Origin of the sequence: Streptomyces sp. NPDC005963, assembly GCF_040638655.1 — a bacterium.
In the GTDB taxonomy this organism is placed as follows: domain Bacteria; phylum Actinomycetota; class Actinomycetes; order Streptomycetales; family Streptomycetaceae; genus Streptomyces.
Genome location: NZ_JBEXVD010000007.1, coordinates 156,163 through 210,847, shown reverse-complemented (window position 1 = coordinate 210,847; position 54,685 = coordinate 156,163). Strand labels below are relative to the sequence as shown.

The following is a 54,685-nucleotide window of genomic DNA, read 5'->3' as shown; positions in this document are numbered from 1 at the left end:
CGCCGGGAGCCGGGAGCCGGGAGCCGGGAGCCGGGAGCCGGGAGCCGGGAGCCGGGAGCCGGGAGCCGGGAGCCGGGAGCCGGGAGCCGGGAGCCGGGAGCCGGTGAGGGCTTTCGATGTCGGGAGCGTGTCCTCGGCGGGCATCGCGGGAGTTGCCTCTGGCTGGGGCGCTAGCGGCAGGCGTAGGCGGGAGCGATCTCGCAGCCGGGGCGGAGGCTGACCGCGTCAACCATCGATATCCGCTCCAAGCGCCTGAGTGGTTCGCTGCGCCGCGCGGACCGCGTACCGACCACCGTGGGGCGTGCGGGGCGTCCACGGGGCGCAGGGTGCCTCCTGGACGGTTCTGCGAGGCCGGTAGGAGGGAGGCGTGCCTGCCCGGAAGAGCGGGACGCCCAAAGCGGCCGGCTCGGGAGCGTAGAGCAAGGCGGGTGGGAGGGAGGGGAGGGAGGGGGGAGGGCCCCCAAGTCCGCGATGAAGCGCCCCCTGCGACCAGCCCCCGCGAGATCCCGTCCCCGCCCCGCCCCCATGCGATGTCGCAGAGTGCCCGTGTTCGGTGCGGTGGCGGTGGCGGGGCGAAATCCCTCAGAGGGGCTCTTGCGTGGAAAGTCGCGAATGTCGAGTTATCTTGCTCCGGTGCCCGTGTCACCGCCCGTGTCACCGCTCCGCGGGCCTGCTTCCGCCTTCCGGGAGAGTGAGAGATGCTCCAGGCCATCGGACTCACCAGTCGCCCTGGGCGATCGGGCCTGTCAGCCGTTCGGGACCTCAGTTTCGAGGCCCCGGAGGGTCGGATCACAGCGCTGTTCGGGCCCACGGGGGCGGGCAAGTCCACGGCGCTCCGGCTCATGCTGGAGCTTGAGCCGGGCCGTGGAACCACCTATTTCCGCGGGAACCCCCTCCACCGCGTCGCCCGTCCTGCCCGAGAGGTGGGGGCGCTTCTGGGAGACGTGCCCGGGCATCCGGCCCGTACGGCGCGTGGACAGCTCCGGATGCTCTGCGCTGCGGCGGGGGTCGCGCTGGTCCGTGCCGATGAGTTGCTCGACGAGGTCGGCCTCTCGGCCCTGGGGGACCAGCGCCTCGATGCCCTGTCACTCGCCGCTGACCGCAGGCTCGGCATCGCTGCTGCTCTGCTCCCTGCCCCTCAAACCCTGCTGTTGGACGAGCCGGGGAAGGGGCTGACCCCTCGGGAACATGTGTGGCAGTACGGGTTGATGCGCGCCCATGCAGACCGTGGCGGAACGGTTCTGTGGACGACCGATGACCCGAAGGGTGCGGCGGTGATCGCGGATCGAGTTGTCACGGTGGGCCAGGGAAGGTTGATCGCCGATCAAGCGGCGGCGGTCTTCGCGCGAACCCGGCTGCGTCCGCGTGTCACCGTCTGCACCCCCTATGCCGTGCGTCTGGCCTCACTCCTGCAGCGCGAGGCCCGAGCCGCGCTGCGATCCGTCGAAGTCGTGGTCGAGGGCGGCGGCGAACTCTCGATCTACGGCAGCAACTGCGCCGAGGTGGGGGAGATCGCGTACCGCCATCGCGTCCTCGTGTACCGCCTCGCCGAGGAGACGGGCGAATCGGTTCTCTCTCGGAGCGAAGGAGGCACCCAGGGCGAACGCGGTGACCGGGTGTCCCTCACCCGGCTCCCGCCCGGCACCACGCCCGATCCGCTCCGCCCGATCCGACGGAGCATCGAGCATCCCGAAAGGGGGGGTGGTGGAGACCAGACGCGGGACGTCGTGCCGGACGTGGCTTCCGCTCACGGTGACGTGCGTTCCCTGCACTCGATGCCTCCTCCGGTTGCGCCCGGCCGCGGTTCCGCATCTTCGTCGGATCTCCTTCCGGATCTCCTTCCGACCCCGCCGACTCCCGTGGGGCGCAGCCGCGGTGGGTGCCGTCCGGTGGAGTCCGACCGTGGAGTCCGCCCGCCGCCCGCGCTCGGTCGAGGTACTCACCCGACGACGACGGGGACCGGGCAACGCGTCCTTGCGTCAACGGAGGCTGATCGACCTCCGCACCGCCCGCCCGGATCCGCCTCCCGGCCGAGTCGCCAGTCGCCGCGCCGCCCCCTGGTCAGCCCGTTGCGTCCGGTCCGCTACGAACTCCTGCGCCTGTTCGGCGTTCGAACTACCACGTTCGTCCTCGGTGCCGCCCTCCTGGTCTCCCCGGTCCTGTGCCTCTTGCTCGCTCGCTCTCCCGACGTTCCGGTGCCGGTCGCCATCGCTGCCTGGCCGGATTTCCTCCCCCTGCCTCCTGCCGCCCTCTGCGCGGGTCTGATCGGGGCGCTCTCCTACGGGGAGGAGTTCCGCCATCCGGTCCTTGCCGCTCGTGGCACGGTCCCCCGCAGGCTTGCGCTGCTGCTTGCCAAGTTGCTGGTCACAGGGGTCGGGGCCGTGGTGATCGCCCTGCTGGTCGCAGGTATCGACGTGCAGTTGCTGGGTGTGGTCTACGGCCCCGAAGCGATCGTGCTCCAGGGAAACCGGACGGTGTTGCTGACGCATTGGTGCGCCCTGACCCTCGGGTGCGCCTGGGTCGGACTGCTGGCCGCAGGTGTCTTTCGCGCCACTGCGGCGGGCGTGGCCGCCGTTCTGTTCGTGCCGGTCGTCATCACACCTCTGGTGCGGCAGGCACTCGTCGTTCCGTCAGCTCGTTCGATGGCCGGATTCCCCGACAGGGTGCGAGAGCTGGCGTGGTTCTGGCTGCCGCAGCAGGCTGACGCCCTGGTGTTCGGCGGGCTACGCATGGCTGCCCAACCCGTCGGAGCGGCCCTGGCGTTGTCGCTGACTGTTCTGGTCTGCGTGTTTGTGTTCGTCGGCCTTCGTCGAAGAACACATTGGTGATCGCCGGCGATCGAGGTGGGCCAATCTGCCGCTAACTCCCTTGAGTACGCCCGTTTATCTCCGATAAGTCGTCAATTGTGGGGGAAGCACCGATCACCCTTTCGTGTGCTTTTCACCAAAGACCTCAAGGGCTGCGGAAGTGGGGCCGACAAAGGATGCGTGAGTACCCTTGCGCACACCATGATGACCGCCGCCCGCCCCGCTGACACCGGCCTCGCAGGTTCGGGCGAACTCGACCGATACCCCTACGGGGAGCAGCCTGCCGCCGAACGTGTGGCTCCGCCCTCCTGGGACGGTCCCGACGCAGAGTTGGGGCGCGTTGGCCGCCGCGCGGCAGGCAACCGGGGCCGTGGCCTGCACGGCCAACTCGTCCAGCAGCTCGGCCAGATGATCGTCTCGGGAGACCTGGGCGCCGACCGCCCCCTGGTTCCCGAGGAGATCGGACAGCGTTTCGAAGTTTCCCGCACCGTGGTGCGGGAGTCGCTCCGCGTCCTTGAGGCGAAGGGCTTGGTCAGCGCTCGACCCAATGTCGGCACCCGGGTCCGTCCCGTGGCCGACTGGAACCTTCTCGACCCCGACATCATCGAATGGCGCGCCTTCGGCCCCCAGCGCGAGGACCAGCGTCGCGAGCTCTGCGAGCTGCGCTGGACCATCGAGCCCCTCGCCGCCCGTCTCGCGGCCGGTCATGGGCGCGAGGACGTTCAGCAGCGCCTGGGCGACATGGTCGAGATCATGGGCCACGCCCTTGCGCAGGGTGACGGGATCACCTTCTCCCGTGCCGATGCGGAGTTCCACTCGCTGCTCATCCAGCTCGCCGGCAACCGCATGTTGGAGCACCTTTCCGGGATCGTCTCCTCCGCCCTGCATGTCTCGGGCGGCCCGGTCACCGGCTGTGACCGACCCAACGAGGCGTCCCTGGGTCACCACGCCCGCATCGCCGACGCCCTCGCCGCCGGTGACTCCCACGCCGCCGAATCCGCGATGCGGCAGCTGCTGACGGTCCACCCGGAAGGGGAGCGCGTCGTGCCCGCACCCCGCGAGCACTGAACCCGGCTGCGCGGTCGCGTGCGGAGGCGTACACCGGCTGGTTCGGGGCAGGTGTACACCTGCTGGCCCCGCAGCGGCGCGCTGCGGCCGGGAGTGCGGAAGTCGTACCTGCGGAGTGCCACCGGATTCCACCGGGGTCCGGCGGCGCAAATGTACGCTCTGCACCCTCTATAAGTTTTTTGCCGCATATGGGGTGTGACTCGGGCCACGCGAATTGGGCGTAACACTCCTCGGAACAGGGCGATGACCTAAGAGGTGATAGCCGAGGAAGGAATGCAGCCGTCGTTCATGACGCTGTGTAGTTCCGCGCAGTTCTGAGGTTCAGCCGCCCGCGCCACCGGCCATCCGCAGCCTGTGGTCGTCGGCCCAAGCCCGATCATGGGCGGGGCCGGAAGCCGTTTCCATCGTTCCGAGAGGTTGTTCGTGTCGGCCAGCACATCCCGTACGCTCCCGCCGGAGATCGCCGAGTCCGAGTCTGTGATGGCGCTCATCGAGCGGGGAAAGGCTGATGGGCAGATCGCCGGCGATGACGTGCGTCGCGCCTTCGAGGCCGACCAGATTCCGCAAACCCAGTGGAAGAATGTTCTGCGCAGCCTCAACCAGATCCTCGAGGAAGAGGGTGTGACGCTGATGGTGAATGCCGCGGAGTCGCCCAGGCGCGCCCGCAAGAGCGTCGCTGCGAAGAGCCCGGCAAAGCGCACTGCCACCAAGACCGTCGCGGCCAAGACGGTCGCGGCCACGTCGGCGGCCGAGTCCGTCGACGCCCAGGCCGGTGACGAGGTCTCGGGCGCTGCGCCTGCCAAGAAGGCCGCTGCCAAGAAGACGACGGCCAAGAAGGCGACGGTGAAGAAGACCGCCGCCAAGAAGACGACGGCCAAGAAGACCGCCGCCAAGAAGGATTCCGACGAGCCCGGCGAGGGCGACGAGCTGCTGGACGAGGTGCAGCCGGGGAAGGGCGAAGAGGAAGAGGCCGAAGGCGAGAGCAAGGGCTTCGTCCTGTCCGATGAGGACGAGGACGACGCACCCGCGCAGCAGGTCGCCGTCGCCGGAGCCACCGCCGACCCGGTCAAGGACTACCTCAAGCAGATCGGCAAGGTTCCCCTCCTCAACGCCGAGCAGGAGGTCGAGCTCGCCAAGCGCATCGAGGCCGGACTGTTCGCCGAGGACAAGCTGGCGAACTCCGACAAGCTGGCGCCGAAGCTCAAGCGCGAGCTGGAGATCATCGCCGAGGACGGCCGCCGGGCCAAGAACCACCTGCTGGAGGCCAACCTCCGACTGGTCGTCTCGCTGGCCAAGCGCTACACCGGCCGCGGCATGCTCTTCCTGGACCTGATCCAGGAGGGCAACCTCGGTCTGATCCGTGCGGTCGAGAAGTTCGACTACACCAAGGGCTACAAGTTCTCCACGTACGCGACGTGGTGGATCCGCCAGGCCATCACCCGGGCGATGGCCGACCAGGCCCGCACCATCCGTATCCCGGTGCACATGGTCGAGGTCATCAACAAGCTCGCGCGCGTGCAGCGCCAGATGCTCCAGGACCTGGGTCGTGAGCCCACCCCGGAGGAGCTGGCCAAGGAACTCGACATGACCCCGGAGAAGGTCATCGAGGTCCAGAAGTACGGTCGGGAGCCGATCTCCCTGCACACCCCCCTGGGCGAGGACGGCGACAGCGAGTTCGGTGACCTCATCGAGGACTCCGAAGCCGTCGTGCCCGCCGACGCGGTCAGCTTCACGCTCCTCCAGGAGCAGCTGCACTCGGTTCTCGACACGCTTTCCGAGCGGGAGGCCGGCGTCGTTTCGATGCGATTCGGCCTCACGGACGGTCAGCCGAAGACGCTAGACGAGATCGGCAAGGTCTACGGCGTGACGCGTGAGCGCATTCGCCAGATCGAATCGAAGACGATGTCGAAGCTGCGTCACCCGTCGCGTTCGCAGGTCCTGCGCGACTACCTCGACTAGGGGCTCCGCGCACCCCGGAGCCACAGCGGTCCCCGAAGGGTCCGACTTCCTGAGCGAAGTCGGACCCTTCGTCGTGGTGTGACGGTCGTGACCGATGGCAGCGTTGGCTTCGGAGCGCCGCGGTCCCGGGCGCCGCAGGTGCGCACCCCAACGTGTTGAATGACTCTGGGTGGACTCCCATTCACGCAAAGTCAGGAGACCCGATGTGTCGTTCTCTCGTACGAGCCCTGACCGGGGCGCTGGCTCTGATCGCCGCAGTGGCAGTGGTTCCGTTGGCGTCGCCCGTTCCGGCACTCGCCGACAGCGTGGTGGTGGGAGGGTTTCCCGTGCGGGCGGCCGACAGTCCTTGGGTGGTGGCCCTGGCCAGCCGTGACCGGTTCGGGGGAACACGCTCCGGGCAGTTCTGCGGCGGAGTGGTGATCGCCCCGACCAAGGTGATGACAGCGGCCCACTGTCTGAGTCGGACGGTGCTCGGTGAGACGGAGGTTCCTGACCTTCGTGTCATCGTCGGACGCACGGAGCTGACGAGTGACTCCGGGCAGGAGATTCCGGTGACGGAGCGTTGGGTCTCACCCGAGTACGATCCGTTCACCAGCAGCTCCGATCTTGCCGTGGTGACCCTCGCCGAGGCTCTGCCGTCGTCGCACGTGATCGAGGTGGCGGGCGCCGGAGACCCTGCCTATCGGCCGGGGGTGGGCGCGGCCGTCTATGGCTGGGGGGACACCGAGGGTGACGGTAGCTACGCCACGTCCCTACGCGCAGCGCAGGTGACCGTGCTCTCGGACGGGACGTGCGAGCGGGCCTACCCGGGAGGGTTGAGCGGGCGCTACGCCGCCGAGACGATGGTCTGTGCCGGAGATCCCGCAGGTGGACGTGATGCCTGTCAGGGGGACAGCGGTGGGCCGCTGGTGGCCCAGGGCCGGTTGATCGGCCTGGTCTCGTGGGGGAGTGGATGCGGCCGGGCGGACAGCCCTGGCGTGTATGCACGGGTCTCGGCGCTGCCGGTGCGCTGAATCCCTCCCGACCGGATCGCGGGGTCGTCGACGGATCGTGGTGACGGTACGAGAGCGGGCGGTTACCCCTGATGGGATCAGGGGTAACCGCCCGTCAGCCGATCTCGGACCGGCCTAGCTCGTCGTGGATGTGAGGTGTCAGTGATCCTCTTCGCCGGCACCGGCGGGAACGGCCGTGAGCCGGTCGCTCTCATCCTGTATTTCCGCGGCGATCTTCTTGAGTTCCGGCTCGAACTTACGTCCGTGGTGGGCGCAGAAGAGCAGTTCACCACCGCTGGTCAGGACGACACGCAGATATGCCTGGGCGCCGCACCTGTCGCAGCGGTCAGCGGCCGTCAGCGGGCTCGCGGGGGTCAGAACAGTAGTCACGTCGCCTCTTCTCTAGCTCGACGAGCTGTCGTACCAGGGTCAACATCCAACCAGCCCGAAAACGTTCCCGCTCGGGGCTTTTCCTCGAAACTTCTTCTCAAGGCGGCTGTCTGCTGCCGGGTGGCGGCGAATGAGCCGTATTGCTGTGCGCTACGGGTTTCGCGTTGCTTGTGGGTCGCTCGGGCTTGCTTGTCTTGCTGGGATGCCCTCCCGGCTGGGTTGCCGGTTGTTCATGAGGACGTGCCCGGAGCCTAAATGGTTCATGCCTCGAAGGGAACGTGATGTTCGCGTCACCCCTTCGAGGGATCGAACAAGTATGCGACTTTGGACTAGCATCAACAATCACGTGGGTGGCGTTACACCGGCTCTACCAGGCATCGGTACGCTCTGAGCCGGCAACCGACGCCGGGCCTTACCCCACGAGGCCACATTTGAAATTCAGCGAGGAGCGAACCGCGTGACCGCCGAAACGTCCGTGCCGTCCACAGCGTTGTTGACCGCGGAGCGTGACGGCTCCAACTACACAGCGCGGCACCTGCTCGTACTCGAAGGCTTGGAAGCGGTCCGCAAGCGTCCTGGCATGTACATCGGGTCCACCGACAGCCGCGGCCTGATGCACTGCATCTGGGAGATCATCGACAACTCCGTGGACGAGGCCCTCGGGGGCTACTGCGACCACATCGAGGTGATCCTCCACGAGGACGGCTCGGTCGAGGTCCAGGACAACGGCCGGGGCATCCCCGTCGACGTCGAGCCCAAGACCGGTCTCTCCGGGGTCGAGGTCGTCATGACCAAGTTGCATGCCGGAGGAAAGTTCGGTGGTGGCTCCTACGCCGCGTCCGGTGGTCTCCACGGCGTCGGAGCCTCCGTGGTGAACGCCCTCTCGGCCCGCCTCGACGTCGAGGTCGACCGCAACAGCGCCACCCACTCGATCAGCTTCCGGCGCGGCGTGCCCGGCATCTTCACCGAGCAGGGTCCGGACTCCCCCTTCGACCCGGGCAACGGGCTGCGGAAGGGCAAGCGGGTGCCCAAGGCGCGCACCGGAACCCGCGTCCGGTACTGGGCCGACCGCCAGATCTTCCTCAAGGACGCCAAGCTCTCCCTGGAGACGCTGCACCAGCGCGCCCGACAGACGGCGTTCCTGGTGCCGGGGCTGACGATCGTGGTGCGGGACGAACGCGATCTCGCCGGAGAGGGCAAGAGCCAGGAGATCTTCCGCTTCGACGGGGGCATCAGCGAGTTCTGCGAGTACCTCGCACAGGACAAGGCCGTCTGTGACGTGTTGCGGCTCACCGGACAGGGGAGCTTCAAGGAGACCGTTCCCGTACTCGACGACCGGGGGCACATGACGCCCACCGAGGTCACCCGGGAGCTCGGTGTCGATATCGCCCTGCGATGGGGGACCGGCTACGACACGAACGTCAAGTCCTTCGTGAACATCATCGCCACCCCCAAGGGCGGCACCCACATCACGGGTTTCGAGCGTTCCGTCACCAAGACGGTGAACGAGGTGCTGCGATCGGCCAAGATGCTGCGCGTCGCCGAGGACGACATCGTCAAGGACGACGCTCTGGAGGGCCTGACCGCCGTCGTCACCGTCCGTCTGGCCGAACCCCAGTTCGAGGGGCAGACCAAGGAGGTCCTGGGCACTTCGGCGGCCAATCGGATCGTCGCAACGGTCGTGGCCAAGGAGCTCAAGGCGTTCTTGACCTCCACCAAGCGCGATGCCAAGGCGCAGGCCCGTGCCGTGTTGGAGAAGGCCGTGGCTGCGGCGCGCACCAGGATCGCGGCCCGTCAGCACAAGGAGGCTCAGCGTCGCAAGACTGCGCTGGAGACCTCATCGTTGCCGGCGAAGCTCGCCGACTGCCGCAGTGACGACGTCGAGCGCAGTGAGCTGTTCATCGTCGAGGGGGACTCCGCGCTCGGTACCGCCAAACTCGCCCGCAACAGCGAGTTCCAGGCCCTGCTGCCGATTCGCGGCAAGATCCTCAACGTTCAGAAGTCCTCCGTATCGGACATGCTCAAGAACAACGAGTGCGGGGCGATCATCCAGGTCATAGGGGCCGGGTCGGGGCGCACGTTCGACATCGACGCCGCTCGCTACGGCAAGATCGTCCTCCTGGTCGACGCCGATGTGGACGGCGCGCACATCCGCTGTCTCCTGCTGACGCTCTTCCAGCGCTACATGCGGCCCATGGTCCAAGCCGGCCGGGTCTTCGCCGCCGTGCCGCCCCTGCACCGGATCGAGCTGGTCCAGCCCAAGAAGGGCCAGGACAAGTACGTCTACACCTACTCGGACAACGAGCTGCGCCAGACGCTGCTGGAGTTCCAGCGCAAGAACATCCGCTACAAGGACTCGATCCAGCGCTACAAGGGCCTCGGTGAGATGGACGCCGACCAACTCGCGGAGACCACGATGGACCCGCGCCACCGCACGTTGCGTCGGATCAACATCGGTGACCTCGATTCCGCCGAGCAGGTGTTCGATCTCCTGATGGGGAACGAGGTCGCGCCCCGCAAGGAGTTCATCACCAGTTCGGCAGCGACCCTGGACCGCTCGCGCATCGACGCGTAGTCCTGGCCCGGCGCATCGCGGAATCCTTCCGTTTCCCGTCGGTGAACCGTGCCACGGAGGCGGCGATACGACTCCGTGGCGTTCGAACACCACCCGTGGGTGGAGCCGAGAGCTCCACCCACGGGCTGTTTTCCGGGCCCTCTCGCGCTCCGTAGCATCGGCGCTGACCGAGGGAGCCCGGGGAGCGTGCCCGGGCCCGTTCTGGAGCGACAGAGGGGGAGGACACGGCGTGCGGAGCAACAAGTGGACCGTCTGGCCCGTACAGGAGTCGCTGACCCACCTCGGGATGCCCCGCGGGCGGGTCGTCCTCGATCTGGTGCTGATGGCCGCGCTGTCGGCCTGGGCGATGTTCGGTGCGTACGCGTCCGGAGATTTCCCCGGCGTGACGGGAGTGGTTCCGCCTCTCGGCCTCCTGTGCTGCGTCGCAGCGATCTTCGCCTACCAGCGCACGACCCTCGACAACCGGCTGCTGCCTTCCCTGGCCCTGCTCGCCGCGGTGGCCGCCATGGGGTGGGGCGCAGCCGTCGTCGGTGGCCCGGTCCCCTCGACGGTGCTGTGGATCACCACGGCCCTCAGTGCGATGGAGCGGCTGCCGTTGGGTTACGGCCTCGGCGTCGGGCTGGTCACCCTCACTTTCGTCGTGATGGGGTTCGACTACGAGCCGGGTTCCTGGCTCACGGTGGGTGCGGTCCTCCTCGGCGGTTTCTCCCTGCGTCTCGATGCCCAAGCTCGTGGCACCGGATTCCGTCTGTTGGCCCAGGAGCGGACGGCTCGTGAGGCCGAAGCCCGGTCCGCGGCCCTGGCGGAGAGGGCGCGCATCGCCCGTGAGATACACGATGTCCTCGCCCACAGCCTCTCCGCGCAACTCGTCCATCTGGAGGCGGCGCGGCTCCAGATCGAACGCGGCCCCGAGGGCCCCTTCCGCGAACAGATCCTCGAACGTGTGGTCGCAGCCCGGGGGATGGCCCGTGAGGGCCTCGCAGAGACCCGGCAGGCGCTCTCCGCGCTCCGGGGCGAGATCGCTCCCGTCGAGGACTATCTACGTGAGTTGGCCGCGGCTGACGGTACGGAGTCCGAGGTCAGGGGCGAGCGGCAGCAGTTGACCGCCGAGACCTCGCAGACGGTGAGACGGGTGGCCCAGGAGGCGTTGACGAACGTGCGCAAGCACGCGCCGGGGGCCAGGGTGCGGATGCTGCTGACGTACGAGAGGTCCGGGGTGACCCTTGAGGTGCGCGACGCCGGGGCCCAGCGGGACAGCGGTGAACTGGGGGCGTCCGGATCCGGGTACGGTCTGCTGGGGATGCGGGAGCGGGCGGAGTTGCTCGGCGGCAGCCTGGAGGCGGGACCGGAGGGGGACGGCTTCGTGGTGCGACTGAGAGTGCCGGTATGAGCGGGTCGACCGGGGGTGCGTCGATGGGCACCGGGGCGGGCGCCGACTTCAGCGGTGGAGCGGACGCGATGGGCGGGGACGGCGGGCCGGCATCCGCCCGGGTGGTGGTCGCCGACGATCAGACCGTGGTGCGCGAGGGCATTGTGATGCTGCTCGGACTGCTGCCGGGGATCGAGGTCGTGGGTACGGCGAAGGACGGCGCGGAGGCGGTCGCCCTGGTCGCCGAACTCGCCCCCGATGTGGTGCTGATGGACTTGCGGATGCCTCGCTGTGACGGGGTGGAGGCCACGCGCCGCATCCGTCAGGACCACCCCGGCACCCATGTCGTGGTCCTCACGACGTACGCCGACGACGCCTCGCTCTTCCCCGCCCTGCGCGCCGGGGCGCGCGGCTATCTGACCAAGGACGCGGACGGTGATGAGATCGCCCGGGCCGTCCGCGACGTCATCGAAGGACGGGCTTGGTTGACGCCCCTGGTGCAGCGGCGGCTTCTGGAACAGTTCACCGCGGATCAGGCGCCGGTCGCCCCCCGCCTTCCTGATGGGCTGACCAGCCGGGAGGGGGAGGTGCTCGCGCTGATCGCCGACGGTCTCACCAACGGGGAGATCGCCCGCCGGTTGCACATCTCCAACGCGACGGTGAAGACCCACATCAACAATCTCTTCGCCAAGGCGGACATCCACGACCGGGCGCAGGCGGTGCGCTATGCCTATCGGGAGGGCCTTGCGCAGCCGCCTGGCTCCGGCATCACCTGATGGTGTGAAGCACTTCTGCACGACAGTCCTGGATCTTCACGTTCTGTCCATCCTTGGGCACGCGGCCGAAACGGTTCGCCGAACAAGGAGCGTTGAGCGGTGGAGAAGCAGGTAGGGCAGTGGGCAACGGCGGTGCGGCCCGATGACGTCTGGGACCGATCAGCCCTGTCAGATCCGGGCGAGCCCCTGGTCCTGGGGCCCGCACCGGCGGTGGGCGCGGCGCCCGCCCGCTCGGCGTGGGGCGCGATGGAAGTGCCGTACCCGGATGGTCTCTTCGGCTGGAACCAGCCACCCATACGCCCTTCCGTGCCGTCGACCCCGATGGACCTCGTCCGTTGCCCGGGCGCCGTCGACGTCTACCGCGAGGTGCATGGCGGGGCCGCCTTCCAACAGGTGCGCCGCCGCTACCGGAGGTTCGTCGGGCCGGCCGCCGTCGCCTTCCTGCTCTGGTACTTCGGCTATGTGGTGGCCGCCGTCACCGTGCCGGGGCTGATGGCCCGCCCCGTGGTCGGCGCGGTGAACGTGGCCCTGATCGCCGGACTGGCGCAGTTCCTCACCACCTTCCTGCTCACCTGGGCCTACGCCCGCCATGCACGTCGGTACCGGGATCGTGCGGCACTGGACCTCCGTTGGACGGTCTACGAGCGGGTCGGGGCGCACCGGTCGGCCGCCGTCCCACGGAACGGGTCGCGGGGGACCGTACGGGGGTCCGGTCGATGAACGGCGATCACCAGGTCCTCGCACTGCTGCTGTTCGGCGCGTTCGTCGCGGCCACCTTGTGCATCACCAGCCGGGTCAGCCGCCGCGAGCAGGGATCGCCGGAGGAGTTCTATGCGGGCGGGCGGCAGTTCTCCCCGATGGAGAATGGATTCGCCATCGCGGGGGACTACATGTCGGCGGCGTCGTTCCTGGGGATCTCCGGGGCGATCGCCCTCGTCGGCTACGACGGGATGTTGTATGCGGTCGGCTTCCTCGTGGCCTGGCTGGTGGTGCTGTTCTTCGTCGCCGAACTCGTGCGCAACTGCGGTCGGTTCACCCTCGCCGACGTGATCGCCTCCCGGTTGCGGGAGCGTCCGGTGCGCCGTGCGGTGGGTGCCTCGTCCCTCGTCGTGTCGCTCCTGTACCTGGTGGCGCAGATGGTGGGCGCAGGCGGGCTGGTGGGGCTGCTCCTCGGCGGTACGAGCGAGTCGACGCGCTCGTGGGCGATGGTCGGGGTCGGTGCGCTGATGGTGGTCTACGTGTCGTTCGGCGGGATGCGGGCCACCACCTGGATCCAGATCGTGAAGGCGGTCCTGCTGATGGCGGGCGCGCTCACCCTCACCGTCCTCGTACTGATGCGGTTCCACGGTGATGTGAACGCCCTGCTCGAATCGGCCGCCGAGCGCAGTGGCCACGGCAGTGCCTTTCTCGCGCCCGGGCTGAAGTACGGCGGGGACTGGGCGGCACGACTGGACTTCGTCAGCCTCGCCCTGGCGCTGGTCCTGGGCACGGCGGGCCTGCCGCACATCCTGTCCCGCTTCTCCACCGTGCCCACCGCGCGGGCCGCACGGCGCTCGACCGTCTGGGCCATCGGTCTCGTCGGCAGCTTCTACGTGATGACGATCGTGCTCGGGTTCGGTGCCGCCGCGGTGGTCGGCAGCGACGGGGTGCGGGCGGCGAACACCGCGGGCAACACGGCCGTTCCCCTGCTGGCCCTCGACCTCGGCGGAGGCGCCGGTTCCACCGCGGGAACCGTGCTGTTCGCGGTGGTGGCCGCGATCGCCTTCGCGACCATCCTGGCCGTGGTCGCGGGGATCACCCTGGCCTCTTCGGCATCGGTCGCGCACGACCTCCACCGTGCTCTGAGGCGTCCGGGTTCCCGACCGCGCAGCGAGGTCGCCGTTGCGCGGGTCGCCGCGGTCGGTGTCGGGGCGGTGGCGATCGCACTCGGACTGCTCGCCCGCGATCTGAACGTGGCGTTCCTGGTCGGCTTGGCGTTCGCCGTGGCGGCATCCGCCAATCTGCCGGTCCTCGTCTACTCCCTGTTCTGGCGCGGCTTCACCACGCGTGGCGCGGTGTGGTCGGTGTACGGGGGCCTGGTGCCGGCGGTCCTGCTCGTGGTGTTCTCGCCCGTGGTGTCGGGCAGTGCGGAGTCACTCGTACCCGGGTGGGACTTCCACCTCTTCCCCCTCCAGAACCCCGGAGTGGTCTCCGTACCGCTCGGATTCCTGTGCGGTTGGCTCGGTAGCAGACTGTCAGCCGAGCCGCCGGACGCGGACGCCTACGCCGAGACGGAAGTGCGGGCCCTCACGGGAGCGGGCGCGGTATGAGGTCCCGCGCGGGGGCGCGTGCGGACCAGTTCTGCGGACGGGCCCGGTCAGGTGCTCGGGGCCCAGCGGTAGAGGTGCTCGGGCCGTCCGGTGTCGCCGTAGCGCAGGCTCAGCCGGACCCGGTTGGTGCGCTCCAGCAGCTTGAGGTACCGCTGGGCCGTCTGCCTGCTCAGCCCCGTGCGGTCGGCGATCTCCTGCGCGGACAAGGGCTGTTCGGCCGCCAGGAGCACCTGGCGGACCGTGGCCGCCGTCGTGGGTGAGTGGCCCTTGGGCAGGTCGGGGGTGATGGAACTGGCCGAAAGGGCCCCGAAGATGCGGTCGACTTCGGCTTGTTCCGCCTCTCCGCCGCGGCTCAGGGTGCGTCGTAGTCCCGCGTACGCCTCCAACTTGGTCCGCAGCCCGGCGAAGTTGAACGGCTTCACCAGGTACTGGAGCGCGCCGTGGCGCATGGCCGCCTGCACGGTCGCCACATCGCGGGCCGCCGTCACCATGATCACATCGGTCTGATGGCCGAGGCGGCGCAGTTCGCGCACGACCGCGAGGCCATTGCCGTCCGGGAGGTAGTGGTCCATGAGGATCAGGTCCACCGGTGAATCGTTCATCCTCGCCAGTGCGTCCGCCGCCGAATGCGCCTTGGCGGAGACGTGGAAGCCGGGCACCTTGGCCGCGTATGCGGCGTTGATCTCCGCCACCCGTACGTCGTCGTCCACGACCATCACGTCGATGGGGGGACTGGGGCGACCGTCCCCGGGGCCGGCGCAGCCGCGGCCCGCCCCCGTCGAATAGCCGCTCCTCATCGGGCCTCCCCGGAAGCGACGGGTTCCGGCTCGATCATCTCGGGCCCGGTCAGTTCGCTCAGCGCCTCCGGGAGGACGACGGTGAACTCCGCTCCGCCACCGGCCGCCTCGTGCACTCGTGCGCTGCCGCCCTGTCGCTCCGCGGCCCTGCGCACCAGCGCCAGCCCGAGGCCGCGCTTGCCGTGGGCCGGGAGCTTCTTGGTGGTCCACCCCTCCGTGAAGATCAACTCGCGCTGCGCTTCGGGGACGCCGGGGCCGGTGTCGGTCACTCGGAGGACCACGGTGCGGCCCTCGACGTGCAGTTCCACTTCGATGTGGGCGTCCTCACACCCGGCCGCCGCGTCCATGGCGTTGTCCACGAGATTGCCGACGACCGTGACCAGCCCCCGCGGGTCGACCAGCCGGTCGGGCAGCAGGGATTCCGGAGATACGCGCAGGGAGACGCCGCGCTCGGCCGCCACGGTCGCCTTGCCGACCAGCAGCGAGGCCAGCAGCGGATCGTGGATCTTCTCCGTGACCTGCTCGGCGGTGGCCCGGTGCACGCCCACCACCTCGGTGATGAACTCGACCGCCTCGTGGTGCATCTCCAACTCCAGCAGGCCGAGCACGGTGTGCATGCGGTTGGCGTGCTCGTGGTCCTGGGCACGGAGCGCGTCGATCAGCCCGCGGGTGGAGTCCAGTTCCCGCCCCAACTGCTCCAGTTCGGTGCGATCGCGCAGGGTGGCCACCGCGCCCCCGTCGTCGGTGGGCATCCGGTTGGCGATGAGGACCCGGTGGCCGCGCACGGTCACCAGATCGACGCCGGTGACCCGACCGGCCAGCACATCGGTGGTGCGGCCTTCGCCGAGCACCTGATCGAGGGGAAGGCCCTTGGCGTCCGGGCCGATGCCCAGCAGCCGCTGCGCCTCGTCGTTCATCAACCGGATCCGGCCGTGGGCATCGAGTGCGACCACGCCCTCGCGTATGCCGTGCAGCATGGCTTCCCGCTCGGCGAGCAGCGCCGAGATATCGGAGAAGGCCAGGTCATGGGTCTGGCGCTGGAGCCTGCGGGAGATCAGGTACGCGGCGAGTGCACCGGCGGCGAGCGCGCCACCCGCGTAGAGCAGCAGCCCGGGAATCGCGGAGAACAGCCGGTCGCGGACGCTGTCGTACTCGATGCCGACCGAGACGGCGCCGACGATCCGCCCGTCGTCGTCCCGCAGCGGAACCTTTCCTCTGGCCGAGCGGCCGAGGGTGCCGCTGTCGATCTCCATGATCTCTTCGCCGGCGAGGGGGACGCTGGGATCGGTGGAGACGACCCGGCCGATCTCCTTGAGCGAGGTGTGCGACCAGCGGACGCCGCCCGTGTCCATGATCACGATGTATTCGGCGTCCGTGGCCCGTCGGATCCGCTCGGCGTCCGCCTGGACCGGCCCCTGCGGTGTGGGGCGGCTGTTCATCAGCTTGTCGGCGATCTCCGGCGACGCGGTGGTCTGCGCGATCGCCAGGGCGCGGCGCATCGCCTGGTCGTCCAGTTGGGCGCTCAGCGGGGCCAGGAAGAAGCCGGTGGCCAGCACGGTGACCCCGGCGGCGATGGCCAGCTGCATCAGTAGGACTTGGGAGAAGACCCGCTGCGGCCAGCCGAACCGCCGTCGTCTGGCCGGGGCGGTCGGTTCGGGGCTCATGGATAGGAACGGTAAGGGGCGAGTGGCCCTTTCCGAAATCATCCATGTCACAGTCGACGCTCTGCGAGGTGATGAACACAGGGGCGACATGATATGGATCTTGACTCTCCGGTTCAGTGCGCGGGATGGCCGCCGGGGCGGCTCGGACGCGGGCTGACCCCGTTGCGTCCCTACGGCACGGGCCTGGGCGGCTGGGGTCCCTCGTACTGGCCGCTGGGGCGCAGTCGCAACCCCGGTTCGCCGTACTCCTCCAACGCATGGGCGATCCAGCCCGACGTCCGGGCCACGGCGAACACGGTTTCGCCGGCCTCGGCGCTCATACGGGAGGCCACCGACAGGGCGGCGAGCGCCAGATCCACATTGCTGCGCAGCTCCGTCTGGCGCGCCGTCGCCGCTTCCACGGCGCGGGCCGCCTCCAGCGCCTCGCCCGCCGTGGGCACCTGTTCCAAGGCGGTGAACAGGGCCTCTGCCCGGGGGTCGGGGCCCGAATAAAGGCGATGACCCAACCCCGGTACCGGCCGGCCCGCCCGTAGATGGTCCGCCACGACCGCCGCCGCGCTGCCCCGCTCCAGCACCTCGGCCAACATCCGGTGGGCGAGACCGCTGGCCGCCCCGTGCAGGGGCCCGTCCAGAGTCCCCAGCCCGGCGGAGACCACCGCGTACGGATGGGCCCGCGCGGACGCCGCGACCCGTACGGCCAGGGTGGAAGCGGCCAGGTCGTGGTCGATGAGCAGCGAGAGGGCCAGGTCCAGTGCCCGCAGGGACGCCGTGTCTGGGCGTTTCGCCGTCAGCCGGCTCCACAGCCGCTCGGCGATGGGGGCGTCGGGCCGGGGCGGTTCACCGCGCGCCGGAAGTGCGTCGACCAGGGTGGGGACCAACATGCGGGCGACGCCCACCACCGCGTCCCGTCCCAGGTCGAAGCGGAGGGGGTCGGTGACGCCCGCGGCGATGGCCGCAACGCGCAGCCGGTCGGCGGCACCGCTGCCGTCGGGGAGCGCCTCGATCGATCGACGGGCCGCCGCCAGGGCCAAAGGGGGCGCGGTGAAGCGGACCTCGGCATGGAGCGTGCCGGTCCACAGCCACTCCGCGATCTGCTCGTACCGATGGCTCCGGGCCAACTCGGTGGCGTCGACCCCGCGGAAGTAGTAGCGGTCCCCGTCGATCAGCGTGATGCCGGTACGGATGCGAGGTGTGTCGCCACCGGCCGTCGGCTCCCGTCGGCCCTTGCGGGCGAGCGCCTCGACCTCGTGGGCGTCAAAGGTGCTGCCGCGCCCCTCGGGGTCGCGGCGGCTGGTCAGCTGCCCCCGGCTCACATAGGCGTACACCGTCGCGGGCTTCACCCCGAGCCGGTCGGCGGTTTCGCGGGTGGTCAGCCGAGGCTCATCGGCCGAGTGATCGCTCATGAGGACACCGTACCCACTCCATAGATATATTGATTCAATCAATATTGACAATGATTGAGTCAAGCATGGACAGTCGAATCATGTCTGAGGAGGAGACCATGCACACCACCACCGAAGCGACCACACCCCCCGCAGTACCGCGTGGACTCGCGGGCGTCGTCGTCACCGACACCGCCATCGGGGACGTCCGCGGCCGGGAGGGCTTCTACCACTACCGCCAGTACGACGCCGTGGAACTGGCCGCGACCCGCAGCTTCGAGGACGTCTGGCACCTGATGGTGCACGGAAGACTGCCCGACGCCGACGAACGCGCCGAGTTCCTCGCCCGTACCGCCGCCCTGCGCGCCCTTCCCGAGCCGATGCGCGCCGCACTGCCCGTGCTCGCCCGCACCACCGCGCCCTCCGGGCCACTCGCCGGACTGCGCACCGGCCTGTCGATGTTCGGGGCCCTGGCCGGACTGCGCCCGGTGTACGACCTCGACGCCGAGGACCGTCGCGCGGACGCACTGGCCGCGTGCGCCGTCGTCCCCACCCTGCTCACGGCCCTGTACCGACTGGGCCAGGGACAGACACCCGTCGAACCCCGCACCGACCTGCCGTACGCCGCCAACTACCTGTACATGCTCACCGGCACCGAGCCCGACCCCCGCCGGGCCCGGGCGATCGAGCAGTACCTCATCGCCACCGTCGACCACGGATTCAACGCGTCCACCTTCACGGGCCGGGTCATCGCCTCCACCGGAGCCGATGTCGTCGCCTGCCTCACCGGCGCCATCGGCGCACTCTCCGGACCGCTGCACGGCGGCGCACCGAGCCGCGCCCTGGACGCCTTGGACGCCATCGGCACCCCCGACCGCATCCGCCCCTGGGTTCGGGAACGGGTCATCGCGGGCGAGCGGATCATGGGCTTCGGCCACCCCGTCTACCGCACCCAGGACCCGCGCTCGCAGCTGCTGCGCACCATTGCCGAGGGCTTCGGCGGACCGCTGGTCGACTTCGCCGTGCAGATGGAGACGGAGGTGGAGGAGATCCTGGCCGAGCTCAAACCGGGCCGCGAACTGCACACGAACGTCGAGTTCTACGCCGGCGTCGTGATGGAGCTGTGCGGACTGCCCCGGTCGATGTTCACCCCGACGTTCTGCTCGGCCCGGGTGATCGGCTGGAGCGCCAATATCCTGGAGCAGGCGGCCGACTCGAAGATCATCCGCCCGGCCGCCCGCTATGCGGGCCCGACCCCGCCCCAGCCCGTGCCCGTCCCGTGAGAGGCCCCAGGTGAGTTCGCTTCCCGATCCGAGCCGACAGATCCCCGTCATCGTCCTCGCAGGTTTCCTCGGGTCGGGCAAGACCACCTTGCTCAACCATCTGCTGCGCGCGAGCCGGGGCACCCGCATCGGAGCGATCGTCAACGACTTCGGGGCGATCGAGATCGACGCCATGACGGTCGCCGGCCAACTCGGCGACTCCACGGTCTCGCTCGGCAACGGCTGTCTGTGCTGCGCCGTGGACGCCAGCGAACTCGACGTCTTCCTCGACAAGCTCACCCGGCCCACCGCCCGTCTCGATGTGATCGTCATTGAGGCCAGCGGGCTCGCCGAACCTGCCGAACTGGTCCGGATGCTGCTCGCCAGCGGGAACGAACGCATGGTCTACGGCGGGCTCGTGGAAGTGGTCGACGCAGCCGAGTACGAGGCCACGCGCGAGCGCCACCCCGAGATCGACCGGCACCTCGCCCTCGCCGACCTGGTGGTGCTCAACAAGACCGACCGGGTCGACCCGGCTGCCCTCCAGCGGCTGCGCAAGGGCCTTCAGGGCTCCGCGGCCGTGGTCGAAGCCCGCTACGGAAGGGTCGACCCGGAGCTGTTCTTCGACCGCAGGCCCAGCACGGAACGGGTCGGCCAACTCGCCTTCGACGACCTCCTGGACCCGTCGTCCGACGACGGCCCCTGCGAGGGGGCGGAGTCGGACTGTGGCGATGCCCAGCACCTCCACGCCTCGTACGAGAGCGTCGCCTTCACCTCCAGCGCGCCCCTGCATCCGCGGCGACTGCTGGACTTCCTCGACACCCGGCCCGAGGGGCTCTACCGGATCAAGGGGTTCATCGACTTCGGGGCCGCGGACCCCCGCAATCGCTACGCCGTGCACGCCGTCGGGCGGTTCCTGCGGTTCTATCCCGAACCCTGGCCGCAGGACGCGGAGCGGCGGAGCCAATTGGTTCTCATCGGGTCCGCCGTCGACGGTCCGGGGCTGCTGGGAGATCTGGAGTCCACGCGCATCCACGAACTGGACGCGGCGCCGGACGAGCGCAGCCTCTGGGGCGTGCTGCGCTTCGTACAGACTCCCGCTGAGGACGGCCAAGACGGCCGTCACGGCGACGACAGCCATGACAGCCATGACAGTCACGACACCTACGACACCGACCACGGATCGGCGGCGAGCACGACGGCCCGGTACGGCGAGACGGAGCCGTACGCCTGGACCGGCCCCACCGAGGGGACTTAGGCGCCTCGCGCCGTCCCTCGACGGCTTCTACCGGGGGCTGCGCGGTCAGGTCTCGTCGGCACGCCCCCGAGGCGGGCCGACGAGACCTTCGCGGGACGCGCGTCAGCTCGGTGGGCCTGCCAGCACCGCCACCGCCACGTCGAACGGGGTCCCCGAGCCGTCCCGGCGCGGGTCGGGCTCGGGCAGGTCGGTCGGCGTGCCCGTCTTCAGCGCCGCACGGACCGGAGTCGCCCCGGCCCAGGCCAACAGCAACACGTCCTCGCCCTTGAGGAAACGCTGACAGCGCACTCCGCCCGTCGCCCGCCCCTTGCGCGGGTACTGGTCGAACGGTGTCACCTTCGCCGAGGTGAACGAGTCGTCCAACGCTCCGGTCGAGCCGGCCGCGGTGAACACCACCGCGTCCACCGCCGGATCGACCGCGGTGAACGAGATCACCCGCGCGTCCGCCGTCAACTTGATGCCGGCCATACCGCCAGCCGCCCGCCCCTGGGGCCGCACCTGTGCGGCGGGGAAGCGCAGCAGTTGGGCATCGGAGCTGATGAAGACCAGGTCCTCCTCGCCCGTCCGCAACTCGACGCCCCCGACGATCCGGTCGCCGTCCCTGAGGGAGATGACCTCCAGCTCGTCCTTGTTCGCCGGATAGTCCGGGACGACGCGCTTGACCACGCCCTGGAGGGTGCCCAGCGCGAGCCCGGGCGACGATTCCTCCAGGGTGGTCAGACAGATCACCGTCTCGCCCGCCTCCAGGGACAGGAACTCCGCCAGCGGAGCACCACCGGAGAGATTCGGAGCACTCGCCGTATGCGGCAGCTGCGGCAGATCGATCACCGACAGCCGTAGCAGCCGCCCGCTGGAGGTGACCACACCCACATCGCTGCGGGCGGTCGACAGGACCGCGGAAACGATCACGTCGTGCTTGGCACGCCTGGCGCCGTCCTCGGGCAGGGGCTCGCCCGTCGCCGTCCGTGCGAGCAGTCCCGTCGACGAGAGCAGTACGCGGCAGGGGTCGTCCGCGACCTCCAGCGCCACCGCCGCGACCAGAGCGGCACCCGACTCCAACAGGACCGTCCGCCGCTCGGTGCCGAACTTCTTGGCCACGGCAGCCAATTCCCCGGAGACCAGCTTGCGCAGCTCCGCGTCCGAATCCAGGATGCCGGTCAACGCCTCGATCTCCGAGGTCAGCCGGTCCCGCTCGCTCTCCAGCTCGATCCGGTCGAACCGGGTGAGCCGGCGCAGCGGAGTGTCCAGGATGTACTGCGTCTGGATCTCGGACAGCGAGAAGTGCTCGATGAGCCGCTCCTTCGCCTGCGCCGAATTGTCGCTGGACCTGATCAGCCGGATGACCTCGTCGATGTCGAGCAGGGCGACCAACAGGCCCTCGACCAGATGCAGCCGGTCACGGCGCTTGGTGCGCCGGAACTCGCTGCGCCGGCGCACCACGGTGAACCGGTGGTCGAGATAGACCTCAAGCAGCTCCTTCAGCCCCAGCGTCAGCGGCTGGCCGTCGACCAGCGCCACGTTGTTGATGCCGAAGGACTCCTCCATCGGCGTGAGCTTGTAGAGCTGTTCCAACACGGCCTCGGGGATGAAGCCGTTCTTGATCTCGATCACCAGACGCAGCCCGTGGGAGCGGTCGGTGAGGTCCTTGACGTCCGCGATGCCCTGGAGCTTCTTCGCCCCCACCAGGTCCTTGATCTTGGAGATCACCTTCTCGGGACCCACGGTGAAGGGCAGCTCGGTGATCACCAGGCCCTTGCGGCGCGGCGTGACGTCCTCGACGGTGGCCGTGGCGCGGATCTTGAAGGTGCCGCGACCGGTCGCGTACGCGTCCTTGATGCCGGCCAGCCCCACGACCCGGCCGCCGGTGGGCAGGTCGGGGCCGGGGACGAAACGCATCAACGTGGCCAGATCGGCCCCCGGATAGCGGATGAGATGACGGGCGGCGGCGATCACCTCGCCCAGATTGTGCGGCGGCATGTTCGTCGCCATGCCGACCGCGATCCCGGACGCGCCATTGACCAGGAGGTTCGGATACGCGGCTGGAAGGGCGACGGGTTCGCGCTCCTGGCCGTCGTAGTTCGGGGCGAAGTCGACGGTGTCCTCGTCGATGGACTCCGTCATCAACGAGGTCGCGTCGGCCATCCGGCATTCGGTGTACCGCATGGCGGCGGGCGGGTCGTCATTGCCCAGCGAGCCGAAGTTCCCGTGGCCGTCGACCAGGGGCACCCGCATCGAGAACGGCTGGGCCATCCGCACCAGCGCGTCATAGATCGACGCGTCACCGTGCGGGTGCAGCTTGCCCATCACCTCGCCCACGACCCGGGCGCACTTCACATAGCCGCGCTCGGGGCGCAGCCCCATCTCGTTCATCTGGTAGACGATCCGGCGCTGGACCGGCTTCATTCCGTCACGGGCGTCGGGCAGGGCACGGGAGTAGATCACCGAATAGGCGTACTCAAGGAAGGAGCCCTGCATCTCGTCGACGACGTCGATATCGAGGATCTTCTCCTCGAAATCGTCGGGCGGCGGGGTTTTCGTGCTGCGGCGGGCCATCGCGGCTGCTGCTCCTTCACGTACCGGATCGGGAACTGATGCCGACCATTGTGGACCGTCCCACTGACAACGCCGACCGCGACCCGGGAACTTCGCCAGGTGTCAGCCCGCTTGCATACAGTGGCAGTGCTGCGAAGACAACCAACAGCATCGCGATCGAAGGGACGTACATGCCCATGGGTCATACGGCCACAGCGCAGGCCGGTTCGGGCGGCCTGACAGCGACGGAGCACCGATTGGCCAACGGCCTGCGGGTGGTGCTCTCCGAGGACCACCTGACCCCGGTCGCCGCGGTCTGCCTCTGGTACGACGTCGGCTCGCGCCACGAGGTCAAGGGCCGCACGGGCCTCGCCCACCTCTTCGAGCACTTGATGTTCCAGGGCTCGAAGCAGGTCCACGGCAACGGCCACTTCGAGCTGGTGCAGGGTGCCGGCGGTTCGCTGAACGGCACCACGAGCTTCGAGCGCACGAACTACTTCGAGACCATGCCCACGCACCAGCTGGAGCTCGCGCTCTGGCTGGAGGCCGACCGCATGGGCTCGCTGCTGGCCGCGCTCGACGACGAATCGATGGAGAACCAGCGGGACGTCGTGAAGAACGAGCGCCGCCAGCGCTACGACAACGTCCCGTACGGCACCGCCTTCGAACGGCTGACCGCCCTCGCCTACCCCGAGGGCCACCCGTACCACCACACCCCCATCGGCTCCATGGCCGATCTGGACGCGGCGACCCTGGAGGACGCCCGCGCCTTCTTCCGCACGTACTACGCGCCGAACAACGCGGTCCTGTCGGTCGTCGGGGACATCGACCCCGAGCAGACCCTCGCCTGGATCGAGAAGTACTTCGGTTCCATCGCCTCCCACGACGGCAAGCAGCCACCACGCGACGGCTCCCTCCCGGAGAACATCGGCCGCCAGCTGCGCGAGGTCATCGAGGAGGAGGTGCCCGCCCGTGCGCTGATGGCCGCCTACCGGCTGCCGCACGACGGCACCCGCGAGTGCGACGCCGTGGACATCGCGCTGACCGTCCTCGGCGGCGGCGAGTCCTCCCGGCTCCACAACCGTCTGGTGCGCCGTGACCAGACGGCTGTGGCGGCCGGCTTCGGGCTGCTGCGCCTGGCCGGGGCGCCGTCCCTGGGCTGGCTGGACGTCAAGACCTCCGGGGGAGTGGAGGTTCCGCAGATCGAGTCCGCCGTCGACGAGGAGCTCGCGCGCTTCGGCGATGAGGGCCCCACGCCCGAGGAGATGGAGCGCGCTCAGGCACAGCTGGAGCGCGAGTGGCTTGACCGCCTCTCCACCGTCGCGGGCCGCGCCGACGAACTCTGCCGGTACGCGGTGCTCTTCGGCGACCCCCAACTGGCGCTGACGGCCGTGGACCGCGTTCTGAGCGTCACCGCGGACGAGGTGCGGGCGATCGCCAAGGCCCGACTGCGCCCGGACAACAGGGCGGTGCTGGTGTACGAACCGCTGCCGGCCCCGACGCAGGACGCCGCGGACGAGCAGAACGACGCAGAAGAGGGGGCGGACCAGTGACCGATGCAGCGCAGGCGCTGACCACCATGGAGTTCCACCCGCAGCCCCAGCCGGGGGAGGCCAGGCCCTGGGCCTTCCCCGCTCCCGACCGCGGGAGCCTGCCCAACGGCCTGACCGTGCTGCGCTGTCACCGTCCCGGCCAGCAGGTCGTGGCCGTGGAGATCTCCCTCGACGCACCGCTGGACGCCGAGCCCGAGGGCCTGGACGGCGTCGCCACCATCATGGCGCGCGCCCTCTCGGAGGGCACCGACAAGCGTTCGGCCGAGGAGTTCGCCGCCGAGTTGGAGCGCTGCGGTGCCACCCTGGACGCCCACGCGGACCATGCCGGGGTCCGGGTCTCCCTGGAAGTGCCCGTGTCCCGGCTGCTGAAGGCGCTGGGCCTGTTGGCCGAGGCCCTGCGCGCGCCCGCGTTCGCGGACAGCGAGATCGAGCGGCTGGTGCGCAACCGTCTGGACGAGATCCCGCACGAGACGGCGAACCCCGGTCGACGGGCCGCCAAGGAGCTGTACAAGCAGCTGTTCCCGCCCACGCTGCGGATGTCGCGTCCTCGGCTCGGCACCGAGGAGACGATCTCCCGGATCGACTCCGCGGCCGTACGCGCCTTCTTCGACGCGCATGTGCGCCCCGCCACCGCCACCGCGGTCGTCGTCGGTGACCTCACCGACGTCGACGTCGACGCCGTCCTCGCCGAAACCCTCGGCGATTGGTCGGGCGACAGCGGCGCGCCCCGACCGGTGCCTGCGATCAGCGGTGACGACCGGGGGCGCGTCGTCATCGTGGACCGGCCGGGTGCCGTGCAGACCCAACTGCTCATCGGCCGGGTCGGCGCGGACCGGCACGACCGGGTGTGGCCGGCGCAGGTCCTCGGGACGTACTGCCTGGGCGGCACGCTCACCTCGCGACTGGACCGGGTGCTGCGCGAGGAGAAGGGCTACACGTACGGCGTCAGGGCCTTCGGCCAGGTCCTGCGGTCGACCGCCGACGGCACGGGCGCGTCCCTGCTGGGCATCAGCGGTTCGGTGGACACGCCCAACACCGGGCCGGCGCTCGACGACCTGTGGAAGGTGCTGCGCACCCTCGCGGCCGAGGGCCTGACGGAAACCGAACGCGATGTCGCCGTCCAGAACCTGGTGGGTGTCGCTCCGCTGAAGTACGAGACCGCGGCTTCGGTGGCGGGCACCCTCGCCGACCAGGTGGAGCAGCACCTCGCGGACGACTACCAGGCCCAGTTGTATCGGCGGCTCGCCCAGACGGGCACCGTGGAGGCGACCGCCGCCGTGGTCAACGCCTTCCCGGAGGACCGTCTCGTCACGGTCCTCGTCGGTGACGCCGCCCAGATCGAGGAGCCGGTGCGCGCCCTCGGCATCGGCGAAGTGACCGTGGTGTCGGGCTGATTGACCGCTTCCGGCGGAAGCCGGTCCGCGTGTGGAAGAAGGGTCCCGGCGGCCGTGTGTCGTCGGGGCCCTTCGCCGCTTCGGCGGCGGTGCTGCGAACAGGCAGGAAACCTGTCCGTTTTACGGGGAAGGCCACCGTCTCGACTGTGGCGTGATTAACAAAAGAGCCGGTCTGTTTGGCGCCTGGCGGCCCGTCGGCTTAGCGTCAGTGCGGCTGTTCGCCGGCAGTACGCCGCATCCGCGGCACGGACAGCCATCGCCGAGTCCCCGTCAGACGTGAGTCTGGGGAGCCGGGGACCCAGGTCCCTTGGGGTGAATCGGGTGCCTTCGCCACTGTGCGGAGGGGCTCGTAGGAGACCTTCCTGCTCCGAACCCGTCAGCTAACCCGGTAGGCGAGAAGGAAGGAAAGGAACAGCCTCTTCATGGCGCTCGCCCGTTCCACCGGGAGACACCGTGCCCCGGGCCGCAAGACGCGTACGAGTGCGGGATTCGCCTCCGCCGCGGCCCTCGCCACCACCGGAGTCGTCGGGACCCTCGCCGGTCCGGCCCTGGCCGTCGATGACGGTTCCTTCGCCTCCGACGCCGGATCGGTCGCCAAGCCGGACGCCGACACCGCAGAAGGTGCAGACGGTACGGGCGAGACCTCCACGGGTGCCACACCGGTGACGCTGGACGCGGGCGTGACCGGCTCAGCGGGTTCCGCCGTCGTCCAGGCGAGGACCCAGCACACCATGACCGCGCAGATGCTGTCCGCGCACTCGCTGTCGGACGAGGTCGCCGACCAGGCCGTCATCCAAAAGCGCGAGGCGCTGGCCCGGATGGAGGCGGCTGCCGAGGCCCGGCGCAAGGCGGAGGCCCGCGCCAACGAGATACGCGAGGCCAAGGAGCGCGCGGCCCGTGAGGCGGAGCGCCAGCGGCTGAACGCCTTCCGGCTGCCGATCGCCGGATCCCATGTCACCACGGACTACCGTGCGGGCGGCTCGCAGTGGTCGTCCGGCAGCCACTCCGGCATCGACTTCCACGCCTCCACGGGCACCCCGGTGGTGGCCGTGGGCGCGGGGACGGTCGTCGAGGCGGGCTGGGGCGGGGCGTACGGCTACAACGTGGTCCTCAAGATGAACGACGGTTCGTACACGCAGTACGGGCACCTGTCCTCGCTGAGCGTCTCCGTGGGGCGGAGCGTGATGCCGGGTGACCAACTCGGCCGCGCCGGCTCCACGGGCAACTCCACGGGGGCGCATCTGCACTTCGAGGCCCGGACGAGCGCCGACTACGGGTCGGACGTCAATCCGCTCGCGTATCTGCGTGCCCACGGTGTGAAGATCTGACCGCACGGCACGGCCTGCACTGCACGGCCTGCACCGCACGACGGCCGGGCGAAGGTCACCGCGGATTGAGGTGCGCTGCCGGGGCGGGTAAGCCCGGCAATGGACCCACCGGCGGGCCGCACGGAGTGTCGAGAGCCGCGGCGTCAGCGTGCTCGGGTCAGACCGTCTCGGGAAGTTCGTCCAGACCTTCGGCCACCAGCTTCGCCAGCCGGTCGAGCGCCTCGTCGGCCCCGGGCGCGTCCGAAGCGAGGACGATCTCTTCGCCGCCCTGTGCGCCCAGTCCGAGGACGGCGAGCATGGAGGCGGCGTTGACCGGGTTGTCATCGGCCTTGGCGATCGTCACGGGGACGCCGGAGGCCGTGGCGGCACGGACGAAGATGGAGGCGGGACGGGCGTGAAGGCCCTCGGCCCAGCCGACGTTGACGCGGCGCTCAGCCATGGTGTTGCCCTTCGGGTTCAACGGTTGTCTAGACCAGTCTCTCACGCTGCCCCCTGCCGGAGGCGGTATCCGGAGCCGTGGCGCGTGCCCTCCGGGTCGGTGGGGCGGGGTGGTGGGTGCCGCTCGCGCGCACCCCAAGGACGTCGATCTTCCATCGCATCGGAAGGGTCCATTCCATATCCGGATCCCCACTCCGGCCACCTGACAGCGCCCTGCGAATCCACTCCCACGGCCGTCCATGGACGGGCCCCGCGCCCCACCCGCTCCCTGTGCTCCCGGTCGCACGCCGACGAAGATCGGCCGTCGCGGAGTGTGCCGGGTAGCCCTCGCGATCCGTCGGCGAGCTTTAGGCTGCCGTCATGCAGACCCCGCCCGAGCACGCGTACCCCGATCACTGGGAAGCGGATGTGGTGCTGCGTGACGGCGCCACCGCGCGCATCAGACCGATCACCACCGAGGACGCGGACCGTCTGGTCAGCTTCTACGAACAGGTCTCGGACGAATCCAAGTACTACCGCTTCTTCGCCCCCTACCCCCGGCTGTCCGCCAAGGACGTGCACCGCTTCACCCACCACGACTACGTGGACCGGGTGGGGCTCGCCGTCACCGTCGGCGGCGAGTTCATCGCCACCGTCCGCTATGACCGCATCGACGCCCGCGGGCGCCCCGCCAGCGCGCCCGCCGACGAGGCGGAAGTCGCGTTCCTCGTCCAGGACGCACACCAGGGCCGGGGCGTGGCCTCCGCCCTGCTGGAGCACATCGCGGCGGTGGCCCGGGAGCGGGGGGTCCGCCGTTTCGCGGCCGAGGTGCTGCCGGCCAACACCAAGATGATCAAGGTGTTCCGTGATGCGGGCTACACCCAGAAGCGCAGCTTCGAGGACGGCTCCGTCCATCTGACGCTCGACCTCGAACCCACCGCCGAGTCCCTGGCCGTGCAGCGGGCGCGCGAACAGCGCGCGGAGGCCCGTTCCGTCCAGCGCCTGCTGGCACCCGCATCGGTCGTCGTGATCGGCACCGGCCGCTCGATCGGCGGGGTGGGTCGGGCCGTCCTGCGCAACCTCCTCGCCTCCGGCTACACCGGCCGCACCTATGCCGTGAACCGTTCCTTCCCTCCCGACCAGCGTGACGTCGACGGGGTGCCCGCCTTCCGGTCCGTCGCCGAGATCGCCGCCGAAACCGCCGGGGGAGTCGATCTGGCCGTCGTCGCGGTGCCCGCGGAACACGTACCCGACGTGGTCGCCGACTGCGGCGAGAACGGTGTGCGCGGACTCATCGTGATCTCCGCGGGGTACGCCGAGAGCGGCCCCGAGGGCCGGGACCGCCAGCGCGACCTGGTGCGACAGGCCCGCTCCTACGGGATGCGGATCATCGGCCCCAACTCCTTCGGCATCATCAGCACCGCCGACGCCGTACGCCTCAACGCCTCCCTCGCCCCGCACTCCCCGGCCCCCGGTCGCATCGGCCTGTTCACCCAGTCCGGCGCGATCGGCATGGCCCTGCTCTCGGGCCTCCACCGCCGCGGCGCCGGCCTCTCCACCTTCATCTCCTCCGGCAACCGTGCGGACGTGTCCGGGAACGACTTCCTCCAGTACTGGTACGAGGACCCCGAGACCGATGTCGTCCTGCTGTACCTCGAATCGATCGGCAACCCGCGCAAGTTCACCCGGCTCGCCCGCCGCACCGCCGCCGTCAAACCGGTCGTGGTCGTGAAGGGCGCGCGCCACAGCGGCAGCGAGCCGCCCGGCCACGCCGTCCCCGTCACCCGCATCCCCGACGCGGCCGTCGGAGCGCTGCTGCGCCAGGCGGGCGTGATCCGCGTCGACACGGTCACCGAACTCGTTGACGCGGGCCTCCTGCTGGCTGGCCAACCACTGCCCGCCGGCCCCAGGATCGCGATCCTGGGCAACTCCGAGTCCCTCGGGCTGCTGACCTACGACGCCTGTCTGACCGAGGGGCTGCGCCCCCTGCCGCCGCTCGACCTGACCACCGAGGCCACCCCGGCCGACTTCGGCGCCGCGCTCACGCGTGCCCTCGCGGACGACGGCTGCGATGCGGTCGTGGTGACGGCGATCCCCTGGGTGGGGGATGACGGAGACCTCCGATCGGGCGATGCCGAGTTCCTGGCGGCGGCGCTGCGCGAGGCGGCGGCGTCGGCCCCGGCGAAACCGGTGGCCGTGGTCCATGTGGAACTCGGGGGCCTCTCCTCGGCACTGGCGGCGGTCCGGCCGCGGGCCACGGGCCGCCGGCCCGAGCCCCCGGCCGAGGCTCGGCAGGTCCCCCCACAGCCGCAGCCGCCCGCGCCACCCGAGGGCGAACCCGTGCCGGACACGGCGCCCCGGGAGGGCAACGGGACGGCCGGCCTGGATCGGCAGGGTCCTGCCGTGGGTGCCCCGGGCTCCACGACGGACCGGCCCGCCGAGTCAGCGCCCGCCCCCGGTCGTCGCATCCCCACCTACCCCGCCGCGGAACGTGCCGTACGGGCCCTGTCCCAGGCCGTTTCCTACGCCAGGTGGCGACGGGACGCGGCCGAGCCCGGCAAGGTCCCGGCGTACGACGACATCGACGAGAGCGGTGCCGCGGCTCAGATCCATGATCTGCTCGGAGCCGCGGAGGACGCCCCCGCGGCCACGCTCCCGACCGACGAGGCCCACCGGCTGCTCGCGCGCTACGGAATCGAGGTGCGGGGTGCGCTCGCCGCACCCGGGCCGGACGCTGCGGTCGCGGCGGCCGAGCGGCTCGGGTACCCGGTGGCGCTCAAGACCACCGCCCCCCATCTGCGGCACCGCCCCGACCTCGGGGGCGTGCGCCTCGACCTAGCGAACGAGACCCAGTTGCGGCAGGCGTACGGGGAGCTCACCGCCCTGCTGGGCAAGCCCGTCGAACTGCAACCCGTCGTACAGGCGATGGCGCCCCGGGGCGTGGACACGGTCGTGCGTGCGGTCATCGATCCCGCCGTGGGTGCGGTGCTGTCGTTCGGTCTCGCCGGCGCCGCATCCGAGCTCCTCGGCGACACCTCCCACCGGCTCGTCCCTGTCACCGACCGCGATGCCGCCGAGCTGATCAGGACAATCCGGACTGCTCCGCTCCTTTTCGGCTGGCGCGGTTCGGCCCCGGTCGACACCGCGGCCCTGGAACAGCTGTTGTTGCGTGTATCACGTCTTGTCGATGACCACCCGGAAGTGGTCGGAATCAGTCTTGAACCCGTCGTTGTGGCTCAGCATGGTCTCTCTGTGCTCGGGGCATCCGTCCGGCTCGCGCCCCCCGCCGCCTTCACTGACCTGGGCCCACGTCGACTCCCGAGCTACTGAGCGGACTGAACGCTTGACCCCCCACTGGCCCCGTAGGATGGACCGCATGGCGAAGACCGGTACGACGACCCAGGGGCTGCGCGCGGCAATCGAGCGCAGCGGCTACTACCCGGCTCTCGTGGCCGAGGCGGTGGAGGCCGCCGTCGGCGGCGAGCAGATCAGCTCGTACCTGGTGCACCAGGAGACCACCTTCGACGCCAACGAAGTACGGCGTCACGTCACCGTGCTCGTCCTGACGAGCCACCGCTTCATCGTCAGCCACACCGATGAGCAGACGGCCGACTCCAGCTCCCCCACGCCCTACGCGACGACCTCGACCGAGTCCGTCAAACTCGACCGGATCTCCTCGGTCGTGGTCAGCCGGGTGGTGGCGAACCCCGAGTCATACACGCCGGGCACCCTGCCGCGCGAAGTCGTCCTGACCATCGGCTGGGGCGCGGTCGCCCGCCTCGACCTGGAGCCCGCCGCCTGCGGCGACCCCAACTGCGAGGCCGACCACGGCTACACGGGCAACTCCACCGCCGACGACCTGAGCCTGCGCGTCAGCGAAGCGGGCGACGGCCCCGACACCGTCCGACAGACCCTGGTCTTCGCCCAGGCCCTGTCCGAGGCGACCGCCGCCACGGTGTCCACCCCCGGCCGGGCGACCGGCCGCTGATGGTGCTGTCCACGCCCCAGTCCGCCTGGCCCGATGACCCGGCGCCGCTCGCCGTCGGCACGGCACCCGTCCCCGCGTACGGCCGTGCCTCGCTCGCCGATCTCCTCCCCACGCTCGTCGCAGGTCAGGGCGTTGCCGGATATGAGCGGCTGATGGCCGAGCTCACCCCCGCCGACCGTAACTGCGTCTTCCTGATCGACGGCCTCGGCTGGCAGCAGATCAAGGACCATCCGGACGAGGCCCCCTACCTCACCTCGCTGCTCGCCAGCTCACGGGGCGCCACCGGCCAGCCCATCACCGTCGGGTTCCCGGCGACGACCGCGACGTCCCTCGCCTCGGTGGGCACCGGCCTCGCGCCGGGCCTCCACGGGCTGCCCGGATACATGGTCCGGGACCCCGCGAGCGGTCGGCTGATGAACCAGCTGCGTTGGAAGCCGTACACCGATCCGCGCTGCTGGCAGCCGTACCCCACCGTCTTCCAGCGCGCGCACGAGGCCGGTGTGCACACCGCCCAGGTCTCGTCCCCCATATTCGAGCACACCCCACTCACCGAGATCGCCCTCAGCGGCGGCACGTTCCACGGCCGGCTCAGTGCCGAGGAACGGATGGATCTGGCCGCCGAGCAGTTGGGCGCGGCCGATCGCTCCCTGGTCTACACGTACTACAGCGAAGTCGACGGCAAGGGGCATCGCTTCGGCATCGACTCCGATGCCTGGCGCGGCCAACTCATGTACGTCGACCGGCTGGTCCAGCGCCTCGCGGAGCAACTGCCCCCGCGCTCTGCGCTCTACGTCACCGCCGACCACGGCATGATCGACATCCCCTTCGACGAAGAGTCCCGCATCGACTTCGACGAGGACTGGGAGTTGCGCGCCGGCGTCGCCCTGCTGGGCGGGGAGGGCCGCGCCCGCCATGTGTACGCGGTCCCCGGAGCCCAGTCGGACGTACTGGCCGTCTGGCGCGAGGTGCTCGGCGACCGATTCTGGGTCGCGAGCCGCGAAGAGGCCGTGGCCGCGGGCTGGTTCGGGCCCAGGGTCGACGAGCGGGTGACCGGCCGTATCGGCGATGTCGTGGCCGCGGCCTGCGCCGACGTGGCGATCACCGCATCCGTCAACGAGCCGAACGAGTCGGCGATGGTGGGGATGCACGGTTCGATGACCGCCACCGAACAACTGGTGCCCCTCCTCGAAGTCCGCCCCTGACCTCGTACCGACCTCCCGCACGAGATCGTGTTCTTCCCTGATCACCGACTCATCGCCAACACATAGCCAACACATCGCCCCGGTGGCGCGACCGTCGCCGCACCGACCTGAAAGGCCCTCACTCCGCCATGCCCGAGTTGGTGTTCTTCTCCGGAACCATGGACTGCGGCAAGTCCACCCTGGCTCTGCAGATCGAGCACAACCGGTCGGCTCGCGGCCTTCAGGGTGTGATCTTCACCCGTGACGACCGTGCCGGTGAGGGGAAGCTCTCCTCACGGCTCGGTCTGGTCACCGATGCGGTCGAGGCCGCCGAGGGCTTCGACCTCTATGGACACCTCGTCGACCGGCTCTCCCAGGGCGGACGCTGCGACTACGTCATCGCCGACGAAGCACAGTTCTTCGCCCCCGAGCAGATCGACCAGCTCGCGCGGGTGGTGGACGACCTGGAGCTGGACGTCTTCGCCTTCGGCATCACGACCGACTTCCGCTCCAAGCTCTTCCCCGGCTCCCAACGCCTGGTGGAACTCGCCGACCGCATAGAGGTCCTCCAGGTGGAGGCCCTCTGCTGGTGCGGAGCCCGCGCAACGCACAACGCCCGCACGGTCGGTGGGTTGATGGTGGTCGAAGGTGCCCTGGTGGTGATCGGAGACGTCAACGCCGACGGGGTGGCCGGGGAGGTCGGCTACGAGGTGTTGTGCCGACGCCATCACCGCCGCCGGATGACCGCCGCGAGCGCTCGGGCGGCGGCGCTCTCCCCGGACGTGCTGCCTGTCGACTCCGGTCCGACGTCCCCCCGCTCCACCGGTGTCGAGCAGCGGGGCGCCGTCGCCGGCCACCACTGATCTCCTTCGGCCGGCCCCCCACCCCACTCGACCCCGGGCCGGTCCCGAGGACGCCCACCGCCCTCCACGGAACCGGCCCTCAGCGCTTCTGCTCCCGAGCCCTTTACCGCCCGTGCCCTCTGAGAAGCCCTCCTAGAAGCTCTCTTGAACGCTTCGTCGAGTGCGCAGGAGGTCAGGACCGCTGTCGTACGAGGGTGAACACCGCGCCCTCGGGGTCGGAGACGGTGGCCGTGCGGCCGTGCGGGCCGTCCGACGGAGGAGTGATCACCTGCCCGCCCAACTCGATCACCTGGGAGGCGCTGCGATCGGTGTCCTCGACCTGGAAGTACGTCATCCAGGCGGTACCGCGACGGCGTGACAGGGTGCGCCCCACCCCGTGCAGCGCCGCCACCGCCCGCCCGTCCAACAACAGCGTCACACGATCGTTCTCCTCCCCCTGCGGTGACCCCGCTTCCGGTTCTGCGGGGGTGTCCTTCTCGATCTCGTAGCCGAAGACCGTTTCGTAGAACTTGCTCACCGACGACGTCGTCGAGGTCAGCAACTCGTGCCAGACCGGTGTGCCGTGGGTGCCGTGCAGCGAGATGCCGTGGTGACTCGCGGGCTGCCAGAGACCGAACACCGCACCCGCGGGGTCGGTCACGATCGCCATCCGTCCGGCGTCGGCGGCATCCAAGGGGCCCACCCCCACGGTGCCGCCGCTGCATCTGACCAACTCCGCTGTGGCGTCCGCGTCGTCGGTCCACAGATAGGGCGTCCAAGCGATCGGCAGTTGACGATCGGCGGGCAGCCGTCCGATACCTGCGACCTCCTTGCCGTCGAGGAGCCCGCGCACATAGGGGCCGAGTTGACCCGGCCCGGGGGAGAACTCCCATCCGAAAAGCTCGCCGTAGAACATCTGGATCTCATCAAGGCCGTGCACCATCAAGCTCACCCAGCAGGGTGTGCCGGGTGTGCGCCGAGTTGCCTCGGTCATCGTGACTCTCTCCTCGGACCATCGTGGTGGCCGTACGGGGGGACGGGGCGCGCGCCGTCGTAGGGAAAGGGCGTGCGCCCCGAGCGAATGGTTCCATCCCCCGGCGCTCAGTGCGCCCTGGCCGCGCCGCTTTTGGCGGGTTGCCTCCCCAGCATGCCGGATTTGTCATTGCAGATCTGTTTCGGAGGCATTCCGCGGCGCCGGCGGTGAGCGAGGATGGCCGGCATGAACCCCATCATCTCCGCCGACGATCTCGCCGCTGAGCTGGCCGGCGAGCAGCCGCCCGTTCTCCTCGACGTCCGTTACCAGTTGGGAGGGCCCCACGGTCGGGACGCCTACGACGCCGGGCACATTCCCGGTGCGGTCTTCATCGATCTGGATGCGGAACTGGCCTCCCCGCCCGGGATCGACGGTCGCCATCCGCTGCCCGACGTCGGCGTCTTCGGTGCGGCCATGCGGCGCGCCGGGGTGTCGGCCGGGACCCCGGTGGTTACGTATGACGCCGCGCAGGGATGGGGTGCGGCCCGGGCCTGGTGGCTGTTGCGGTGGGCCGGTCACGGATCGGTGCGGGTGCTGGACGGTGGGCTCGCCGCGTGGGAGGGGCCGTTGGAGAGCAAGGCACCCGAGCCGACCGAGGGTGACTTCGCCCCTGAGCCGGGTGCGCTTCCCCTGTTGACGGCGGACTCGGCCGCAGCGCTGGCCCGCTCGGGGGTGCTGCTCGACGCCCGCGCCCCGGAGCGCTATCGGGGCGAGGTGGAGCCGATCGACCCGGTGGCGGGGCACATCCCGGGCGCGGTGTCGGCCCCCACGTCCGAGAACGTGGACGAGCATGGACGTTTTCTGCCCGCCGCCCGGCTGGCCTCCCGCTTCGCGGCGCTCGGTGCCGAGGCGGGTACCGAAGTCGGGGTCTACTGCGGTTCCGGGGTGTCCGGTGCGCACCAGGCCGTTGCGTTGGAGCTCGCGGGCTTCACTCCGGCGTTGTACGCGGGGTCCTGGTCGCAGTGGACACAGGACCCGGCGCGGCCGGTGGCGACCGGGCCGGACCGCGGCTGACGCACCGGGTCGCGGGGCGGTTCGCGCCGGGTCCGGTCGGGGAGGGGTGCATCTCGGACCTTTCACATGGTTGTGAGATGGTCAGCTCAGCAGTGCAGCAATACCCCGAGTGCGCCGAAATCCGGCACGACCGTACGCAAGGAAAGGCACCGCCCCGGCCATGGACCAGAGCTTCTCCGTGCACATCCCCGACGCTTCGCTTGACCCCGACCCGCTCGACCCCGGGCAGATCGTCTCCGGCACTCCCGAGGTCAGCGGCAAGCTCCTGTGGGAGTCGGGCGACGGCAGGCAGTTGCGCGGGATTTGGCAGATCACGCCCGGTGTGGTCACCGACGTCGAGGAGGAAGAGCTCTTCGTCGTCATCAGCGGTCGGGCCACGATCGACATCGAGGGCGGTCCGACGCTCGATGTCGGACCGGGCGACCTGGGGGTGCTGAGCCGGGGTGACCGGACGACCTGGACCGTCCACGAGACGCTCCGCAAGGCGTACGCGATCACCCTGCCTGCGGAGGGCTGAGCCCGCACGCGCCGATCGTTCCGCACACTCCCCGGTATGGCTCGCCCTACCGGGGAGCGTTGTGTTCACCGGAGTGAGTCACTGCGGATGGCTGAAATTGACGTTGTGTCAGTAGTCGTGCTGCCCGGTTACATCCAAGGTCAATTAGGTTAGCCTTCCCTAAATGTTCTTAGTGAAGCTCTCCACGGGCCGGACACCGCGAGGAACCGACCACGTGCAGCCACTCCCGCACGCCCCCCGCACCGTCGATCGGAGCGGCCGGAGCCGCAGCAGGCTGACCTCGCTCGTCGGCGTGCTGCTCGCCCTCGCGCTCTCCCTGACGGCCTGCGGCGACTCCGACGGCGAAGACGGCCCGACCGGCTCCGGCCAGACCGGGGCCGCCGGATCCTTCCCGGTCTCCGTCACTCACGCCAAGGGCAAGACCGTCGTCCCGTCCAAGCCCAAGCGGGTCGTGGCTCTCGGCTACGTCGACGTCGCGGTGGCCCGGGCGCTGGGCGCACCGATCGTCGGCGCCCTGAAGTTCGGCGGCGGTGCGGACGGTCGGAACTTCCCCGCCGTCACCCCGCCCCTCGACGAGGACGTCGCGGTTCTCGACGAGGTCAAACCCAATGTCGAGAAGATCGCCGCGCTGCGCCCCGACCTCATCCTGATGACCTCGGGCCAGCCGACCTACCAGGAGGTCTTCGCCAAGTTGAGCGCGATCGCCCCCACGCTCGGCTACCGCACCAAGCTCGCCCAGGACGACCCCACGGAGACCACCCAGCTCATCGGTGAACTCCTCGGTGAGAAGCAGACGGCAGCGGAGTTGATCGCACGCTCGGAGCGGGCGATCGCGGACTTCGTGGCCAAGTACCCGGAGGCCAAGGGCAGGAAGGCGCTGTTCGGCCAGGCGCTCCCCGACAACGCCTATCTGCTCGTCACCCCCGATGCCCAGGTGAACCGCTTCTTCGCACGATTGGGGCTCACGGTGCCCGCCGAGTTCGCAGCCCTCGCGGGCGACGTCGGACCCACCGGCAGTGCCGCGCTCAGCCTGGAGGAACTCGATCGACTCGACGCGGCCGACATCGCGTTCCTCCTCTTCAGGGACGCGAAGATCAAGGACCATGCCCTGGTGAAGGCGCTCGACCTCACCAAGACCGGGCGACTGGCCAGCCTCGACATGGGGACGGCCTATGTGGTGCTCCTGCCGAACCCGGCGAACACGGCGTATCTGCTGAGCAAGATAGAACCGACCGTGGCGAAGCTGGTGCAGTGACGACCGGGTCCGGGGGTCCGGACCACCGGACCGGTCCGTGGATCGAGCGCCGAACGATGTGACGGTTGCGGTGTCGGGCGGGTCCCCGCGGGCCCGCCCGGCAGTGTGACGCCCTTCATGGGCGGGGGGTGGAAGTCCCGATGATCAGCGAATGAGGTTAGCCTAGCCTTATTGTTACTGAACTTCTGGGGGTGGACCCGTGGCCGGGACACTGAGGTACTCCGCGTTGCACGTCAGCCGCACCGAACGCATCACCCCGCTCATGCAGCGGGTGACCTTCGGTGGTGAGGATCTGGCCGACTTCAGCCATGTCAGTCCCGATCAGCACTCCAAACTGTTCTTCCCCCGGCAGGAGGGGCGCGCTCCCGTCGTACCGCCGATGCCCCCGGACGGCGATGTGGGCCGTTGGTACCAGGACTATCTGGCCATGCCCGAGTCCGAGCGGCCGTGGATGCGCAGCTACACCATCCGCAGCCACGATCCGGTGCGCCAGGAGATCGACATCGACTTCGTGCTCCACGGCGAGGGCGACCACGGCGGCCCGGCATCCCGATGGGCAGCCGAAGCCGAACCCGGTGATGTCGTGGGCATGTACGGGCCCCGGGTGAGCCACTACCGCACCCCGGGGGTCCGGGACTGGACGCTGCTGGTGGGCGACGAGACCGCGCTACCGGCGATCGGCGCCCTGATCGAGGCGTTGGAGCCGGGCGAGCGCGCGATCGCGTACATCGAAGTCGACGGTGCGGCCGAGGAGCAGGAGTTCACCACCGTCGGCGATGCGACGGTCCACTGGCTGCACCGCGGGGGAGCCGCGGCCGGACACTCGTCGATCCTCGCCGATGCGGTACGGGCCGCCGACTTCCCTGCGGGGGACGTGTTCGCCTGGGTGGCCGGCGAGTCCTCGGCCGTCCGCACGCTCCGGCGCCATCTGGTCAACGACCGGGGCATCGACAAGCGGGCCGTCGCCTTCACCGGGTACTGGCGGCTCAAGCTCACCCAGGACGACGCCCCGACCACGGACGATCTCGCCGACCAGGCCGAAGCGCAGGACGAGGCGCTGGAAGTGACCGGCTGAGACCCCCGCCCGCAGGCGGGGGCACGGGGGTCACCGGTTCGTTCGGGCGGTGGCCCCCATCTGTGCGGAGAGCCGTTCCGTCGTCTCCAACAACACCTGCGTACAGCGCTTCGTCTCGCTCCGGAACCGTTCCCGGGGCCCACAGATGCTGATCACCCCGACCGGGCTGCCGTGGTGGTCGAAGAGGGGAGCCGCCACGGAGGCCGATCCGGACTGGCGTTCCGCGACGGACTGGGCGAAGCCCCGTCTGCGGATCGTGGCGATGTCCTTGCGGAGTGCGGCCTCGTCGGTCACCGTCGATTCGGTGAGGCGCGCGAGTTCCTCGCCCAGGTAGGCGTCGATCTCCTCGTCGGAGAGGAACGCCAGGAACGCCTTGGACGAGGCGCCCGCGTGCAACGGGTAGGGGATGCCCAGCCGGACGGACATGATGACCTCCCGGTTGGGGGTCACCTGGTCCACGTACACCCGGCTCCCCGAGGTGAGGATCGAGAGCGTCGCCGTCTCGTCGGTCACCCGGGACAGCCGTACCAACTCCGGTGCCGCGAGTGCGCGGACGTCGATCCGATCCAGATAGGCCAGCCCCAGTCGCATGGTGCTCAGCCCCAGCGAGTAGCGGCGGGTCTCCTCGTCGACCTCGACCAGTCCGCGGACGCGCAGGGCGGCGAGGATGCGGTGCACGGTGGGTTTGGACAGTCCCAGGCGCTCGGCGATCTCGGTGACGCCGAGCGTGGTGGTACCGGGTTCGGCGAAGAGCAGCAGCACGTCCGCGGATCGTTCGACCGTGGCGGCGGTCTGACTGCCGGTTTCCGTCTTCCGGACCCTTGCCGCTCCGGGGGCGTCAGTCGGCATCGGCTTCCTTATCGGTGGGGGATCGTGGTGTGGGACAGATACCACCACGGACGGTCTGGGCGTGCCGCCGACTTCACCGCTTTCGCACCCGCAGTGCCGTGCGCGGGAGCCCGGTGCGGTCGGCGACCACCCGATCATAGGAACAGTGCGCGTACGTCCGGTGCCTGGGCCAGTCGCCCGGTCACCTCAAGGAGCCGTGCCACGCCCGACTCGGGCAGGCTGCGGGCGGCGTTCAGCCGGAACTTGGTGAGCAACTGTTCCCGGCTCAGCGGCTGGCTCGGCCCGCCGAGCGAGGAGTCCACCCGTTGCTCCAACACCGAGCCGCCCTTGGTGCGGACCCGCACCACCGCTGCGAACGCGTTCGGGAAGATGTCGCTGGCGCGTTCGTCCACCGTACAGACCACCTTGGCGGCCAGTTCCAGCCGCTGGGGATCGTTGAGCGTCTCCTCGGTGAAGTCGTCGAGGTAGACGCCGAGCCCACCGCCGCCGAGCAGTGCGGTCGCGACGGTGAAGGGTCCGGAGAACTTGGCGTGGTAGGCGGTGTGCGGCCGGATCTTCTGTTCCCTGGGCTCGGCGACCGTCCGCAGGGTGGGCGCGGGCATCCCCAGTTCGATGGACACCACGTCGCCCGGGTCGAGACCCTCCCGGCGCAGGGCCAGCGCACAGTCGATCGCCGGATGGGTGAAGTGGTTGGACGGGTAGGGCTTGTACACCGTCCGCAGGGTCTCCCACCGCTCACCGAGTCCGCCCAGCATGGCGTCCATGTCGCAGGTGCCGTCCAGCCAGGCCTGGAAGAAGCCGAACCGGCCCTCCAGTACGGTCGGCGGCCCGGTGATGCCGGCCCGGGCCAGTGCCGCGGCGGACACTCCCGCGTGGGCGGCCCAACCGCAGTGGATGCGTTTGACCGTGCCCCCGGTGCGATTGGCCTCCAGCAGCCCCGAGCCCATGCTCGCCGCCACTCCCATCGCATCGGCGACACCGCCCTCGTCGAGGCCGTAGAGCAGTGCGGCAGCCGCTGCCGCGCCCAAGGTGCCGCAGATCGAGGTGGCGTGCTGACCCTTCTCGAAGAAGACGGAGTTGCGGATGTCCGGGAGGTACGAGGCCATGCCGAGGCGGTTGCAGATCTCGATGCCCGCCGCCACGGCCGCGGCCAACTGCTCGCCGCTCGCGCTGACCTCCTCGGCGACGGCGAGGGCGGCGGGGACGACCGATGCGCTGGGGTGCAGTACGGAGGGCAGATGGGTGTCGTCGAAGTCGAGGGTGTGCGCGAGGGTGCCGTTGACCAGGGCCGCCTGTGGTGCGGGCAGTCGGTCCGGGGCGCCGAAGAGGCTCGACTGGGGTGTGCCGCCCCAGGCGCGCACGGTCTCCAGGACGGCCTCAGCGGGGCCGCCTTCGGCGCGGCCGGCCAGACAGTTGCCGACCACGTCGAGCACCCGGCCGGTCACGTCCTCGGCGACCGGGCCCGGGAGTCCCTCGTCCCGGCACTCGACGGCGAAGTGCGCCAGCTGCTGGACCGCGGTCAGCGAACTCCGGTCGGTCGTGTGCACTTCACTCATCGTCGATCACCGCCAGCGGGCGTACGGGGGCGCCGGTCGCACCGACGACGTTCAGCGGGTTGAGGACCAGGGTGAAGTCCCGTACACCGCTGTCCAGCAGTTCGTCCAGCTTCATCGTCTCCACGATGTTGATGCCGGACTCCACCAGCAGGACGCGGTGGACGGGCAGGGTGGCGTGGCCCTCGCCGGGGGCGAGGTGTTCGAAGGCGATGGTTTCGCCGCCGACCGCGCGGGGGCGGCGTTCGGCGAGCCAACGGCCGGCGGCCTCGCCGGGGCCGGGGACCCCGTCCGCGTGGCCGATGAAGGACGCTCCGTCGTCCCACAGCCGTGACCAGCCGGTTCCGATCAGGAGGACGTCCCCGGGCTGCGGCGCGAGCCCTGCCGCCGCCTTGTCGAGGTCGTCCGGGGTGATCTCGTATCCCGCGGGCAGGGTGGGCACACCGTGGACCGCGGCCACGTCGAGCAGTACGCAACGGCCGACGTAGGGCGTGAAGTCGTCGATGCCGAGTCGGCTGAATCCGTTGTGACTGGTGATGCCGTCCGGCTTGAGTCCTCCGTAGACCAGTCCGTCCTGGGAGACGTGGGCGATGGCGTCCACGTGGGTGCCCACATGGCCACCGGTGATGATGATCTCGTTGGCAGCCGAGCCGCCGTCGGTGCGGACCATGTCACCGTGTCGGCGTTCCAGGAGCATCCGGAACGGTGGGTGGTTGGGCGACTGGGGCATTCCCCGTCGCAGGGGCTGGGCGAGGTCTATCAGTCGCATCGTCAGATGACGCCCTTCGCATGGAGTCGGTCGATCTCTTCGGGAGCCAGGCCGAGCCGGCTGCCGTAGACCTCTTGGTTGTGGGCGCCCTTCGCGGCGCCGGTCGAGCGGATGGAACCGGGTGTCCGGTCGAGCCGGAACAGCACGTTCTGCATCCGCAGCGGCCCAAGGTCGGGGTCCTCGACGGTGGTGATGGTGTCGAGGGCCCGGTACTGGGGGTCGGCGAAGACATCGCGGATGTCGTAGACGAGCGCGATCGCGGCCTGGGCCTTCTCGAAGGCGCTGATCACGTCGTCGGCGTCGCGCTCCGCGATCCAGCCGCCGACGTAGCCGTCGAGGAGGTCCGCGTGTTGTGCCCGGCCGGAGCCGCCGGCGAACCAGGGTTCGTCGATGACTTCGGGGTGGCCGACCAGGGTGAGCACCCGTTCGGCGATGTTCTGCGAGCTGGTCGACACGGCGACCCAACGGCCGTCGCGGGTGCGATAGGTGTTGCGTGGGGCGTTGTTGACCGAGCGGTTGCCGGTGCGTTCCTGGACGATCCCCAACTGATCCCAGATCATGGGCTGCGGGCCGAGGAGGGTGACCAGGGGTTCGATGATGGCGAGGTCGACCACCTGACCGTCGCCGCCGTTGGCGTTGCGGTGGTGCAACGCCATCATGATGGCGTTGACGCAGGTGAGAGCAGCTATTCCATCGGCCAGACCGAACGGCGGCAGGGTCGGCGGGCCGTCCGGTTCTCCGGTGGCGGCGGCGAATCCGCTCATGGATTCGGCGAGGGTGCCGAACCCGGGGCGCTTCGAGTACGGCCCGAACTGGCCGAACCCCGTGACGCGGGCGATCACCAGTCGGGGGTTGATCTCCCGGAGGACGTCGGGGGATAGTCCCCAACGCTCCAGGGTGCCGGGCCGGAAGTTCTCGATGAGTACGTCGGCCCGGGCGGCGAGCCCCCGGAGCAACTCGGCTCCCTCGTCGGAGCTGAGGTTGCAGGTGATGGCCTTCTTGTTGCGGCCGAGCATCTTCCACCACAGCCCGTGGCCGTCCTTGGCGGGGCCGTGGGTGCGTGATGGGTCCCCTTTCAGCGGATGCTCGACCTTGATGACCTCGGCGCCGAAGTCGCCCAGGATCGTCGCTGCTAGCGGTCCTGCGAAGAGGGTGGCGAGATCGAGTACGACGATCCCGTCCAGTGGTCCCGGCTCAGACATCTGTCCTCCCACCTGTTCCACTTATCGGAATGCTGTTACGAATCTGCCGGCAGACTCTAGCCCTGAATGTAGAACGGCGTTACGATTTTTGGAACAGCCCGGGCGGCTCTAACACCGCGAAGGAGGTGACGGTCGGTCAGACCACTTGACCGACCCGGCCCGTATGACTCGATACGACCTGCTTGTCAAAGGTGGAGTCCTCGTGCTCCCGTACCACGGCGAAGTCCGTGCGGACCTCGCCGTCGCCGACGGCCGCATCGTCGCCATCGGTGACGACCTGCCCACCACCGACGCCGCGGAAGTCCTCGATGCGGAGGGCAAGGCGGTGCTGCCGGGAGCGGTGGACGCCCACTTCCACATCGGTATCTACCGGGACCTGGCGCTCGACGCCTACGAGGAGACCCGCTCCTCACTGGTCGGCGGTGTGACCTCCGTGCTGTCCTACTTCCGCACCGGACAGCACTATCTCGACCGCACCGGCTCCTACCGGGAGATCTTCCCCGAGGTGCTGGACGCGGTGGCCGGACAGTCGTTCACCGACTACGGCTTCCACCTCGCGCCCATGACCGTGGACCAGATCGGGGAGATACCCTCCCTCGTCGCCGACCACGGCATCACGTCCTTCAAGTACTACATGTTCTACAAGGGCTTCGACCTCGCTGCGAACAGCAGGGACGCCCGCTCGTTCACCATGGGCGACGAGTACGATCTCGGACACCTCTACCTGATCCTCGAACAGCTCGCGAAGACCCAGCAGGACCATCCCGACCTGCGGCTCTCCCTCTCTCTGCACTGCGAGCAGGCGGAGCTGATGCGCGTCTTCATCGAGCGCACCCAGAACAGCGGTCAGCCGCAGAATCTCAAGGCGTACTCCGACGGCCGCCCCACCCTCACCGAACAGGTGGCGATCTCCGAAGCCACCACCCTCGCCGGACACACCGGCACCAACGTCAATCTGCTCCACCTCTCCAGCGCCGACGCACTCCGCTCGGCGATCACCGGCCGGCAGCTGCACGGCAACGACGCTCGGTTCGAGGTCACCCTCCACCACCTGTGCCTTGACCACGAGAGCCTGGACGCCCGCGGTGGGCTCGGTGCCAAGGTCAACCCGCCGATCCGCACCCCGCAGGACAGCGAATTCCTGTGGCAGGGCATCAAGGACGGCCAGGTCAGCTGGGTGGCGTCCGACCACGCCTGCTGCATGGAGGAGCACAAGGGCGACGAGCTGTGGCCCGCACGCCCCGGCTTCGGCGGTACGGCGCTGCTCTACCCCGTACTCATCAGCGAGGGCCACCACCGCCGGAACATCCCGTTGACCCGGATCGCCGAACTGGCCTCCGCCAACCCCGCCAAGGCGTACAACCTCTGGGGCCGCAAGGGCAGCCTCGGCGTCGGCTTCGACGCCGACTTCACCGTGGTGGACCTGGAGCTGGAGCGGGAGGTCAGCACCGATCTGCTGCTCTCCGGGCAGGACCACTGCCCGTTCGACGGTGTCGCCGTCCGCGGTTGGCCGGTGGCCACCGTCGTCGGCGGGCGGCTCGCCTACCAACTCGGCAAGGACGGTCCGGAGATCATCGGCGAACCCTCGGGCGCCTATCTGCGCCGCGACTGAGACGCGCCGGTGGCGGCCGTACGACCCGGCCGCCACCGGCTGCACCCGTTGGCTCGTGATCCAGCTGAAGGGAGCTCCATGCGATCGGCCCTCTATGTGCCGGGCAACGCCCCGGACAAGCTCGCCAAAGCGCTCGACCGGGGCGCAGACGCACTCATCGTCGATCTGGAGGACGCGGTACCACCGTCAGGGAAGGACGGGGCCAGGTGCACGGTGGCCGAATGGTTGGGCTCGCTCGGCCCCCGGGCGGCACCGCGCCTATGGGTCCGCATCAACCCCGGTGAGCAGGGGCTCGCCGACATCGCAGCCGTGGCGTCGCCCGCGGTGGTCGGCTTCTGTGCCGCGAAGACGGACAGCGTGGGCCGTCTGGTTCAACTGGACGGCGCGCTTCGGCGCAAGGAAGGGGAGATCGGTCTCCGGCGGGGGACCTTCGGGCTCGTACCACTGCTGGAGTCGGCCGCGGCGGTGCACGCGGCTCCGCTGCTGGCGCGCGGTCCGCGCGTCGTACGCCTCCAGTTGGGTGAGGCGGACCTCTGTGCCGACACCGGCATCGAGCCGGGGGCGGACGAGCGCGAGTTGCTGTACGCGCGCTCCCGAGTGGTGTTCGCGTCGGCCGCGGCCGGCATCGGTCCGCCGATGGGGCCCGTGAGCACCGACTTCCGTGATCTCGATCGGTTGCGCGCCTCCACCCGGGCGTTGAAGCGGCTCGGCTTCCGCGGGCGGGCGTGCATCCATCCGGCACAACTCAACGTCGTCCACGAGGTGTTCACACCGTCCCCGGACGAGCTGGACCGGGCACGGGACCTCCTCGGACGGTACGAGCGGGCGAGGGCCGCGGGGGAGGGGGTCTGTCTGGACGGTGGTGGGCGATTGGTCGACGAGGCCGTTGTGCGCTCCGCCCGTCGGGTCCTGGCACAGACGGGAGCACAGCCACTGACGGCTTCCTGAGACTGTCCGCCCCTGTCCGCCCCTTGTTGGCACCGGGGAAACGGCTCCTCGTTGTGTTGTGTCTGCCTCTGGGTCCCGCAGGAGTGAGAGTCCCCCCGGGGTCGGGCGTGCCACGGGGCCGGGCTTCTGTTTGGGGCTGGCTCCGCCGTGCCCTGCCGGGCCGGTGGCAGAACGAGAAAGGCACACTGCTGCCCGCCCCTCATCTGCCGACTGTCCAGCGCTCTCCGCCATGGATTCCCCACTGCATCGAGAACTGGCCACCGACTCCGGTCACCACATCGCCGGCCCGTTTTCCTACCCACCTCCGAGCTCGCAGTGCAGCTCAAAGCGGCCTTCGGGTACTCAAACGCCCGTGCCGGGAATTTTCCGAGCCAATCAACTGGCCCAAAGGTATTGACGCCTTGTCGGCAAAGTTGTTTTATCCCCTAACAACCGGGAGGCAGCCGTGCCACATGTCCTTGTTGCCGGAGCGGGCCCCGTGGGCCTGACCACCGCCGTTCTGCTCGCCGAAGCAGGACACACCGTGGAAGTGTTCGAAGCCGGGAAAGAGATCAGCTCCCAGCCCAAGGCATCCACGTTCCATCCGCCCACCCTCGATCTGCTGCACCGCATCGGCATCACCGAACCACTGATCGAACAGGGCCTCAAGGCCCCCGTCTACCAGCACCGGGACCGCGAGCGCGGACTGGTGGCCAACTTCGACCACAAACACCTCGCCGACGACACCGGCTTCCCCTTCCGACTCCAGGCCGAGCAGCACAAACTGTGCGAACTGCTGCTGGAACGGCTGGGAGACAAGGTTCGCTTCCAACACACCGTGCGCGGGGTCACCCAGGACGCCGAACACGTCACGGTCACCGTCGAAGGTCCCGACGGGACCTCGGACATCCAGGGCGACTACCTCGTCGACGCGGGGGGTGCCCCCGGAGCCGTCCGGCAGTCGCTCGACATCGCCTTCGAGGGATTCACCTACGAGGACCGCTATCTGGTCCTCCTCACACCCTTCCCCTTCGAAGACCACCTGGACGGGTTGGAGAAGGTCAACTACATCTCCGACCCCGACCAGTACGTGGTGCTCCTGAGGGCGCCCGACGCCTGGCGGGTCCTCTTCCCCGTCAAGGAGGAGATCCGGGACCCCGAGGTCTGGGAGCAGATGCTCCAGGGGGTCGTCGCGAGTCCCGTCCCCTACGAGGTCGTCCACCACCAGCTCTACTTCATCCACCAGCGGGTCGCCGAACGGTTCAAGGAGGGGCGAGTGTTGTTGATCGGAGACGCGGCACATGTGAACAGCCCCATCGGCGGCATGGGGATGAACAACGGCATCCACGATGCGTTCTCGCTGGTCGAAGCACTGCCGCACGGTCTGGACGACTGGGCGGAGCAGCGCCGCAGGATCGCCCTGGACTATGTCAAGATCATCACCGATCGCAACGCCCGGGCACTGGGCGAGAAGGACCCGGCGCAGCGACTCGCGGCACAACAGGAGATGGCCGCCACCGCGGCCGACCCGGTGCGCGCCCGACAGTGGCTGCTCGACTCCTCCATGCTCAACGCCGTCCGCAAACAGGGGTTGCTCCAGTGACCGGCGTCGACGGGCAGGACCCGTCCACAGGACCCCGCTCCGGCGTTCTCCCGCTACGGATCGGCGAGCAGCGCTCCCGCCTCGCGGTGCTGGTCCCCTCGACGAACACGGTGGTGGAGGCCGAGTACATGGCGATGGCGCCCCGGGGCGTCACCCTCCACTCCGGTCGGATGATGGTCCCCGCACCCTCGGTGGCCAGCGACGGTGACACCACCCGACTGCTCGGCGACGTGCGCAAGGGGGTGCCGACCGCGCTGCGCTCGGTGATGACGTGCCGGCCCGACCGGGTCCTGCTCGGGATGTCCGCACCGACGTTCTACGGCGGGGTGGCGGGAGCGGAGGCGTACGAGGCCGACATCGCCGCACGGGCCGGTGTGCCCGCCATCGCCGGCTCCACGGCCTGCACGCTCGCACTCCGGGCCCTCGGTGCCCGCCGGATCTGCGTCCTGAGCCCCTACCGTCCCGTCAACGACCGCGAGGTCCGCGCCTACTTCACCGACGCCGGCTTTGAGATCGCCGGCTACCACACCCTCTTGTGCACATCGGCGCACCAGATCGCCGAAGTGGGCGAGGAGGCGATCGTGCCGGCGGTGGCCCGGCTGGCCCAGGCCCGTCCGGACGCCATCGTCCAGGTGGGCACCAACCTCTGGTTCGCCGCCCTGGCGGTGGAGCTGGAACGCCGGCTGGACATTCCGGTCGTCGCGATCAATGCCGCCACCCTGTGGGCTGGCCTACGGGCCACCGGGATCACCGATCGAGTCGAGGGCGCCGGCCGTCTGCTGGCGGAACACTGAAGGGAACGCCCCGCATGCCCACCACCGTAGTGAGTCCCATCGACGGACAGACGCTCGGCCATGTCGAGCAGTTGGACGCAGCCGCCGTCGACCTCGCGTACAGCACCGCGCGCAAGGCGTTGGAGGAGTGGCGCAAAGTTCCGTCCGAGCGCCGTGGCCGCATTCTGCTGAAGGTCGCGGACCTGTTGGAGGCGCGCGCCGAGGACTTCGCACAGACGGAGACCCTCAACACCGGAAAGCTGCTGAAGGACACCCGCCGGGAGGCCGGCCGGGCCGCGGCCTGCTTCGCCTACTACGGCGGGCTCGCGGACAAGGTCACCGGTGACACCCTTGACGTGGCGGGCCCGTTCCACACGTACACCAAGCGCGAGCCCTACGGGGTGGCCGTCGGGGTCATCCCGTGGAACGTGCCCTATGTCTTCGCGGCCAAGAAGATCGCCCCGGCGCTCGCCTTCGGCAATGTGAGCCTGCTGAAGCCGGCGGAGGAGACCCCGCTCACCGCGCTGATGCTCGCCGAGGTGCTGGCCGAGGCCGGACTGCCCGAGGGGATGGCCCAGGTCCTCACGGGCGGCGCCGAGACCGGGAAAGCGCTGGTGTCCGACCCGCGTGCCGATCTGATCGTCTTCACCGGCGCCGACTCCACCGGCCGGGTGATCGCCAAGGCCGCCGCGGAGAACCTGACGCCCGTCGCCATGGAACTCGGCGGCAAGTCACCGCAGATCGTCTTCGCGGACGCCGACCTCGACGCCGCGCTCGCCTCCGTACTCCTCGGTGCCTTCAGCGCCACCGGCCAGATGTGCATCGCCGGCTCCCGACTGCTGGTGCAGAGCGAGGTGTACGAGACCTTCGTGGCCAAACTGCGCACGGCCGTGGCCGGACTGCGCGTCGGCGACCCACGGGAGCACAGCACCCAGGTCGGACCGCAGGTCACCCCGGGGCAGCGGGACAAGACCCTGGACATGATCAGGCTCGGCCAGGACGAGGGCGCCACCCTTGCCGCCGACGCCCCCTACCCGGGCGCCGACTCGGGCGGCTTCTACGTACCGCCGACCCTCTTCACCGACGTCAACCCCGAGATGCGCATCATGCGGGAGGAGGTCTTCGGACCGGTCCTCGCGGTGATGCCGTTCGCCACCGAGGAGGAGGCCGTGGAACTGGCCCACGCCACCGACTTCGGGCTGGCCGCCGGGGTGTGGACCAAGGACCTCGGTCGCGCCCACCGCATGGCCAGCCGGCTGCGCGCCGGCACGATCTGGCTCAACACCTACCGGATGCTCTCCGACAGCGTCCCGTTCGGGGGCGTCGACCACTCGGGGTACGGCCGCGAAGGCGGCCCCGACGCGGTTCGCCTCTACACCTGGACCAAGAGCGTCTGGACGTCCACCGAACCCGGCATTCCGCCCGGCTACGACTTCTGAATCCGACGACTCCCCATCCCTTCTCCAAGGAGACCCTCCATGCTGATCGTCGTTGCGGGTGCGACCGGCCGTACCGGCCGCCGTCTCATACCGCTCCTGACCGCCGCCGGACACGGCACCAGGGCGCTGACCCGCTCGGCCGACCCCGTTCCGGGTGCCGAGTCCTACCCCCTTGACCTGGTCGCCGCATCCGCCGAGGACCTGGACGCGGCCGTATCGGGCGCCGGCGCCGTGGTGTGGCTGGCCGGCCCGGGCGGAGGCTCGGTCGAGTCCGCCGAAGCCCTCGACAACACCGCCGCGACCGCGCTGATGGACGCCTGCGTACGCCAGGGGGTGAAACGATTCGTCCTGGTGACGTCCAAGGGCACCAACAACCCCGAGCGCTCCCCGGACTTCCTCCGCCCCTATCTGGAGATCAAGGCCAAGGCCGAAGCGCACCTCGCGGGCAGCGGACTGGAGTGGACCGTGCTGCGCCCGGGCGGGCTCACCGATGACGAGCCCACCGGCAGGGTGGAACTCGGTGCGGCGCTGGGTCGGGGCAAGGTCGCCCGCGCCGACGTCGCCGCCGTGGTGGCCGAACTCCTCGGCCGGCATGACCAGACGGGCCGGGCGATCGAGGTCCTGGGCGGTGAGCTCGCACCCGCCGATGCGCTGAACGAGTTGACCCCCAAGGTGAACATCGTCGACTTCCTCTTCGACCTGAAGCGGCTCGGCCGGGTGCACCTGGCGGTCTTCGGCGGCTCCACCGGCGAGGCCATGGCCGAGGCCAAGGAGCACTTCACCAACTGGCAGGTCTCCGAGAACTACGTCAACTACTTCGACGGACCGGAACTGCACTTCTCGCGCAAGACCCGCTGGCGCCTGGAGTTCGGGGAGGGCCCCGGCCGGCACTCGGGCAAGACCGAGTACTGGGTCATGGTCCACAACGAGCGCGGTGAGGGCGTCTTCCGCTTCGGTCTGCTCCGGCCCGAGGGCTCCGATGAGCACGACCCCGAACTGGTCGCCGCGTACCACGTGTTCAGAGACCACTACTCCACCAAGTCGTAACGACTGCGGGGGCCGGGCGGCCTCGGTCGCCCCGGCCCCACCCAATCAGTTAGGTAACCTAACGGAAGTGAGGTTCCGTTGGTAGCCCACATGCTCCGCCGGGCAGCCGCCATGGCGGTGGTCCTTCTCATCGTCCTGACTCTCGTCTTCTTCCTGATGCGCATGGCGCCCGGGAGTCCGGCCTATCTGATCGTGGGCGCGGATGCCTCCCCGGCCGAGATCGCCAGCGTCGAGCGGGAACTCGGGCTCGACAAGCCACTGATGGTGCAGTACGCGACCGAACTCGGGCGCATACTCACCGGAGACCTCGGCGAATCGATCTTCACCGGAGACACCGTCTCCCATGAGCTGATGCTCAGACTGCCCATCACCCTCGAACTCACCATGGTTTCGCTGCTGTTCTGGATCCCCCTCGCCCTGATCGCAGGACGAGTGGCCGCAGCCCGCCGGGACACCCCGGTCGACGCGACCGTCCGGATCATCGGCAACCTCTCCATCGCGGTCCCCAGCTTCTGGCTCGGCGCACTGCTCGTCCTGCTCTTCGGGCTCTATCTGCCCGGAGTACTGCCCTCAAGCGGTTGGGTCGGTCTCGCCGAAGACCCCATGGGGCACCTGCGCTCCCTGGTCCTGCCCGCCTTCGTCCTCGGACTCGGCACCTTCGGCGTCACCGCCAACACCCTGCGGGTCTCGATGATCGAGTCCGTGCGCACCGACTACGTGCGGTTCGGCCACGCCATGGGCCTGCCGGAGCGGCGCATCAACCGCTCCCTGGCCTTCCGCAACTCCCTGCTCCCCACCACCGCGGTGGTGGGCCAGTTGGTCGGGGTGATGCTCAGCGGATCGGTTCTCATCGAGAACCTCTTCAACCTGCCGGGCATGGGGCGGCTCCTGGTCGACAGCATCCGCCGCCAGGACTACCCGCTCGCCGTCGGGGCGACGCTCTCGCTCGCCGTCTTCTTCCTGCTCGCGAATCTGATCGTCGACATCCTCTACGCGGCCCTGAACCCTCGCGTCCGGCAGAAATTCGCAGGTACCTGAGCCATGACCACGATCTCTCCCACCCGCGTACGAGTCGGCCGACGCCGCATCGTCGTCAAAGGCCGCCATGTCAAAGGGATGACGGTCATCGGAGTCGCCCTCGTCGCCAGCTATCTGCTCCTCGCGATCTTCGGTCCGATGCTCACCGTCGACCCGCTGGAGCGCACCGGCGACCCCCTGGCCGGACCCTCGGCCGCCCACTGGTTCGGCACCGACCACCTCGGACGCGATCTGCTCTCCCGGGTGGCGGCCGGAGCCCGGGTGTCCGTCCTGGTGGCCGTCATCAGCGTCGGCATCGGACTGGTCTTCGCCCTCCCGCTGGGCGTCTGCGCCGGGTACTTCGCCGGCCGCTGGCCCGACGAACTGATCATGCGCGTCTTCGAAGCCATCCAGACGGTTCCGCTGTTCGTCTTCGCCATGGTCGTCCTCGGCATCACCGGCGTCAGCTCCTTCCACCTGGGACCCATCGAGGTCAGCGCGGCCGGCAAGATCATCCTGCTGATCGCCATCGCCGCCACCCCCTACTTCGCCAGGGTCGCCCGTGCAGCCACCCTCGCGGAGATCCAGGAGGACTACATCTCGGCCCTGCGGCTCCTGGGGGTGTCCCGGCGCCGCGTGATCATGGACGAGTTGATGGTCAACGTGCTCCCGCCGGTCATCGTCCAGAGCTGTCTGTGGATGGCGGTCGCCGTGTTCGCCGAAGGAGCACTCGGCTTCCTGGGCGTGGGCGTACAACCGCCCACCCCCACGCTCGGCGGAGTCATCGCCGACGCCACCCGCTACATGATGGCCGGCGCCTGGTGGTACTGCGTCATGCCCGGTCTCGTCCTGCTGGTCGCCACCGTGGGCTTCGGCCTCCTCGGCGACGGCGCCAACGACCTGCTGGACCGAGGAGAGCGCTGATGAGGACCGTACCGCCGACCGTCGCCCACGTGCCGCGGGAGCCACGATGACGACCGAACCCCTCCTCGCCGTCCGTGACCTCGACGTCGTCTTCGACACCGCACGCGGCCAGGTCCCCGCCGTCCGCGGAGTGACGTTCGAACTGGCGGCGGGCGAAGTCTTCGGCCTGGTCGGAGAGTCGGGCAGCGGCAAGAGCACCGTCCTGTCGGCCATCATGCGGCTCCTGCCCGGCGTCGCCGTGACCCATGCCGCCCAGATGAGCTTCCAGGGCGCCGACCTGATGTCCATGAACGCCGCGCAACTGCGTGGCATCCGTGGCACCGGCATCGGACTCGTCCCGCAGCGGCCGATGACCTCGCTCAGCCCGGTCACCCCCCTGCGCAAACAACTGCGCTGGTTCCTCGGGGACATGCCGCAGTCCGAGATCGTCGAACTCCTCGACCAGGTCGGACTGCGCGCGGTCGCCGAACGGCTCGACGGCTACCCCTTCGAGTTCTCCGGCGGTCAGCTCCAACGCCTCCTGATCATGCTGGCGGCACTGGCGCGACGGCCGTCCCTGCTGCTCGCCGACGAACCCACCACCACCCTGGACGCCACCGTCCAGGCCCAGGTACTGCGACTGATCCTCGATCTGCGCGACCGCCTCGGGCTCGGAGTGGTCTTCGTCAGCCATGACCTCGGAGTGATCGCCCAGGTCTGCGACCGGGTCGGCGTGATGTACGCCGGACGCCTGGTCGAAGCCGCGCCCATCGGAGAACTCTTCGACAACCCCCGCCACCCCTACACCCAGGCGCTGCTCCGGGCGCTGCCCAGCCGCTACAAGCGCGGCGAACGCATCAAGGTGATCGAGGGGACCGCAGCCGGCGCCAACCGGCTGCCGGGCTGCGCCTTCGCCCCGCGGTGCCCGCGGGCCGAGGCCCGGTGCCGGGAGCAGGAGCCGGAGAACCGGACGGTCGGCGGCGCCCTGGTGCGCTGTCACTTCGCCGAGGACACGGCCGGTGCCGGTACGGCGAAGGAGGCGGCGGCATGACGATCGCCATCGAGGCCGAGGGGCTGACCAAGCACTTCTCCCTCAAGCAGGGGAAGGGTTCCGTTCCCTGGTTCAAGGCCCGCGGCATGAGGACCGTGCACGCCGTCGACGACGTCGGCTTCCGTGTCGCCACCGGTGAGACCCTCGCCATCATCGGGGAGTCCGGCTGCGGCAAGTCCACCGTCGCCAAACTGCTCCTCGGACTCACCGAACCCACCTCCGGCTCGATCACCATCGCGGGCGAGCGCCGCATCCAACTCGTCGCACAGAACCCCTGGTCGGCCCTGAACCGCCGCAAGACCATCGGGCACGCGCTCAACCAGCCCCTGCTGATCCACCGGCCCGACCTGGACAAGGAAGGGCGTACCGCACGCGTCCAGGAACTGCTGGACCTCACCGGACTGCCGTCGGACTTCCTGCTGCGCTACCCGGGCGACGTCAGCGGCGGCGAACTCCAACGCGTCACCATCGCCCGTGCGCTCGCCGCCCAACCCCGGGTGCTCGTCCTGGACGAGCCGACGGCGAGCCTCGACGTCAGCGTCAAGGCGAGCCTGGTCAACCTCCTCTGCGACCTGCGCGACGACCTCGGTCTGACCTACCTCCTGATCACCCACGAGATCGACGTGGCACGCCTGCTCGCCGACCAGGTGCTGGTGATGTACCTGGGCCACGTCGTGGAGTCGGGCGACGCCGACGCGGTCTTCGACAACCCCGTCCACCCCTACACCCGTTCGCTCCTCGACTCGGTACCGGTTCCCGACCCCCGCCGCCGCAAGGAACTCCTCCCTCTCGCAGGGGAGGTTCCGTCCGCGGTTGACCCACCGAGCGGTTGCCGGTTCCGCACCCGCTGTCCGCACGTCCTGCCGAAGTGCGCGGAGACCCGCCCCACTGCACGGGAATCCGGCGAAGGCCACCTCACCGCCTGCCATCTCACCGCATGGAGCCCGTCATGAACGCTCTGCCAGGCCACTCAAGACGCGATGTACTGCGCATCTCCTCAGCCGCCATCGCCGCCGCCGCCCTCTCCGGTTGTGCGGGCGCCGACGACACCGGTGGTTCCTCGTCGTCCGGTTCCTCCGGGACCCTCTCCGTCGGGCTCTTCGAAGTGCCGGTGGGATTCGCACCGCTCTACTCCAACTCCCAGAACGTCCGCTGGGTAACCGAGCCCGCCACCGACACCCTGCTCACCCACGACGCGTCCGG

At 69.6% G+C, this 54,685-nt stretch carries 44 protein-coding genes and 1 riboswitch (1 of these 45 cut by a window edge); of the genes, 33 read left to right on the top strand and 11 right to left on the bottom strand.

The features are described from left to right. Positions 1 to 698 precede the first annotated feature (698 nt). The 4 genes from ABZ348_RS13670 to ABZ348_RS13655 all read left to right on the top strand — a co-directional run bounded on the left by ABZ348_RS13670 (position 699) and on the right by ABZ348_RS13655 (position 6,847). Positions 699 to 2,828 carry an ATP-binding cassette domain-containing protein gene (locus ABZ348_RS13670; protein ID WP_358932515.1) on the top strand — a complete coding sequence of 710 codons (2,130 nt, stop codon included), beginning with the start codon at positions 699 to 701 and terminating at the stop codon, positions 2,826 to 2,828. Positions 2,829 to 2,987: 159 nt separating this feature from the next. Then, complete coding sequence (locus tag ABZ348_RS13665) at positions 2,988 to 3,875, top strand: FadR/GntR family transcriptional regulator (RefSeq protein WP_358932513.1); 888 nt, start codon at positions 2,988 to 2,990, stop codon at positions 3,873 to 3,875. Positions 3,876 to 4,298: 423 nt separating this feature from the next. After that, positions 4,299 to 5,834, top strand: coding sequence for an RNA polymerase sigma factor (locus ABZ348_RS13660; RefSeq protein ID WP_358932511.1), 1,536 nt, complete (start codon positions 4,299 to 4,301; stop codon positions 5,832 to 5,834). Positions 5,835 to 6,037: 203 nt separating this feature from the next. Beyond that, on the top strand, positions 6,038 to 6,847 hold the full coding sequence (locus ABZ348_RS13655; RefSeq protein WP_358932509.1) for a serine protease: 810 nt from the start codon (positions 6,038 to 6,040) through the stop codon (positions 6,845 to 6,847). 138 nt (positions 6,848 to 6,985) lie between these two features. Here ABZ348_RS13655 and ABZ348_RS13650 read toward each other — a convergent pair whose 3' ends face one another. Continuing rightward, complete coding sequence (locus ABZ348_RS13650) at positions 6,986 to 7,216, bottom strand: hypothetical protein (protein ID WP_329024000.1); 231 nt, start codon at positions 7,214 to 7,216, stop codon at positions 6,986 to 6,988. 457 nt (positions 7,217 to 7,673) lie between these two features. Between ABZ348_RS13650 and ABZ348_RS13645 the strand changes: the two genes are divergently transcribed. From ABZ348_RS13645 to ABZ348_RS13625, 5 genes are all read left to right on the top strand, one after another. Next, positions 7,674 to 9,791: a DNA topoisomerase IV subunit B gene (locus tag ABZ348_RS13645; protein ID WP_358932507.1), complete on the top strand. Its 2,118-nt coding sequence runs from the start codon at positions 7,674 to 7,676 to the stop codon at positions 9,789 to 9,791. A 229-nt stretch (positions 9,792 to 10,020) separates the two neighbouring features. Beyond that, a complete protein-coding gene (locus ABZ348_RS13640) occupies positions 10,021 to 11,181 on the top strand; it encodes a histidine kinase (RefSeq protein ID WP_358932505.1) in 1,161 nt (386 codons plus the stop codon). Positions 11,182 to 11,249: 68 nt separating this feature from the next. Next, on the top strand, positions 11,250 to 11,936 hold the full coding sequence (locus ABZ348_RS13635) for a response regulator transcription factor (RefSeq protein ID WP_358932616.1): 687 nt from the start codon (positions 11,250 to 11,252) through the stop codon (positions 11,934 to 11,936). Between the two features lie 246 nt (positions 11,937 to 12,182). After that, positions 12,183 to 12,656, top strand: a complete 474-nt coding sequence (locus tag ABZ348_RS13630) for a DUF485 domain-containing protein (protein WP_358932614.1) — start codon at positions 12,183 to 12,185, stop codon at positions 12,654 to 12,656. Continuing rightward, positions 12,653 to 14,245, top strand: coding sequence for a cation acetate symporter (locus tag ABZ348_RS13625; RefSeq protein WP_358932503.1), 1,593 nt, complete (start codon positions 12,653 to 12,655; stop codon positions 14,243 to 14,245). Before ABZ348_RS13630 ends, ABZ348_RS13625 begins: the two co-directional genes overlap by 4 nt. Positions 14,246 to 14,292: 47 nt before the next feature. Here ABZ348_RS13625 and ABZ348_RS13620 read toward each other — a convergent pair whose 3' ends face one another. From ABZ348_RS13620 to ABZ348_RS13610, 3 genes are all read right to left on the bottom strand, one after another. Continuing rightward, on the bottom strand, positions 14,293 to 14,961 hold the full coding sequence (locus tag ABZ348_RS13620; RefSeq protein WP_358932612.1) for a response regulator: 669 nt from the start codon (positions 14,959 to 14,961) through the stop codon (positions 14,293 to 14,295). A 77-nt stretch (positions 14,962 to 15,038) separates the two neighbouring features. After that, on the bottom strand, positions 15,039 to 16,706 hold the full coding sequence (locus ABZ348_RS13615) for a sensor histidine kinase (RefSeq protein WP_358932501.1): 1,668 nt from the start codon (positions 16,704 to 16,706) through the stop codon (positions 15,039 to 15,041). Between the two features lie 170 nt (positions 16,707 to 16,876). Then, on the bottom strand, positions 16,877 to 18,109 hold the full coding sequence (locus ABZ348_RS13610) for a citrate synthase (protein ID WP_358932499.1): 1,233 nt from the start codon (positions 18,107 to 18,109) through the stop codon (positions 16,877 to 16,879). Between the two features lie 80 nt (positions 18,110 to 18,189). On the opposite strand from ABZ348_RS13610, the gene ABZ348_RS13605 reads away from it, so the two are divergent. Together ABZ348_RS13605 and ABZ348_RS13600 are read left to right on the top strand one after the other, a co-directional pair. Next, positions 18,190 to 19,371, top strand: a complete 1,182-nt coding sequence (locus tag ABZ348_RS13605) for a citrate synthase (RefSeq protein ID WP_358932497.1) — start codon at positions 18,190 to 18,192, stop codon at positions 19,369 to 19,371. A 10-nt stretch (positions 19,372 to 19,381) separates the two neighbouring features. Then, complete coding sequence (locus ABZ348_RS13600) at positions 19,382 to 20,608, top strand: CobW family GTP-binding protein (RefSeq protein WP_358932496.1); 1,227 nt, start codon at positions 19,382 to 19,384, stop codon at positions 20,606 to 20,608. A 102-nt stretch (positions 20,609 to 20,710) separates the two neighbouring features. Here ABZ348_RS13600 and ABZ348_RS13595 read toward each other — a convergent pair whose 3' ends face one another. Then, positions 20,711 to 23,161: a DNA topoisomerase IV subunit A gene (locus ABZ348_RS13595; RefSeq protein ID WP_358932494.1), complete on the bottom strand. Its 2,451-nt coding sequence runs from the start codon at positions 23,159 to 23,161 to the stop codon at positions 20,711 to 20,713. 176 nt (positions 23,162 to 23,337) lie between these two features. On the opposite strand from ABZ348_RS13595, the gene ABZ348_RS13590 reads away from it, so the two are divergent. The 3 genes from ABZ348_RS13590 to ABZ348_RS13580 all read left to right on the top strand — a co-directional run bounded on the left by ABZ348_RS13590 (position 23,338) and on the right by ABZ348_RS13580 (position 27,415). Continuing rightward, positions 23,338 to 24,693: a pitrilysin family protein gene (locus ABZ348_RS13590; RefSeq protein WP_358932610.1), complete on the top strand. Its 1,356-nt coding sequence runs from the start codon at positions 23,338 to 23,340 to the stop codon at positions 24,691 to 24,693. A gap of 26 nt (positions 24,694 to 24,719) precedes the next feature. Beyond that, a complete protein-coding gene (locus ABZ348_RS13585) occupies positions 24,720 to 26,087 on the top strand; it encodes a pitrilysin family protein (protein ID WP_358932608.1) in 1,368 nt (455 codons plus the stop codon). A gap of 247 nt (positions 26,088 to 26,334) precedes the next feature. Continuing rightward, positions 26,335 to 26,497: riboswitch (cyclic di-AMP (ydaO/yuaA leader) on the top strand. A gap of 12 nt (positions 26,498 to 26,509) precedes the next feature. Continuing rightward, positions 26,510 to 27,415, top strand: coding sequence for a M23 family metallopeptidase (locus ABZ348_RS13580; protein WP_358932492.1), 906 nt, complete (start codon positions 26,510 to 26,512; stop codon positions 27,413 to 27,415). Positions 27,416 to 27,572: 157 nt separating this feature from the next. On the opposite strand, the gene ABZ348_RS13575 is transcribed toward ABZ348_RS13580, so the two are convergent. Further along, positions 27,573 to 27,854: an HPr family phosphocarrier protein gene (locus ABZ348_RS13575; protein ID WP_358932490.1), complete on the bottom strand. Its 282-nt coding sequence runs from the start codon at positions 27,852 to 27,854 to the stop codon at positions 27,573 to 27,575. Between the two features lie 359 nt (positions 27,855 to 28,213). Here ABZ348_RS13575 and ABZ348_RS13570 point away from each other — a divergent pair, with 359 nt between their 5' ends. The 4 genes from ABZ348_RS13570 to ABZ348_RS13555 all read left to right on the top strand — a co-directional run bounded on the left by ABZ348_RS13570 (position 28,214) and on the right by ABZ348_RS13555 (position 33,864). Beyond that, positions 28,214 to 31,162, top strand: a complete 2,949-nt coding sequence (locus ABZ348_RS13570; RefSeq protein ID WP_358932488.1) for a GNAT family N-acetyltransferase — start codon at positions 28,214 to 28,216, stop codon at positions 31,160 to 31,162. Between the two features lie 46 nt (positions 31,163 to 31,208). Beyond that, the gene (locus ABZ348_RS13565) at positions 31,209 to 31,820 is read left to right on the top strand and encodes a DUF5998 family protein (RefSeq protein ID WP_358932486.1); all 612 of its coding nucleotides are present in this window, start codon (positions 31,209 to 31,211) and stop codon (positions 31,818 to 31,820) included. Further along, positions 31,820 to 33,022, top strand: a complete 1,203-nt coding sequence (locus ABZ348_RS13560; RefSeq protein WP_358932484.1) for a nucleotide pyrophosphatase/phosphodiesterase family protein — start codon at positions 31,820 to 31,822, stop codon at positions 33,020 to 33,022. Before ABZ348_RS13565 ends, ABZ348_RS13560 begins: the two co-directional genes overlap by 1 nt. 128 nt (positions 33,023 to 33,150) lie before the next feature. Next, a complete protein-coding gene (locus tag ABZ348_RS13555; protein ID WP_358932482.1) occupies positions 33,151 to 33,864 on the top strand; it encodes a thymidine kinase in 714 nt (237 codons plus the stop codon). A 172-nt stretch (positions 33,865 to 34,036) separates the two neighbouring features. Here ABZ348_RS13555 and ABZ348_RS13550 read toward each other — a convergent pair whose 3' ends face one another. Further along, the gene (locus ABZ348_RS13550) at positions 34,037 to 34,837 is read right to left on the bottom strand and encodes a VOC family protein (RefSeq protein ID WP_358932480.1); all 801 of its coding nucleotides are present in this window, start codon (positions 34,835 to 34,837) and stop codon (positions 34,037 to 34,039) included. Positions 34,838 to 35,062: 225 nt separating this feature from the next. Between ABZ348_RS13550 and ABZ348_RS13545 the strand changes: the two genes are divergently transcribed. The 4 genes from ABZ348_RS13545 to ABZ348_RS13530 all read left to right on the top strand — a co-directional run bounded on the left by ABZ348_RS13545 (position 35,063) and on the right by ABZ348_RS13530 (position 38,737). Then, positions 35,063 to 35,890: a sulfurtransferase gene (locus tag ABZ348_RS13545; RefSeq protein WP_358932478.1), complete on the top strand. Its 828-nt coding sequence runs from the start codon at positions 35,063 to 35,065 to the stop codon at positions 35,888 to 35,890. A gap of 160 nt (positions 35,891 to 36,050) precedes the next feature. Next, positions 36,051 to 36,407, top strand: a complete 357-nt coding sequence (locus tag ABZ348_RS13540) for a cupin domain-containing protein (RefSeq protein ID WP_358932476.1) — start codon at positions 36,051 to 36,053, stop codon at positions 36,405 to 36,407. A gap of 214 nt (positions 36,408 to 36,621) precedes the next feature. Then, a complete protein-coding gene (locus tag ABZ348_RS13535) occupies positions 36,622 to 37,662 on the top strand; it encodes an ABC transporter substrate-binding protein (protein WP_358932474.1) in 1,041 nt (346 codons plus the stop codon). Positions 37,663 to 37,861: 199 nt separating this feature from the next. Beyond that, positions 37,862 to 38,737: a siderophore-interacting protein gene (locus tag ABZ348_RS13530; protein ID WP_358932472.1), complete on the top strand. Its 876-nt coding sequence runs from the start codon at positions 37,862 to 37,864 to the stop codon at positions 38,735 to 38,737. Positions 38,738 to 38,767: 30 nt separating this feature from the next. On the opposite strand, the gene ABZ348_RS13525 is transcribed toward ABZ348_RS13530, so the two are convergent. From ABZ348_RS13525 to ABZ348_RS13510, 4 genes are all read right to left on the bottom strand, one after another. Then, the gene (locus ABZ348_RS13525) at positions 38,768 to 39,586 is read right to left on the bottom strand and encodes an IclR family transcriptional regulator (RefSeq protein ID WP_358932470.1); all 819 of its coding nucleotides are present in this window, start codon (positions 39,584 to 39,586) and stop codon (positions 38,768 to 38,770) included. Positions 39,587 to 39,720: 134 nt separating this feature from the next. After that, complete coding sequence (locus tag ABZ348_RS13520; protein WP_358932468.1) at positions 39,721 to 41,142, bottom strand: MmgE/PrpD family protein; 1,422 nt, start codon at positions 41,140 to 41,142, stop codon at positions 39,721 to 39,723. After that, on the bottom strand, positions 41,135 to 41,908 hold the full coding sequence (locus ABZ348_RS13515) for a cyclase family protein (RefSeq protein WP_358932466.1): 774 nt from the start codon (positions 41,906 to 41,908) through the stop codon (positions 41,135 to 41,137). Before ABZ348_RS13515 ends, ABZ348_RS13520 begins: the two co-directional genes overlap by 8 nt. Positions 41,909 to 41,910: 2 nt before the next feature. Next, positions 41,911 to 43,110: a CoA transferase gene (locus ABZ348_RS13510; protein WP_358932464.1), complete on the bottom strand. Its 1,200-nt coding sequence runs from the start codon at positions 43,108 to 43,110 to the stop codon at positions 41,911 to 41,913. 202 nt (positions 43,111 to 43,312) lie between these two features. Here ABZ348_RS13510 and ABZ348_RS13505 point away from each other — a divergent pair, with 202 nt between their 5' ends. From ABZ348_RS13505 to ABZ348_RS13455, 11 genes are all read left to right on the top strand, one after another. After that, positions 43,313 to 44,722 (top strand): dihydroorotase family protein, encoded by a 1,410-nt coding sequence (locus ABZ348_RS13505; RefSeq protein ID WP_358932463.1) that lies wholly within the window; start codon positions 43,313 to 43,315, stop codon positions 44,720 to 44,722. A gap of 78 nt (positions 44,723 to 44,800) precedes the next feature. Beyond that, entirely contained in the window at positions 44,801 to 45,670 is an 870-nt protein-coding gene (locus tag ABZ348_RS13500) for a CoA ester lyase (RefSeq protein WP_358932461.1), read from the top strand. Between the two features lie 445 nt (positions 45,671 to 46,115). Further along, on the top strand, positions 46,116 to 47,252 hold the full coding sequence (locus tag ABZ348_RS13495) for an FAD-dependent monooxygenase (RefSeq protein WP_358932459.1): 1,137 nt from the start codon (positions 46,116 to 46,118) through the stop codon (positions 47,250 to 47,252). Beyond that, positions 47,249 to 48,046 carry a hypothetical protein gene (locus tag ABZ348_RS13490; RefSeq protein ID WP_358932457.1) on the top strand — a complete coding sequence of 266 codons (798 nt, stop codon included), beginning with the start codon at positions 47,249 to 47,251 and terminating at the stop codon, positions 48,044 to 48,046. Before ABZ348_RS13495 ends, ABZ348_RS13490 begins: the two co-directional genes overlap by 4 nt. A gap of 14 nt (positions 48,047 to 48,060) precedes the next feature. After that, complete coding sequence (locus tag ABZ348_RS13485) at positions 48,061 to 49,464, top strand: aldehyde dehydrogenase family protein (protein ID WP_358932455.1); 1,404 nt, start codon at positions 48,061 to 48,063, stop codon at positions 49,462 to 49,464. A gap of 39 nt (positions 49,465 to 49,503) precedes the next feature. Then, a complete protein-coding gene (locus tag ABZ348_RS13480) occupies positions 49,504 to 50,511 on the top strand; it encodes an SDR family oxidoreductase (protein ID WP_358932454.1) in 1,008 nt (335 codons plus the stop codon). A 90-nt stretch (positions 50,512 to 50,601) separates the two neighbouring features. Further along, the gene (locus tag ABZ348_RS13475; protein WP_358878967.1) at positions 50,602 to 51,549 is read left to right on the top strand and encodes an ABC transporter permease; all 948 of its coding nucleotides are present in this window, start codon (positions 50,602 to 50,604) and stop codon (positions 51,547 to 51,549) included. Positions 51,550 to 51,552: 3 nt separating this feature from the next. Next, entirely contained in the window at positions 51,553 to 52,452 is a 900-nt protein-coding gene (locus ABZ348_RS13470; protein ID WP_358932452.1) for an ABC transporter permease, read from the top strand. Positions 52,453 to 52,498: 46 nt separating this feature from the next. Next, positions 52,499 to 53,482 (top strand): ABC transporter ATP-binding protein, encoded by a 984-nt coding sequence (locus tag ABZ348_RS13465; protein ID WP_358932450.1) that lies wholly within the window; start codon positions 52,499 to 52,501, stop codon positions 53,480 to 53,482. Then, positions 53,479 to 54,435, top strand: coding sequence for an ABC transporter ATP-binding protein (locus tag ABZ348_RS13460; protein ID WP_358932448.1), 957 nt, complete (start codon positions 53,479 to 53,481; stop codon positions 54,433 to 54,435). The genes ABZ348_RS13465 and ABZ348_RS13460 overlap by 4 nt, the downstream gene beginning before the upstream one ends. Next, positions 54,432 to 54,685 carry the start of an ABC transporter substrate-binding protein gene (locus ABZ348_RS13455; RefSeq protein ID WP_358932446.1) on the top strand. The gene runs 1,309 nt beyond the window's last position, so the window shows 254 of its 1,563 coding nt (coding positions 1–254); its start codon is at positions 54,432 to 54,434; its stop codon lies beyond the right edge, outside the window. Before ABZ348_RS13460 ends, ABZ348_RS13455 begins: the two co-directional genes overlap by 4 nt.

Coding starts and splice junctions, on each gene's coding strand:
- ABZ348_RS13500 (WP_358932461.1), top strand. CDS start 44,801: ATGCGATCGGCCCTCTATGTGCCGGGCAACGCCCCGGACAAGCTCGCC.
- ABZ348_RS13515 (WP_358932466.1), bottom strand. CDS start 41,908: ATGCGACTGATAGACCTCGCCCAGCCCCTGCGACGGGGAATGCCCCAG.
- ABZ348_RS13465 (WP_358932450.1), top strand. CDS start 52,499: ATGACGACCGAACCCCTCCTCGCCGTCCGTGACCTCGACGTCGTCTTC.
- ABZ348_RS13485 (WP_358932455.1), top strand. CDS start 48,061: ATGCCCACCACCGTAGTGAGTCCCATCGACGGACAGACGCTCGGCCAT.
- ABZ348_RS13470 (WP_358932452.1), top strand. CDS start 51,553: ATGACCACGATCTCTCCCACCCGCGTACGAGTCGGCCGACGCCGCATC.
- ABZ348_RS13625 (WP_358932503.1), top strand. CDS start 12,653: ATGAACGGCGATCACCAGGTCCTCGCACTGCTGCTGTTCGGCGCGTTC.
- ABZ348_RS13580 (WP_358932492.1), top strand. CDS start 26,510: ATGGCGCTCGCCCGTTCCACCGGGAGACACCGTGCCCCGGGCCGCAAG.
- ABZ348_RS13545 (WP_358932478.1), top strand. CDS start 35,063: ATGAACCCCATCATCTCCGCCGACGATCTCGCCGCTGAGCTGGCCGGC.
- ABZ348_RS13605 (WP_358932497.1), top strand. CDS start 18,190: ATGTCTGAGGAGGAGACCATGCACACCACCACCGAAGCGACCACACCC.
- ABZ348_RS13635 (WP_358932616.1), top strand. CDS start 11,250: ATGGGCGGGGACGGCGGGCCGGCATCCGCCCGGGTGGTGGTCGCCGAC.
- ABZ348_RS13630 (WP_358932614.1), top strand. CDS start 12,183: ATGGAAGTGCCGTACCCGGATGGTCTCTTCGGCTGGAACCAGCCACCC.
- ABZ348_RS13540 (WP_358932476.1), top strand. CDS start 36,051: ATGGACCAGAGCTTCTCCGTGCACATCCCCGACGCTTCGCTTGACCCC.
- ABZ348_RS13590 (WP_358932610.1), top strand. CDS start 23,338: ATGGGTCATACGGCCACAGCGCAGGCCGGTTCGGGCGGCCTGACAGCG.
- ABZ348_RS13510 (WP_358932464.1), bottom strand. CDS start 43,110: ATGTCTGAGCCGGGACCACTGGACGGGATCGTCGTACTCGATCTCGCC.
- ABZ348_RS13615 (WP_358932501.1), bottom strand. CDS start 16,706: ATGAGCCCCGAACCGACCGCCCCGGCCAGACGACGGCGGTTCGGCTGG.
- ABZ348_RS13475 (WP_358878967.1), top strand. CDS start 50,602: ATGCTCCGCCGGGCAGCCGCCATGGCGGTGGTCCTTCTCATCGTCCTG.
- ABZ348_RS13480 (WP_358932454.1), top strand. CDS start 49,504: ATGCTGATCGTCGTTGCGGGTGCGACCGGCCGTACCGGCCGCCGTCTC.
- ABZ348_RS13565 (WP_358932486.1), top strand. CDS start 31,209: ATGGCGAAGACCGGTACGACGACCCAGGGGCTGCGCGCGGCAATCGAG.
- ABZ348_RS13585 (WP_358932608.1), top strand. CDS start 24,720: ATGGAGTTCCACCCGCAGCCCCAGCCGGGGGAGGCCAGGCCCTGGGCC.
- ABZ348_RS13610 (WP_358932499.1), bottom strand. CDS start 18,109: ATGAGCGATCACTCGGCCGATGAGCCTCGGCTGACCACCCGCGAAACC.
- ABZ348_RS13570 (WP_358932488.1), top strand. CDS start 28,214: ATGCAGACCCCGCCCGAGCACGCGTACCCCGATCACTGGGAAGCGGAT.
- ABZ348_RS13460 (WP_358932448.1), top strand. CDS start 53,479: ATGACGATCGCCATCGAGGCCGAGGGGCTGACCAAGCACTTCTCCCTC.
- ABZ348_RS13670 (WP_358932515.1), top strand. CDS start 699: ATGCTCCAGGCCATCGGACTCACCAGTCGCCCTGGGCGATCGGGCCTG.
- ABZ348_RS13520 (WP_358932468.1), bottom strand. CDS start 41,142: ATGAGTGAAGTGCACACGACCGACCGGAGTTCGCTGACCGCGGTCCAG.
- ABZ348_RS13620 (WP_358932612.1), bottom strand. CDS start 14,961: ATGGTCGTGGACGACGACGTACGGGTGGCGGAGATCAACGCCGCATAC.
- ABZ348_RS13595 (WP_358932494.1), bottom strand. CDS start 23,161: ATGGCCCGCCGCAGCACGAAAACCCCGCCGCCCGACGATTTCGAGGAG.
- ABZ348_RS13560 (WP_358932484.1), top strand. CDS start 31,820: ATGGTGCTGTCCACGCCCCAGTCCGCCTGGCCCGATGACCCGGCGCCG.
- ABZ348_RS13575 (WP_358932490.1), bottom strand. CDS start 27,854: ATGGCTGAGCGCCGCGTCAACGTCGGCTGGGCCGAGGGCCTTCACGCC.
- ABZ348_RS13525 (WP_358932470.1), bottom strand. CDS start 39,586: ATGCCGACTGACGCCCCCGGAGCGGCAAGGGTCCGGAAGACGGAAACC.
- ABZ348_RS13655 (WP_358932509.1), top strand. CDS start 6,038: ATGTGTCGTTCTCTCGTACGAGCCCTGACCGGGGCGCTGGCTCTGATC.
- ABZ348_RS13550 (WP_358932480.1), bottom strand. CDS start 34,837: ATGACCGAGGCAACTCGGCGCACACCCGGCACACCCTGCTGGGTGAGC.
- ABZ348_RS13555 (WP_358932482.1), top strand. CDS start 33,151: ATGCCCGAGTTGGTGTTCTTCTCCGGAACCATGGACTGCGGCAAGTCC.